53 protein-coding genes (2 of these 53 cut by a window edge) are annotated in these 56,726 nt (G+C 69.6%); 16 read left to right on the top strand and 37 right to left on the bottom strand.

Annotation, left to right across the window (positions count from 1 at the left end):
- Together ABZ909_RS34310 and ABZ909_RS34305 are read left to right on the top strand one after the other, a co-directional pair.
- A protein-coding gene (locus tag ABZ909_RS34310; RefSeq protein WP_357008193.1) for a neutral zinc metallopeptidase crosses the window boundary here: on the top strand, positions 1–179 show its 3' end. 745 nt of this gene lie to the left of the window's left edge; 179 of the gene's 924 nt are visible here — the last part of the coding sequence; the start codon falls outside the window, past its left edge; its stop codon occupies positions 177–179.
- A 190-nt stretch (positions 180–369) separates the two neighbouring features.
- The gene (locus ABZ909_RS34305) at positions 370–924 is read left to right on the top strand and encodes a hypothetical protein (protein WP_357008190.1); all 555 of its coding nucleotides are present in this window, start codon (positions 370–372) and stop codon (positions 922–924) included.
- Positions 925–934: 10 nt separating this feature from the next.
- Here ABZ909_RS34305 and ABZ909_RS34300 read toward each other — a convergent pair whose 3' ends face one another.
- The 4 genes from ABZ909_RS34300 to ABZ909_RS34285 all read right to left on the bottom strand — a co-directional run bounded on the left by ABZ909_RS34300 (position 935) and on the right by ABZ909_RS34285 (position 6,212).
- On the bottom strand, positions 935–2,014 hold the full coding sequence (locus ABZ909_RS34300) for a 2-oxoacid:ferredoxin oxidoreductase subunit beta (RefSeq protein WP_357008187.1): 1,080 nt from the start codon (positions 2,012–2,014) through the stop codon (positions 935–937).
- Positions 2,014–3,921 carry a 2-oxoacid:acceptor oxidoreductase subunit alpha gene (locus tag ABZ909_RS34295; RefSeq protein WP_357008249.1) on the bottom strand — a complete coding sequence of 636 codons (1,908 nt, stop codon included), beginning with the start codon at positions 3,919–3,921 and terminating at the stop codon, positions 2,014–2,016. Before ABZ909_RS34295 ends, ABZ909_RS34300 begins: the two co-directional genes overlap by 1 nt.
- Before the next feature lie 259 nt (positions 3,922–4,180).
- Entirely contained in the window at positions 4,181–5,194 is a 1,014-nt protein-coding gene (locus ABZ909_RS34290; protein ID WP_357008184.1) for an Rv2578c family radical SAM protein, read from the bottom strand.
- A 31-nt stretch (positions 5,195–5,225) separates the two neighbouring features.
- On the bottom strand, positions 5,226–6,212 hold the full coding sequence (locus ABZ909_RS34285) for an NAD-dependent epimerase/dehydratase family protein (RefSeq protein ID WP_357008182.1): 987 nt from the start codon (positions 6,210–6,212) through the stop codon (positions 5,226–5,228).
- Between the two features lie 137 nt (positions 6,213–6,349).
- On the opposite strand from ABZ909_RS34285, the gene ABZ909_RS34280 reads away from it, so the two are divergent.
- Both ABZ909_RS34280 and ABZ909_RS34275 read left to right on the top strand, forming a co-directional pair.
- Positions 6,350–6,679 carry a type VII secretion target gene (locus tag ABZ909_RS34280; RefSeq protein WP_357008179.1) on the top strand — a complete coding sequence of 110 codons (330 nt, stop codon included), beginning with the start codon at positions 6,350–6,352 and terminating at the stop codon, positions 6,677–6,679.
- On the top strand, positions 6,676–8,205 hold the full coding sequence (locus tag ABZ909_RS34275; RefSeq protein WP_357008176.1) for a hypothetical protein: 1,530 nt from the start codon (positions 6,676–6,678) through the stop codon (positions 8,203–8,205). The genes ABZ909_RS34280 and ABZ909_RS34275 overlap by 4 nt, the downstream gene beginning before the upstream one ends.
- Before the next feature lie 175 nt (positions 8,206–8,380).
- Here the strand turns inward: ABZ909_RS34275 and ABZ909_RS34270 are convergent, their stop codons facing one another.
- Positions 8,381–9,130, bottom strand: coding sequence for an SDR family oxidoreductase (locus ABZ909_RS34270; RefSeq protein ID WP_354837294.1), 750 nt, complete (start codon positions 9,128–9,130; stop codon positions 8,381–8,383).
- 247 nt (positions 9,131–9,377) lie between these two features.
- Between ABZ909_RS34270 and ABZ909_RS34265 the strand changes: the two genes are divergently transcribed.
- Positions 9,378–10,250: a TIGR03619 family F420-dependent LLM class oxidoreductase gene (locus ABZ909_RS34265; RefSeq protein WP_357008173.1), complete on the top strand. Its 873-nt coding sequence runs from the start codon at positions 9,378–9,380 to the stop codon at positions 10,248–10,250.
- A gap of 23 nt (positions 10,251–10,273) precedes the next feature.
- On the opposite strand, the gene ABZ909_RS34260 is transcribed toward ABZ909_RS34265, so the two are convergent.
- From ABZ909_RS34260 to hisS, 3 genes are all read right to left on the bottom strand, one after another.
- A complete protein-coding gene (locus tag ABZ909_RS34260; RefSeq protein WP_357008170.1) occupies positions 10,274–11,275 on the bottom strand; it encodes a malate dehydrogenase in 1,002 nt (333 codons plus the stop codon).
- A gap of 144 nt (positions 11,276–11,419) precedes the next feature.
- A complete protein-coding gene (locus tag ABZ909_RS34255) occupies positions 11,420–12,067 on the bottom strand; it encodes a hypothetical protein (RefSeq protein ID WP_357008168.1) in 648 nt (215 codons plus the stop codon).
- Positions 12,068–12,253: 186 nt separating this feature from the next.
- Positions 12,254–13,534, bottom strand: coding sequence for a histidine--tRNA ligase (hisS, locus tag ABZ909_RS34250; protein ID WP_357008165.1), 1,281 nt, complete (start codon positions 13,532–13,534; stop codon positions 12,254–12,256).
- A 180-nt stretch (positions 13,535–13,714) separates the two neighbouring features.
- Between hisS and ABZ909_RS34245 the strand changes: the two genes are divergently transcribed.
- Complete coding sequence (locus tag ABZ909_RS34245) at positions 13,715–14,572, top strand: peptidylprolyl isomerase (RefSeq protein WP_357008162.1); 858 nt, start codon at positions 13,715–13,717, stop codon at positions 14,570–14,572.
- A 403-nt stretch (positions 14,573–14,975) separates the two neighbouring features.
- Positions 14,976–15,536 (top strand): hypothetical protein, encoded by a 561-nt coding sequence (locus ABZ909_RS34240; RefSeq protein WP_357008160.1) that lies wholly within the window; start codon positions 14,976–14,978, stop codon positions 15,534–15,536.
- A 91-nt stretch (positions 15,537–15,627) separates the two neighbouring features.
- On the opposite strand, the gene ABZ909_RS34235 is transcribed toward ABZ909_RS34240, so the two are convergent.
- The 13 genes from ABZ909_RS34235 to ABZ909_RS34175 all read right to left on the bottom strand — a co-directional run bounded on the left by ABZ909_RS34235 (position 15,628) and on the right by ABZ909_RS34175 (position 29,270).
- Positions 15,628–16,011 (bottom strand): DUF4913 domain-containing protein, encoded by a 384-nt coding sequence (locus ABZ909_RS34235; RefSeq protein ID WP_357008157.1) that lies wholly within the window; start codon positions 16,009–16,011, stop codon positions 15,628–15,630.
- Positions 16,008–17,909: a TraM recognition domain-containing protein gene (locus tag ABZ909_RS34230; RefSeq protein ID WP_357008155.1), complete on the bottom strand. Its 1,902-nt coding sequence runs from the start codon at positions 17,907–17,909 to the stop codon at positions 16,008–16,010. The genes ABZ909_RS34235 and ABZ909_RS34230 overlap by 4 nt, the downstream gene beginning before the upstream one ends.
- Before the next feature lie 37 nt (positions 17,910–17,946).
- A complete protein-coding gene (locus tag ABZ909_RS34225) occupies positions 17,947–18,507 on the bottom strand; it encodes a hypothetical protein (RefSeq protein WP_357008153.1) in 561 nt (186 codons plus the stop codon).
- A 155-nt stretch (positions 18,508–18,662) separates the two neighbouring features.
- Complete coding sequence (locus ABZ909_RS34220) at positions 18,663–18,944, bottom strand: transposase (protein WP_357008150.1); 282 nt, start codon at positions 18,942–18,944, stop codon at positions 18,663–18,665.
- A gap of 23 nt (positions 18,945–18,967) precedes the next feature.
- Positions 18,968–22,405 carry a hypothetical protein gene (locus ABZ909_RS34215; protein ID WP_357008148.1) on the bottom strand — a complete coding sequence of 1,146 codons (3,438 nt, stop codon included), beginning with the start codon at positions 22,403–22,405 and terminating at the stop codon, positions 18,968–18,970.
- Positions 22,406–22,408: 3 nt separating this feature from the next.
- Positions 22,409–23,899, bottom strand: a complete 1,491-nt coding sequence (locus ABZ909_RS34210) for an SCO6880 family protein (RefSeq protein ID WP_357008145.1) — start codon at positions 23,897–23,899, stop codon at positions 22,409–22,411.
- Entirely contained in the window at positions 23,896–25,377 is a 1,482-nt protein-coding gene (locus tag ABZ909_RS34205) for a hypothetical protein (RefSeq protein WP_357008142.1), read from the bottom strand. The genes ABZ909_RS34210 and ABZ909_RS34205 overlap by 4 nt, the downstream gene beginning before the upstream one ends.
- A 43-nt stretch (positions 25,378–25,420) precedes the next feature.
- Complete coding sequence (locus ABZ909_RS34200; protein ID WP_357008138.1) at positions 25,421–26,245, bottom strand: hypothetical protein; 825 nt, start codon at positions 26,243–26,245, stop codon at positions 25,421–25,423.
- Positions 26,246–26,297: 52 nt separating this feature from the next.
- Complete coding sequence (locus ABZ909_RS34195) at positions 26,298–26,579, bottom strand: hypothetical protein (RefSeq protein ID WP_354837264.1); 282 nt, start codon at positions 26,577–26,579, stop codon at positions 26,298–26,300.
- The gene (locus tag ABZ909_RS34190; protein WP_213556317.1) at positions 26,579–26,869 is read right to left on the bottom strand and encodes a hypothetical protein; all 291 of its coding nucleotides are present in this window, start codon (positions 26,867–26,869) and stop codon (positions 26,579–26,581) included. The genes ABZ909_RS34195 and ABZ909_RS34190 overlap by 1 nt, the downstream gene beginning before the upstream one ends.
- 178 nt (positions 26,870–27,047) lie before the next feature.
- Positions 27,048–27,701: a hypothetical protein gene (locus ABZ909_RS34185; protein WP_357008134.1), complete on the bottom strand. Its 654-nt coding sequence runs from the start codon at positions 27,699–27,701 to the stop codon at positions 27,048–27,050.
- Complete coding sequence (locus ABZ909_RS34180) at positions 27,698–28,573, bottom strand: hypothetical protein (RefSeq protein WP_357008131.1); 876 nt, start codon at positions 28,571–28,573, stop codon at positions 27,698–27,700. Before ABZ909_RS34180 ends, ABZ909_RS34185 begins: the two co-directional genes overlap by 4 nt.
- Positions 28,574–28,589: 16 nt before the next feature.
- Positions 28,590–29,270, bottom strand: a complete 681-nt coding sequence (locus ABZ909_RS34175) for a hypothetical protein (RefSeq protein WP_357008128.1) — start codon at positions 29,268–29,270, stop codon at positions 28,590–28,592.
- 303 nt (positions 29,271–29,573) lie between these two features.
- Between ABZ909_RS34175 and ABZ909_RS34170 the strand changes: the two genes are divergently transcribed.
- Positions 29,574–30,335, top strand: coding sequence for a 3-hydroxyacyl-CoA dehydrogenase (locus tag ABZ909_RS34170; protein ID WP_354837256.1), 762 nt, complete (start codon positions 29,574–29,576; stop codon positions 30,333–30,335).
- A 243-nt stretch (positions 30,336–30,578) separates the two neighbouring features.
- Here the strand turns inward: ABZ909_RS34170 and ABZ909_RS34165 are convergent, their stop codons facing one another.
- On the bottom strand, positions 30,579–31,352 hold the full coding sequence (locus tag ABZ909_RS34165; RefSeq protein WP_357008246.1) for a metalloregulator ArsR/SmtB family transcription factor: 774 nt from the start codon (positions 31,350–31,352) through the stop codon (positions 30,579–30,581).
- A gap of 231 nt (positions 31,353–31,583) precedes the next feature.
- On the opposite strand from ABZ909_RS34165, the gene ABZ909_RS34160 reads away from it, so the two are divergent.
- Together ABZ909_RS34160 and ABZ909_RS34155 are read left to right on the top strand one after the other, a co-directional pair.
- Positions 31,584–32,618, top strand: a complete 1,035-nt coding sequence (locus tag ABZ909_RS34160; RefSeq protein ID WP_357008125.1) for an alpha/beta hydrolase — start codon at positions 31,584–31,586, stop codon at positions 32,616–32,618.
- Between the two features lie 41 nt (positions 32,619–32,659).
- The gene (locus ABZ909_RS34155; RefSeq protein ID WP_357008122.1) at positions 32,660–33,469 is read left to right on the top strand and encodes an SDR family oxidoreductase; all 810 of its coding nucleotides are present in this window, start codon (positions 32,660–32,662) and stop codon (positions 33,467–33,469) included.
- Positions 33,470–33,489: 20 nt separating this feature from the next.
- Here ABZ909_RS34155 and ABZ909_RS34150 read toward each other — a convergent pair whose 3' ends face one another.
- The 5 genes from ABZ909_RS34150 to ABZ909_RS34130 all read right to left on the bottom strand — a co-directional run bounded on the left by ABZ909_RS34150 (position 33,490) and on the right by ABZ909_RS34130 (position 39,581).
- Positions 33,490–33,897, bottom strand: a complete 408-nt coding sequence (locus tag ABZ909_RS34150) for a hypothetical protein (protein ID WP_357008119.1) — start codon at positions 33,895–33,897, stop codon at positions 33,490–33,492.
- 109 nt (positions 33,898–34,006) lie between these two features.
- Positions 34,007–35,365 (bottom strand): lipase family protein, encoded by a 1,359-nt coding sequence (locus ABZ909_RS34145; protein WP_357008117.1) that lies wholly within the window; start codon positions 35,363–35,365, stop codon positions 34,007–34,009.
- 23 nt (positions 35,366–35,388) lie between these two features.
- Positions 35,389–37,458, bottom strand: a complete 2,070-nt coding sequence (locus ABZ909_RS34140; protein ID WP_357008114.1) for a LuxR C-terminal-related transcriptional regulator — start codon at positions 37,456–37,458, stop codon at positions 35,389–35,391.
- Between the two features lie 142 nt (positions 37,459–37,600).
- Positions 37,601–38,530 carry a hypothetical protein gene (locus tag ABZ909_RS34135; protein ID WP_357008111.1) on the bottom strand — a complete coding sequence of 310 codons (930 nt, stop codon included), beginning with the start codon at positions 38,528–38,530 and terminating at the stop codon, positions 37,601–37,603.
- 4 nt (positions 38,531–38,534) lie between these two features.
- Complete coding sequence (locus ABZ909_RS34130; RefSeq protein WP_357008108.1) at positions 38,535–39,581, bottom strand: 3-oxoacyl-[acyl-carrier-protein] synthase III C-terminal domain-containing protein; 1,047 nt, start codon at positions 39,579–39,581, stop codon at positions 38,535–38,537.
- Between the two features lie 430 nt (positions 39,582–40,011).
- Between ABZ909_RS34130 and ABZ909_RS34125 the strand changes: the two genes are divergently transcribed.
- The 4 genes from ABZ909_RS34125 to ABZ909_RS34110 all read left to right on the top strand — a co-directional run bounded on the left by ABZ909_RS34125 (position 40,012) and on the right by ABZ909_RS34110 (position 44,016).
- Entirely contained in the window at positions 40,012–41,673 is a 1,662-nt protein-coding gene (locus ABZ909_RS34125) for a fatty acid CoA ligase family protein (protein WP_357008106.1), read from the top strand.
- A 9-nt stretch (positions 41,674–41,682) separates the two neighbouring features.
- Positions 41,683–41,991, top strand: coding sequence for a hypothetical protein (locus ABZ909_RS34120; RefSeq protein WP_357008104.1), 309 nt, complete (start codon positions 41,683–41,685; stop codon positions 41,989–41,991).
- A 13-nt stretch (positions 41,992–42,004) separates the two neighbouring features.
- The gene (locus ABZ909_RS34115; RefSeq protein WP_357008102.1) at positions 42,005–43,039 is read left to right on the top strand and encodes an NAD-dependent epimerase/dehydratase family protein; all 1,035 of its coding nucleotides are present in this window, start codon (positions 42,005–42,007) and stop codon (positions 43,037–43,039) included.
- A 146-nt stretch (positions 43,040–43,185) separates the two neighbouring features.
- Positions 43,186–44,016: an alpha/beta hydrolase gene (locus ABZ909_RS34110; protein WP_357008099.1), complete on the top strand. Its 831-nt coding sequence runs from the start codon at positions 43,186–43,188 to the stop codon at positions 44,014–44,016.
- Positions 44,017–44,107: 91 nt separating this feature from the next.
- Here ABZ909_RS34110 and ABZ909_RS34105 read toward each other — a convergent pair whose 3' ends face one another.
- Complete coding sequence (locus ABZ909_RS34105) at positions 44,108–45,052, bottom strand: YafY family protein (protein WP_357008097.1); 945 nt, start codon at positions 45,050–45,052, stop codon at positions 44,108–44,110.
- A 63-nt stretch (positions 45,053–45,115) separates the two neighbouring features.
- Between ABZ909_RS34105 and ABZ909_RS34100 the strand changes: the two genes are divergently transcribed.
- Complete coding sequence (locus tag ABZ909_RS34100; protein ID WP_357008094.1) at positions 45,116–46,264, top strand: epoxide hydrolase family protein; 1,149 nt, start codon at positions 45,116–45,118, stop codon at positions 46,262–46,264.
- A gap of 25 nt (positions 46,265–46,289) precedes the next feature.
- Here the strand turns inward: ABZ909_RS34100 and ABZ909_RS34095 are convergent, their stop codons facing one another.
- From ABZ909_RS34095 to ABZ909_RS34060, 8 genes are all read right to left on the bottom strand, one after another.
- On the bottom strand, positions 46,290–47,162 hold the full coding sequence (locus tag ABZ909_RS34095; protein ID WP_357008092.1) for an LLM class flavin-dependent oxidoreductase: 873 nt from the start codon (positions 47,160–47,162) through the stop codon (positions 46,290–46,292).
- Between the two features lie 80 nt (positions 47,163–47,242).
- Complete coding sequence (locus tag ABZ909_RS34090; protein WP_354837226.1) at positions 47,243–47,551, bottom strand: pyrimidine/purine nucleoside phosphorylase; 309 nt, start codon at positions 47,549–47,551, stop codon at positions 47,243–47,245.
- Positions 47,552–47,641: 90 nt separating this feature from the next.
- Positions 47,642–47,953: a hypothetical protein gene (locus tag ABZ909_RS34085; RefSeq protein ID WP_357008090.1), complete on the bottom strand. Its 312-nt coding sequence runs from the start codon at positions 47,951–47,953 to the stop codon at positions 47,642–47,644.
- A gap of 7 nt (positions 47,954–47,960) precedes the next feature.
- Complete coding sequence (locus ABZ909_RS34080; RefSeq protein ID WP_357008088.1) at positions 47,961–50,321, bottom strand: RelA/SpoT family protein; 2,361 nt, start codon at positions 50,319–50,321, stop codon at positions 47,961–47,963.
- Positions 50,322–50,531: 210 nt separating this feature from the next.
- Positions 50,532–52,130 (bottom strand): ATP-binding cassette domain-containing protein, encoded by a 1,599-nt coding sequence (locus ABZ909_RS34075; protein WP_357008085.1) that lies wholly within the window; start codon positions 52,128–52,130, stop codon positions 50,532–50,534.
- 169 nt (positions 52,131–52,299) lie between these two features.
- Positions 52,300–53,505, bottom strand: coding sequence for an MFS transporter (locus ABZ909_RS34070; protein ID WP_357008082.1), 1,206 nt, complete (start codon positions 53,503–53,505; stop codon positions 52,300–52,302).
- Positions 53,506–53,570: 65 nt separating this feature from the next.
- A complete protein-coding gene (locus tag ABZ909_RS34065) occupies positions 53,571–54,050 on the bottom strand; it encodes an Rrf2 family transcriptional regulator (protein ID WP_357008079.1) in 480 nt (159 codons plus the stop codon).
- A gap of 44 nt (positions 54,051–54,094) precedes the next feature.
- Positions 54,095–56,077, bottom strand: a complete 1,983-nt coding sequence (locus tag ABZ909_RS34060; protein WP_357008076.1) for a peptidoglycan DD-metalloendopeptidase family protein — start codon at positions 56,075–56,077, stop codon at positions 54,095–54,097.
- Between the two features lie 115 nt (positions 56,078–56,192).
- On the opposite strand from ABZ909_RS34060, the gene ABZ909_RS34055 reads away from it, so the two are divergent.
- Complete coding sequence (locus ABZ909_RS34055; RefSeq protein ID WP_357008074.1) at positions 56,193–56,480, top strand: hypothetical protein; 288 nt, start codon at positions 56,193–56,195, stop codon at positions 56,478–56,480.
- On the opposite strand, the gene ABZ909_RS34050 is transcribed toward ABZ909_RS34055, so the two are convergent.
- On the bottom strand, positions 56,477–56,726 hold the end of the coding sequence (locus ABZ909_RS34050; RefSeq protein ID WP_357008072.1) for a helix-turn-helix domain-containing protein. Its footprint extends 1,013 nt past the window's final position; the window shows 250 of its 1,263 coding nt (coding positions 1,014–1,263); its start codon lies off the right edge, out of view; its stop codon occupies positions 56,477–56,479. The genes ABZ909_RS34055 and ABZ909_RS34050 overlap by 4 nt on opposite strands.

Genomic DNA, 56,726 nt, shown 5'->3' with positions numbered 1-56,726 from the left:
CCGTCGGCGACGACCGCATCCAGAAGGCCGCCACCGGCCGCGTCAACCCCGAAGCCTGGACCCACGGCTCGTCGGAGGAACGCCAGAAGTGGTTCCTGACCGGCTACAAGACCGGCCAGGTCAAGGCCTGCGACACGTATTCGGCCCAGGACCTGAACAACCCACCCTCCCTCCGCTGACCCGCCATCCCCCAGGTCCCCAGCTTCGAACAGGCTGGGGACCTTCCCATTTCCGGCCCACCACCCGTTTTCACTCAGCGCGCGGTCCGTATCCGGGTGGGGTCGGCGTGGCAGCGCGGTTGCGGCGCGGGGCTGGCGGCAGAATCGGCGGCGGCGGGTGGGTGCCCGCAAGGGAATTCGGAGGAATGGAATGCGGACAGCCAGGGCGGCAGGACTTTTCGGCGAGGCGGGGCCCGGCAGGGTGGCACGGCGGCGTGGGTGGCGGGCGGGGACGGTGACGACGCTGGCCGCGGTAATGCTCACGGGCACAGGGGTATTCGCGCTGGCGGACCCGGCGCCGGGTGCGCCCGCACCGAGCGTGGCGCTGTTCACGCTGACCGCCATGCCCGCGGGGTGGCAGACGCGGACGGATCTGCATCCGTCGCTGGAGATTCAGCCCGACGGGTGGGCGGTGAAGCGAGCCGACAACGGCGCGCAGCCGGTGACCGGGACCGTGCCCGCCGACGTCATCGGCGCCGCGGCTGCCGAGGTGAAGGCGCTGGCGGCCGTGGACATGGGGACGCCGGAGCAGGCCGACAAGGGGACCTCGATCATCGACTACATGCCGCAGTCGCCGGATCAGGACGTGCACCTGGTCGTCTACGCGCCCGAGCTCGGCGACGGGCTCAGCGATGACCAGAAGGCGTCCCGCAAGCGCTTCGACGACGTGTTCCAGCGCTTGCTGAACGCCTTCGTTCCGGCCTAGCGGCGAAAGATCACCCGACCGTCCAGGTTTCGCGGCCGGTGAGCAGCTCCTGCAGCGAGTTCTCGCTCACCGGTCTGCGTTCGACGGCGGTATTCCGCTGGGCGCGGACGCCGTCGTCGTAGGTGGGGCGGGAGACGCTGCGGAAGATGCCGGTCACCACATGGGTGAGGTCCTGGTCGGACAGGCGGGACAGGGCGTAGGCGTATTCGGGGCTGTCGGTATAGGCGTCGTGGACCACCATCTCGGCTTCGGCGACACTGTCGGCACGCGCCACCCGAAGGCCGAAACCGGAACGGACCACGGCGAATTCACCGTCCGCGCCGAAGCGAATGGGCTGACCGTGCCGTAGGCGGACCAGATGGGATTCGGCGTTCTCCCGGCGCAGCGCGTCGAAGGAGCCGTCATTGAAGATCGGGCAGTCCTGCAGGATCTCCACGAACGAGGTGCCGCGGTGTTCGGCGGCGGCGCGCAGCACCTCGGTGAGCCCGGCCCGATCCGAGTCCAGCGCACGGGCGGCGAAGGTGGCTTCGGCGCCCAGCGCCACCGACAGGGTGTTGAACGGATGGTCGACCGAGCCCATCGGGGTGGATTTGGTGACCTTGCCGGTCTCCGAGGTCGGTGAGTACTGGCCCTTGGTGAGGCCGTAGATCCGGTTGTTGAACAGCAGGATCGTCATGTTCACATTGCGGCGCAGCGCGTGGATGAGGTGATTGCCGCCGATGGACAGCGCGTCCCCGTCACCGGTCACCACCCAGACCGACAGGTCCGGCCGGGTCACCGCCAGGCCGGTGGCAATGGCCGGCGCGCGGCCGTGGATCGAGTGGATCCCGTACGCCTCCAGGTAGTAAGGGAACCGGCTCGAGCAGCCGATGCCGGACACGAACATGAGGTTCTCGCGCTCGAGACCCAGATCGGCGAGGAAGCCGCGCACGGTGGCCAGGATGACGTAGTCCCCGCAGCCGGGGCACCAGCGCACCTCCTGATCGGAGGTGAAGTCCTTCGCCTTCTGCGGCCGGTCGGCCCGCGGCACGCCGGACAGTCCGGTGAGGCCCAGATCGGTACCCACGAGCGCGTTTTCGAGAATGGTCATCAGTTGCCCCCTGGGGTGCGGTAGGTCGCCCGCGCGCGTGCGGTGAAGGCCTTGGCCTGTTCCATCTCCGCGATGGAACCGTCCAGGGCCGCGTCGATGACGCCGACCAGTTCCTGTGCTTGGAAGGCGGTGCCGGCGATCTTGGTCCACGGCTGCACGTCGACCAGGTAGCGGGCGCGCAGCAGCATGGCCAGCTGGCCGCCGTTCATCTCCGGGCAGACCACGGTGCGGTAGCGGCGCAGCACGTCACCGAGGTTGGGCGGGAAGGGGTTCAGGTGCCGCAGATGCGCCTGCGCCACCGGCACCCCGCGTCGCCGCGCCCGCCGGCACGCCTCGCCGATCGGCCCGTAGGAGCTGCCCCAGCCGATGAGCAGCAGTTCGGCGCGGTCCCCCGGATCGTCCACCTCGAGCTCGGGCACCGCGATGCCGTCGATCTTGGCCTGCCGGATCCGCACCATCAGCTCGTGATTGGCCGGGTCGTAGGAGATATTGCCGCTGCCGTCGGCCTTTTCGAGCCCGCCGATGCGGTGGGCGCGGCCCACGGTGCCGGGCACGGCCAGCGGCCGGGCCAGGGTCTCCGGATCGCGCGCGTAGGGCTGAAACGAATCGCCCTCCGCGCCATCGGGTTCGAAGCCCGGATCGATCGGAGCCAGCTCGGTGACCTGCGGAATCGCCCACGGCTCGGAACCATTGGCGATGGCGCCGTCGGACAGCAGCAGCACCGGCGTGCGATAGGTCAGCGCGATGCGGGCCGCCTCGACCGCGGCGTCGAAGCAGTCCGCCGGTGAGCGCGGCGCGACGATGGCCACCGGCGACTCGCCGTTGCGCCCGTACAGCGCCTGCAGCAGGTCGGCCTGTTCGGTCTTGGTGGGCAGGCCGGTGGAGGGCCCGCCGCGCTGCACGTCGATGATCACCAGCGGCAGCTCGGTCATGACGGCCAGGCCGATGGTCTCGCTCTTGAGCGCCAGCCCCGGCCCGGACGTGCTGGTCACCCCGAGGGCGCCGCCGAGGGCGGCACCCAGCGCCGCGCCGATGCCGGCGATCTCGTCCTCGGCCTGGAAGGTGGTGACGCCGAAGTTCTTGTGCTTGCTCAGTTCGTGCAGGATGTCCGAAGCCGGGGTGATCGGGTAGGTGCCCAGGAAGACCGGCAGCCCGGACAGCTGCCCGGCGGTGACGATGCCGTAGGCGAGCGCGGTGTTGCCGGTGATCTGCCGGTAGGTGCCGGCCGGCAGCGTCGCGGGGGCTATCTCGTAGGTGGTAGCGAAGGCCTCGGTTGTTTCGCCGTAATTCCAGCCTGCCCGGAATGCGAGGACATTCGCTTCCGCGACATCCGGTGTGGCCGCGAATTTCTCCCGCATGAACTGTTCGGTGCCGCCGATAGGCCGCCCGTACATCCATGACAGCAAGCCGAGCGCGAACATATTCTTCGCGCGCTGCCCATCCTTTTTGCCCACACCGGTCGGTTCGGTTGCTCCGAGCGTCAGGGATGTCATGGGCACCCGGTGCACCACGAAATCGTTCAGCGTGTCGTCGGTGAGCGGATCACCGGCATAGCCGACCTTGGTCAGATTGCGTTTGGTGAATTCGTCAGTATTCACGATCACCGTCGCCCCGCGGGCCAAATCCTCCAGATTCGCCTTCAGCGCAGCAGGATTCATAGCGACCAGTACGTCGGGCTGGTCCCCGGCGGTGAGGATGTCGTAGTCCGCGATCTGGATCTGGAACGACGACACGCCCGGCAGCGTGCCCTGGGGCGCGCGGATCTCGGCGGGGAAGTTCGGTTGGGTGGCAAGGTCATTGCCGAAGGCGGCGGCCTCGTGGGTGAACCGGTCACCGGTGAGCTGCATGCCGTCACCGGAGTCGCCCGCAAAGCGGATGACGACTCTTTCCAATTTCTCGACCGCCAATTTCGCTGTGGCGCGGCCGTTTCCGGCCGCCGCCCCGCCGTCGGGCGGAGCTTTCACAGTGCTGTTGTGCAGCGGAGCCACAGTATCTTTGTGCAGCGGAGCCACAGTATCTTTGTGCGGCAGCGCCGCAGGGTCGTCATGCTGCGAAACCATGCGCGTGCATCACTTCCTCGTCAGGTGTGAGGTACCAACGCCAAACTACTCCGCAATATTCGCGACACACCCGTGAAGCGCAATGGTTTCGATCAAAGAACCGCCGTCAGGCGAACAACGCCAGCTGCGGATCGGGCGTGTGCGATTCGGCGACGCGGACCTCGGGTTCGGCCGGCCGATCGCGGTTCAAACGGTGTTTCTCCAGCAACGGCTCGATTCGGCCGCGTAGCCACGCAGAATACTCCGGTGTCACCGAAGCACCCCGACCATACAGTTGCCGGTAGCGCCGCAGCAGCGCCGGGTGGGCTTCGGCCAGCCAGTTGAGGAACCAGCCGCGCGTGGAGCCGCGCAGATGCATGGGGAACGCCGTGACACCGGCGGCCCCGGCCTCGGCGATGGCGGCGAAGAGCGCGTCGAGATGCGCCTGGGAGTCGGTGAGGTACGGAATGACCGGCGCCACCATGACATTCACCGCGAATCCGGCGTCGGCCAGGGCGCGCACCAGTTCCAGCCGCGCCCGCGGCGAGGGCGTGCCGGGCTCGAGGCCGCGGTGCAGCTCCGGATCCAGAATGGCGATGGAGACGGCGAGATGCACCGGCACCTGCCCGGCGGCCTGGACGAGCAGCGGCAGATCCCGCCGCAGCAGCGTGCCCTTGGTGAGAATGGAGAACCCGGTGCCGGAGTCGGCGAGTGCGGAGATGATGCCGGGCATGAGCCGGTAGCGGCCCTCGGCGCGCTGATAGGGATCGGTATTCGTGCCCAGCGCAACCGATTCCCGCCGCCACGACCGCTTGTGGAGTTCGCGCCGCAGCACCGGGACCACATTGGTCTTGACCACGATCTGGGAGTCGAAATCGGCCCCCGCGTCCAGGTCGAGGTACTCGTGCGTGCCGCGGGCGAAGCAGTAGCGGCACGCGTGCGAGCAGCCCCGCATGGGGTTGATGGTCCAGCTGAAGGGCAGATTACTGTCGGGCACCCGGTTCAGGGCACTCTTACAGAGCACCTCGTGAAACGTGATGCCCTCGAACTCGGGCGTCTGTACGCTGCGTACGAAACCCGCACGTTCGAGCCCGGGCAGCGCGCCATCATCGGCGCCGAGGGTTTGCCTTTGCCAACGCACCAACCCAGTCGAACATGCGTTCTAACGACTGTCAAGCAATCTTCTGCGTGTCGACCTCGATCGGCTGCCCGTTGTAGAAGGCGACCAGATCCCGAATGGTCCGCTCGGCGGGCCGCGGCCGGTAGCCGAGTTCCTCGGTGGCCTTGGTGTGCTCGACGATCGGCGCCGACAGCAGCGCACCCATGGCCGCCTTGGAGATGCGGTCGCTGCCCAGCGCCCGGGCGACAGGCTCCATGACCGGCATGCACGCGTTGATGACCTTGGCCGGAATCGCGAAGGCGGGCTTCATCTTCCCATTGACCTCGGCGGCGGTGCGGGTGGCCTGGAACATGTCGGTGAAGTGCCCGCCGAGCAGGTAGTTCTCACCGGTGCGGCCGCGCTCGCTCGCAAGTAGCAGACCCTGGGCCACGTCGCGCACGTCGACCAGGTCGAAGCCGCCACTGATCATGACCGGCACCCGGCCGCGCGCGGCGTCCCAGAGCGTGGTGTTGATGCGCGAGGCGGTGTTGTCGATCGGGCCGTACACACCGGTCGGGTTGCACACCACCGCGTCCAGGCCCTTGTCGATGATCTTGCGCAGCTCGATCTCACCCTGCCACTTGGAGCGGTCGTACACCGGCAGCTCGGGATCGATGGACCGTGGCGAGCGCTCGTTGATCCGGCCGCCGCAGCTGTACTGGTTGAACGCGTGAATGGAGCTGGTGTGCACCATCCGCCGCACGCCGACCTCGCGCGCGGCGTCCGCGACGATGCGCACGCCCTCGGTGTTGACCCGCCAGGCCACATCGTTCTTGTGGGCCAGGGTGATGAGCGCGACCAGGTGGTAGACCACCTCGGCCCCGTCCAGCGCCGCGCGCATGGACGCCGGGTCCAGCACGTCACCGTTGACCCAGGTGACACCGGGCTGGCTCGCGCCCGCGACCCGGTCGATGGCAGTCACTTCGTGACCGCGATCGGTAAGCAGGCGAAGCAAATTGGTGCCAAGGAACCCGGCGGCGCCGGTGACTGCGACCTTCATGGTGACGAGAATATAGAACTTGTTCTAATTTGCAACAACGGTGTGGTTGCGGTGTGGCCGCACACGCCACGCCGGTCTGGACGATCGACGGGATATATTCGCCATCCGCATGTCCATGACGATCAGGGGGTGCTGTCATGGCCGATCTCTCGGTCGACACCGGCGCGGTGCGCGTCTTCGCCGCCGCGCAGGACGGCGTCGCCGCCGACATCGCCGCCCAGGGCGCCCTGGACACGGTTTCCCATGTCGCGGCCATGACACCGGTCTTCGGACTCATCGGCGCGGACTTCCTGGCAGGCTTCGCGGTCGCCGAACTCCTGCACGATCGCGACATCGACGCCCTCTCGGCCCGCTTCGGCGCCCTCGGCCGGGCCGCCTTCCGCGCGGCCGCCACCTACGACGCCACCGACGCCGAATTCGCCGGGGGCCTCGGCATGGCCGCCGAGCAGATCGGCGAACAGGCATGAGGCCGATCGACTCCGGCGTCATCGATGCCCTCCGCCCGGCCGCTCCGGACACCAGCGCAAGGGGAGCCGACAGCGTGAACGTCATCGGGCCGATCCCGGATCTGCCGCTGGGCGCCCTGCCCGCCGACATGCCACCGTTCGAACCGCCGCAATTCGCGCTCGCGCGTAAGGAATTCGAGCACGGTGGCTCGCCGCTCGCCGGAGGAGTCCCGGGCGGTACCGCCGCGGACGCCAGGACCGGCACGCTCGGCGACGCGGTCGCACCCATGCTGGACTGTGCCCACGGTGCGCTCTCAGGCGCGCAGTACGCGCTCGGCAAGGCCGAGGCCGTGCTCGGTTCCGCGCACGACGTGCTCGACGCGGTGCCTGCCGCACTGAACGCGGCCCGGGCCGCGTTGGCCCGGGCCGCCGATCCCGCGGCTGCGCTGCCGCCGTTGCCCGCCGATCCGGTCGGCGATCTCATGAAGGGCCTGGCCCTCCCCGCGATTCCCGGACTGGACGCGCTCTTCAAGCCGTTCCTGGAGCTGCTGCAGAGCTTCGGCACCGGCATCCTCGGCCGGCTGAATCCGGCGACCCTGCTCAGCACCGGGGCGAAGGTCATCGAGTCCGCGGTCCAGATCGGCGGGGGCGCGCTCGAAACCGTCGAATCCCTGTGGCACGGCCAGGCTTCCCTGCGTGCGCAGGAGTCGGGCCGGCAGGCCGGGAACCACGGTCGGGAGACCACTCAGCGCGGCTTCGACCTGTCGTCGATCACCACTCGGGCCGCAGCCGTGGTGCAGCGGGGCAATGTCCAGCTGACCGTCATCGCGCAGGCGTTCGCCGCCGATGCCACGGCGCTGGCCCCGCTGATCCTCACCCCGATCGGCCAGACCGCGCTGATCGCCTCGGCCACCCGCCATCTCGGCGAGGCGATTTCGGTCGTGAACGCCACCCACGGCGAACTCTCGATCTACACCGCGCAGGTCCAGGGCATCATCGGCCGGCTGCTCGGCCAGGGCGGCCCGAGCCCGGCCGAGGTCGTGCGGTCGCTGGCGCAGAATGTCGGCCGGCCGATCCTGGAGCAGGCCGAGGGCCTGCTCGAAAGCGGCCTCCAGGCAGCAACTCCCACGCCCGGCACACCGGAGCAGGCGGGCCTCCCGGACACTTCTGCCGCAGGGGTCGGCAGGCGCGGGGGCGGGATCGAAGCCGGTGGTGGCGGTCGCGGCGGCGGTCTGCCGTCGACCCCCGGCGGCCCCGGGTCCTCGATCCCCGGTGGCAAGGTCACCAATCCCGCCGATCCGTTCGGCGCGGGCGCGCCTGGCATCCCCGGTCTCGGCAGCCCGGCCGGTTCGGGCTTCATATGCTCCCCCGCCGCGGCGGGCGCGGGCAAGGGCGGTGCGGCCGATGGCCGGCACGGCCGCACCGTGCAGCCGCACCAGAGCCCCACCGCCGAAAGCGAACTCACCGGCCACCTGGGCCCCTTCGCGCCCGGTGTCATCGGCCGACCCGACGAGAGCACCGGCTCGGCCGAGCGCGACCCTGCCTGATCCGATTGCGGCACAGCCGCTTCCGCGGCCTTCGAGTCATCTCCGGACAGCAGAATGCCGCGGCGATCGGGTCGGGTACCCCGGTCACCGCGGCATCGGTGGAGGCCGAAATGCGGCTGTACACCCCGCGGGCTCGGCCACCGTTCAGGGCGCGCGGTCGGCGCGCCGCGGTGGATTACACCGCGGTCGGCCGCGTCTGCGCGTCGATTCCGCCGTCGATGACGAACTGGGCGCCGTGGATGAAGCCGGCCTGCGGGCCGACCAGATAGGCGATGAGGGAGGCGATCTCCTCGGGCTTGCCATTGCGGCCGATGGGAGCCACGAAGTTGCGGATGGCGTCACCGTAGCGCGGATCGTCCAGACCGGCCTGCAGCAGCGGGGTTTCGACGCTGCCGGGGGCGACGGTGTTCAGGCGCACACCGGCAGCGCCCCACTCGACGGCGCGTTCGCGCACGGCCACGGTGACGGCGTTCTTGGAGGACGCGTAGGCGTAGTGGCCCGCGAAATCCCCGGCCTGGGCGAAGGCCTCGGCCTCGGTGCCCGTGCGGATCGGGTTGTCCTCCCACTTGATCTGGGTGGAGGCCACCGACGAAACCACCACGGCCGCAGGGTTTTCGCCCTTGCGCAGCGCGGGCAGCAGGGCGTCGAGCAGGGCCACGGTGGCCCGGTAGTTGATCTCCACCACCAGGTTCGGGTCCGGCACCTGGGGGCCGACGCCGGCGCACAGCACCACACCGTCCAGCACTCCCCCGGATCGCTCCACGATCTCCTCGACCGCGGCTGCGCGCGCCGCGGCGTCGGTGAGGTCGACGGTGATGTCGGCGTTGCGCAGGTCGATCCCGATGATGTCGTGCCCGGCGGCGCGCAGGGCGGCAGCGGTGGCCGCGCCGATGCCCGAGCCGGAGCCGGTGATGGCGATCGTCATGACGCGATTAGAACAAGATCCAGGAATCCCGACAACCCCACCGGGACGGGCATCTCAGCCACCGGGACGGCTACGACCGGGCGGTCTGCCGCTGCGATACGACAGGTGAGCACCCCCAGCATGATCGGGTGTGGAGGGTGCGGATCGCTCGTTCGACTGCCTTTCCCGCGAGCCTCCCGCTAGCATCACTCACAGAACTAGAATCGGTTCTAGTTTTTGTACTGGCTCACTGTCGAGAGGACGATCGATGCGCTTCACCTACGCGGAGGCGATGACCAACCCGGACTACTACATCCCCCTCGCGCAGGCCGCCGAGGCCGCCGGGTTCCACAGCATCACCGTGGCCGACAGCATCGCCTACCCGGCCGAGTCGGATTCCAAGTACCCGTACACCGCCGACGGCAACCGCGAGTTCCTGGACGGCAAGCCGTTCATCGAGACCTTCGTGCTGTCGGCCGCCCTCGCCGCGGCCACCACCACGCTGCGCATGACCCCGTTCGTGCTCAAGCTGCCCATCCGCCCGCCGGTGCTGGTCGCCAAGCAGGCGAGCTCCCTGGCCCGCCTGAGCAACAATCGCTTCGCCCTGGGCGTGGGCATCAGCCCGTGGCCGGAGGACTTCCAGATAATGGGCGTCCCGTTCGAGAAGCGCGGCAAGCGCCTGGACGAGTGCATCGAGATCGTGCGCGGCCTGTCCACCGGCGAGTACTTCGAGTACCACGGCGAGTTCTACGACATCCCGAAGATCAAGCTCACCCCCGCCCCGACCCAGCCGCTGCCGATTCTGGTCGGCGGGCACAGCGATGCCGCGCTGCGCCGCGCGGTGCGGCTGTGCGACGGCTGGATGCACGCCGGCGGCAAGGGCGACGACCTGGACAAGTACCTGGCGCGGATCAACGAATTGCGCAGTGAGCGTGACAATCCGGGCGAGTTCGAGATCCACGCCGTCTCCCGCGACGGCTACACCACCGACGGGGTGAAGCGTCTCGAGGAGAAGGGCATCACCGATCTGATCGTCGGGTTCCGCAACTCGTATGCGATGGAGCACGACACGGAGTCGCTGGAGGAGAAGATCGTCAAGATCAAGTGGTACGGCGAGAACGTGATCGGCAAGCTCAGCTGATCACATCCGCTCGCCGGGGCTGATCAGGACCGTTTGGCATACCCCAGCTCGATCACGGCGTCGCGCTCGCTCACGAGTTCCGCGACGCTGTGCTCGATCCGGGTGCGGGCGAACTCGCCGACCTCCAGGTCCGGCACGATGGCGTACTCGCCATCGGCGCAGGTCACCGGGAACGAGCTGATCAGTCCCGCGGGCACGCCGTAGGAGCCGTCCGAGGGCACCGCCATCGAGGTCCAGTCGCCCGGCGCGGTACCCAGCACCCAGTCGTGGATGTGGTCGATGGCGGCGCTGGCCGCGCTGGCGGCCGAGGACGCGCCGCGCGCCTTGATGATGGCGGTGCCGCGCTGCTGCACGGTCGGGATGAAATCGCCGCTCACCCAGGCATCGTCGGCGATCAACTCGAGCGCGCCGCGCCCGCCGACCGTCGCGTGGGCGAGGTCCGGGTACTGCGTCGCGGAGTGATTGCCCCACACGGTGATCCGCGCGATGTCGGCGGCGGCCGCCCCGGTCTTCTTCGCCACCTGCGCGATCGCCCGATTGTGATCGAGCCGGGTGAGCGCGGTGAACCGCCCGGCGGGCACGTCGGGCGCATTGCTCATGGCGATGAAGGCATTGGTATTGGCCGGATTCCCGACCACCAGCACCCGGATGTCCTCTGCCGCATTGGCATTGATGGCCGCGCCCTGATCGGTGAAGATCGGCCCGTTGGCCGCCAGCAGATCCGACCGTTCCATCCCCGCGGTCCGCGGCCGCGCCCCCACCAGAATCGCGATATTGGCCCCGTCGAATCCGACCCACGGATCGTCGGCGATATCGATGCCCGCCAGCAGCGGAAACGCCCCGTCCTCGAGTTCCATCGCCACGCCCTCGAGCGATCCGACGGCGGCCGGAATCTCCAACAGCCGCAACCGCACCGGCGTCTCGGGCCCGAGCAGTGCTCCCGACGCGATGCGGAAGAGCAATCCGTAGGCGATCTGCCCGGCGGCTCCGGTCACGGTGACGGTCACTGGCGCGGTGGTGCTCACGACGATCTCCTCGCGATGGCGGGTAGGTCCGTCTTCACCCTAGCCAGGCTCACACCCTCGCGTCCCGCCCCGTGAGCAGCACGTGAGCAAACAGACACCGGCGCCGACCGGTGAATCCAGCTCGGGGATCGGCGAATTGACCGCTCAGCGGGAGAGGTCGGCGATGTCGGAGTCGGTGAGGACGACCGGGGCGACCTGGTCGCGATCGCGGACCATGCGGACGGCCCGGTAGAGGGGCCGCTGCTCGGCGACGGCGTCACGGGCCTCGGCGCGCAGCTGCTGGACGAGCAGTCCGGAGATGGCGAGGGCGGCCGCGAGGGGGCAACCGGCCAGGGCGTCGGCGAGTTTGCGCAGGCCCAGGATGTGGAGTTCGCGGCCGCTGCCGGAGTCGCTGTAGATGGCCAGCGGCACGACCTGGGTGTCCGGGCCCGCGGTGACGCGCAGCACAATGCGACTGATCTTGCCCGGGTAGACCAGGATTTCGGCGGCGGTGGCGCCGGCGAGGTCGAGGCGGCGTTCGCCGCGCCAGGTGCGGGCACGGATGACGGTGCCGGACACCGTGATTCGCCGCCGCTGCACGGCCACGGCGTAGAGCGCGGTGGGCGCGCCGAGCACGAGACCGGTGGCGAGGGCAATCGGCCAGTGCACGAACAGCCCCATCAGCAGTCCGACCCCGATGCCGATGCCGAGCGCTGCCAGAGTGAGCCTGCGCAGGGCGGGGGCCAGCAATTCGGGAGCGATCAGATCGAGGCCGATTTCGCCGTCGGACCTCGGTTTCGATTCATCAGTCACAGCAGCGCATTCGTCCAAGTCTCGATGGGTCGGGCCTACCGGCGGCACGCACCGCCCCCGCGGGACGCCCCGCACGGTACCAGCAGGTCCCTACCCCATACCCCGATTTGTCCCACCCCAAGCCCGCATCGGCGTGGCGAGCGCCGGCCGGGCCGGACAGCGGCGCTGTCCGGCTCGGCCGAGCAGTCAGTTCTGTTCGCCCGCGAGTGCGGCCGCGACCTGGGCGACGGCCTCGTCCAGGGGGATCTGGCGCTGTTCACCGGTGCTCAGGTCCTTGAGCCCGATCTGGCCCTCGGCGACCTCGCGGTCACCGAGCACCAGGGCCAGCCGTGCGCCGGACTTGTCGGCCGCCTTCATCGCGCCCTTCATGCCCCGGCCGCCGTAGGCGAGGTCGATGCGGATGCCGGCCCGGCGCAGCTCTGCCGCGAGCACCACCAGGCGCTGTTTGGCCATTTCACCGAGCGGGACGCCGAACACCTGGACGCGGGGACCGTCGACGGCGGACTTGCCCTCGGCCTCGAGGGCCAGCACCGTCCGGTCGACGCCGATGCCGAAGCCGATGCCCGACAGCGGCTGCCCGCCGAGCTCGGCCATCAGCCCGTCGTAGCGGCCGCCGCCGCCAATGCCGGACTGCGCGCCCAGCCCGTCGTGCACGAATTCGAAGGTGGTCTTCGTGTAGTAGTCGAGCCCGCGCACCATGCGCGGGTTGACCACGTACGGCACGCCCAGCGCGTCGAGGAGGCCGAGCACCTGCTCGAAGTGCGCCTTGGCCGACTCCGACAGGTGGTCGATCATGAGTGGCGCGTCGGCGGTCATCTCCTTGACCTCGGGACGCTTGTCGTCGAGCACCCGCAGCGGGTTGATCAGCGCCCGGCGCTTGGTCTCCTCGTCGAGCGGCAGCTTGAACAGGAAGTCCTGCAACAGTTCCCGATACTGCGGCCGGCAGGTCTCGTCGCCGAGCGAGGTGATCTCGAGCCGGAAACCCTCCAATCCGAGCCCACGGAATCCGGCGTCGGCGATGGCGATCACCTCGGCGTCCAGCGCCGGGTCGTCGACGCCGATGGCCTCCACGCCGACCTGCTGCAACTGCCGGTAGCGGCCCTTCTGCGGACGCTCGTACCGGAAGAACGGCCCGGCGTAGCAGAGTTTGACGGGCAGCGCCCCGCGGTCGAGGCCGTTCTCGATGACCGCCCGCATGACACCGGCGGTGCCTTCGGGGCGCAGGGTGAAGCTCTCGCCATTGCGGTCGGCGAAGGTCCACATCTCCTTGGTGACGACGTCGGTGGATTCGCCCACACCCCGCGCGAACAGGGCGGTCTCTTCGAAGATCGGCAGCTCGACATGCCCGTATCCGGCCAGTCGCGCCGCCTCCACGAGGGCGTCGCGGACGGCGACGAACTCGGCGGACGTGGGCGGCAGGTAGTCGGGGACCCCCCTCGGGGCACGGAAGCTGCTGGTCTTGGTCACGATGCCCAGTTTTCACCACGGTCGTCCGCCAAGTCCAACCGGTTCTCGGCAGACGACCACGAGGGCCTGCCATATGTAGGTTTTTCTCAGCGAATGCAGGTAATGTCTGCCGCGGCCGCTGGGCTGACGGCCGCAGTCTGTACAGACATCAGATACCGACCGTTCACGGAGGGACAGTTAGTGCCGAGCAATGAACAGCGACGCGCTGCGGCGAAGCGGAAGCTGGAGCGTCAACTGGAGAATCGGGCCCAGCGGGCGCGTAAGCGCAAGCAACTCACCATCGCGGCCTCGGCCCTGGGTGTTGTGGTCGCGGTCGCGGCCGGTGTCGGCATCTACTTCCTGACCAAGGGCGATGACAACAGCACCAGCGCCAAGGCCTCGGAGACCCCGGACGCCTCGCTGACCGCCGCTCCCCCGCCGGCCGCCAAGGCCAAGCCGGCCTCGGTCAGCTGTGAGTACCGTCCGTCGCAGAAGCCGGCCGACAAGCCGGTGAATCCGCCGAGCACGGCCAATATCTCCACCGCCGGTGATGTCAAGGCCACCATGGACACCAACCAGGGTCCGATATCCATGACCCTGAGCCCGAGTGAATCCCCCTGCACGGTCAACAGTTTCGAGAGCCTGGCCAAGCAGAAGTTCTTCGACAACACCAGCTGCCATCGCATCACCACCGGCAAGGGCCTGGAGGTGCTGCAGTGCGGCGACCCGACCGGCAGCGGAATGGGCGGTCCCGGTTACGAGTTCAACAACGAGTACCCGACCGACCAGTACGACCCGAATGATCAAGCCGCCCAATACCCGGTCGCCTACAAGCGCGGCGTGCTCGCCATGGCCAATGCCGGGCCGGGCACCAATGGCAGCCAATTCTTCCTGGTCTACGGCGACTCCCAGCTGCCGCCGCAGTACACCATCTTCGGCACGGTCGACGACGCCGGTCTCGCCACCCTCGACAAGATCGCCAAGGCGGGTGTCCAGGGCGGCGGCCAGGACGGTAAGCCGGCCTCCGATGTGAACATCCAATCAGTCCAAATAGACTGACCAGCATGGTTTTTCGGGCCCGGCGCTTCCCGCGCCGGGCCCGATTCTTTTCCGGCGAAGGTCTCGGGAAGGTCCCGTTGAACCTCTTGCGTAAGGCTTCCCTAACCAAAGAAAATCCTGAGTTTTCCACGACGTGCCGGAATTGTGCGATATATGCTGGATCGCGACGCGCGCACACGGTGGTTTCGGAGTTTTCGCTGGTAATCTCGTAGAACGGAGTACCAAGGCGTAGTAAAGCCCACCGGGCAATCCCCACCGGGCCGCTGCGACGCCTCATGGTCTTCGGGTGTCCACGTTTGCAGGCGGGACATGGCTACGCGCAACCACCGTTCGTGTGGCGATGTCCGTGACGAAGCACCACAATCATCCATAGTGATCTAACTGCAGCATCGGGGAGCAGGCAATGGCCGAGGAACTCGACGACATCGGCCGCGAAACAGCGGCGATGATGAGGCAAATGTTGCAGCTCGCGACACTTGTCGCGCTGCGCACCCGGGAACGTGGCCAAAAGGAAGCGGAAGCACGCGTCAGGGTCACCGAGGCCCGGCAGAAGGAAGGCCGCGAGCGCCGCTTGCGCGAGGCCGCGGATGCCAAGGCACGTGATCCGCGCAACCGCGAACTTTCGCGAATCTTGGAGCGCCCGACGCGCGAACGGGGCGTATCTCTCGAAAAGGATCGATTCTCCGCGCAGGCGGAGGCATCTCGAATGGCCGCGCAGCAAGCCAACCGCGGCTCAGTGCGATACGACTCGGTGGAACGGCGAACCGCTCTGGCCCAACACCTTTCGCGCATGGGCATCTCGCCCGAACTGCAATCGGTACGGCTGCTGATGGAGGTCGGACAGGCCCAGTCGGCACAGGACGCCGTGCGCCTCCGGGAGCAGGAGGCGGCGCAGCGGCGGGTGCGGGAGCAGGAAGCGCACGAGCGGGAGCGCGAACGCGCTCGCTCGCGTGAACGAGTCTGAGCAGCAATAATTTCGAACCGTGGCGGATCGCAACCCGATCCGCCACTTTCCGTTTCGGCGCCGGAGCAATACCGGCGCCGACGTTTTCTCTCTAGAGCGGGAACTCACCGATCGTGGGATTACTGAACAAGCCCTGCTGGGGGGACTTCAACGGCAGCGGCGTGAGCATGTCCTTGTGGCCGTTGCGCACACTGCAGTACTTGAACGGGCCCTTGGGATCGAACAGTTTCGCCATGTGCGGGTCGGCGTGGTCGAGAAACCAGACGCTCAGCCCGGTCTTGCCGTCGTGGCGGAAGTGCTCCCACGCCCGCCACATGGCATCCAGTCGCGCGACCGCCTCGGCGTGCTTCCACCATTCGGGACACCACACGGTGTCGCTGATGTCCGTCACCTGCCGGCGGTACACGAGGCTGAGGTAGTTCTCCACGAACTCGACCACGCTCGCGTAGACCATGGGTGTTGACTCTTCGCTCACAGCGGTCGAACCTCCTCGGGAGCCGAAACATCCGGCAGTGTCTCTTTGATCAGCGCGGGACTGATCAGATCGGAAATCTCGGTCTTGCGTGTCGGTGACGGGTCGTGGGCTTCGATCGACCGCTCGACGGCGGCGGCGTCGGGGCCCTCCCACCACGGGACCGTGCGCAGCAGCACGGCCGGTGTGCCCGAGGCGAACAGAATGGCGCGGCCGCGCGGCAGAGTCGCCAGGGCATGGGCGTTGAAGGTCCGCGACGAGCTCAGTGAGCGCGAATAGCTCTTGCCGCCCTTCGATTCCGACACCGACTGCGAGATGCTGTCGTAGTCGCCGATTGCCTCGGAGCGTTGTTGCAGGAAGGCCATGTCGTCGATGCCGCTGCCGATGACCTTGATGTTCGCGGCGCCCCAGAGCGCCTCCATGCCATCGGGTCCCCAGCAGCGCGCGCCCTGCGCCCAGGACTGCAGCACCGTCATCACCACGATGCCGCGAGAACCGAAGTGGCTGTACTGCTTCGGCAGATCCTTCCAGCGCACGACATTGGCGGCCTCGTCGAGGGCGGCCAGCATCGGCACCGGCAGCCGCCCGCCCGGCGACCGCGACGCCTCGCGGGAGGCCACGTCGATGACCGCCGCGGTCAGGGCGCTCACCAGCGGCGCCGCCGAACCCCGGCCCTCCAGCGACAGGCAGTAGAGGGTGCCGTTGCGCTCGAGGAATTCCAGTTCGTTGAAGGCCGATCGACCGCCGTTGGGGATGATCCACGGCTGGATGTGCGGGAACTTCAGGCACCTGATCATCGCCTTCGCGCCACCGAAGATGCCGTCGCGCGTGCGGATGTCGAGGTTGTACTGACCGGCGAGACCCTCGGCCATGTAGTGCTTGGAGTGCGCACGCAGGACCTCGATGGGGGTGGTGTCCATCGGGTTGTTCACCCATTCCCAGGCGCGCAGAATGTTGCTGCCCTCGAAACCCGCGGCCAGGAACAGCGCCGCGAGCAGATCCTCGGCCTCGGGGTCGAAGTACGAGTCCGCACCCTGGCCGGCCGAGGGACTGCCCTCCGCATCGGAGAAATGACCCGCCAGGCTGACCGCCCGCACCTCGCAGCCGGGCCGGTGCACGTCGACCCACGCCAGCGGATCCCAGTACCAGCCGGGTTCCTGCTGCGCCTGCAGGTCGTGCGAATCCGGGGCCACGCCTTGCGGATCGAAGACGAAGATCTGACTGCCCTTGCCCGCGCGCACATCCCGGGTGGCATCGACGACGTCACGCTTGTTGGAGGTGACGACCACCGGGCCGATGGCGGCGAGCACGGCCGGGATCACCCGGGACGTGGTCTTGCCCTGCCGCGGGCCCCAGATATCGACCTGCAGATCCTCGTAGGAGCCGTACATCATTTCGCCGTCGGCGACCGACATGCCGATCGGAATGCCCGGAACCAGCATGTCGCCGGGCCGCATCAGCGAACCGGGAATGAGCATGTCCCCGGTGAGATGCTGGTGCAGCGGCACACCGATCTGGCCGGCCTTCTCGCGGACACCGGACAGCGTGAGCGCCTTGATGGCCCCGCCGGTGCCCATGTGATCGGCCTTGTCGTCGATCGCGAGTCGGCCCTTCTTGGCTTTCAGCTCACGGCGGCGCCGGTACAGTACCCAGCCCAGCGTCCCCCCGAAGACGAGCAGGATGATCACGGTGGCCGCGGCCGGCCAGCGCAGCTCGCCCTTGATCAGGTTGACCACGATGGCGATCGGGTTGATCGGCACGTGCTGGCGTGGCGAGCTCAGCAGGTTGCCCAATTGCACGGCCAGCCACAGGGTTCCGAAGAAGTAGAAACCCGCGTAGACGAGGTGCAGTACACGATCGGGACCCGGGTCGGCCGGGTCCGCAACCGGTTTCTTCGCCATCTCTAACCTCCTGGGATGACCTGTGAGTCGTTACCGCTCAACGGAATTCGTCCAGCAACCAGCCACCGGCAGGTCCATGCACGATGGTGGCGACGACCGTGGCCGGGGGTAGCGATTCCCGCCTGCCGTCCGGATAGACGACCGTCTGCTCGATGCCGATCTTGTACTGCTGCCGGTTCGGGTCGGCGCCGGCGGGGGCCTTCTCACCGGAGGCGAACGCGAACGCCTCGACGTGAGCGCCCGCCTTGGCCCAGTCGGCCCAGCGCAATGACGGTCTCGGGGTTTCCACGCCGGTGGATGGGTTGTCCAGTGTACGGATCAGGCTGGGTCCCAGCCATTTCCGTGCGCGGCGCAGCGCGTCGCCCTCGGACTCGGTGGCCGGATACCAGGTGTAGATCTGCTCCAGCGCGGTCACCGCGACGCCGTCGGGCGTGGTCGGGTCGGGGGCGGGGGCATTCTCCAGCAACCGGGTGGTGGACGTGGGCGGTTGCCCGGCAGACGGATTCGAGCCGCCGCCGGTCGAGCTGCCACTGCCGCATGCGGTGGCCAGCACTGCGACGCTCACTACCAGCATCACCACCCCAATCGCGGGACGCATGCCTGCGCTCGCACCGTTCACACCCGTGCTCGCGCTCACCGGCCCGCGCCGGCGGCGCAGCACCGGACCACCCCTCCAGGCTAGTCGCTGAACGGTATATGCGGGCCATACCAGCGGGTTTCCCGAATCGGTGTGTTCGTTCTCGCGGCAGCGGCTCATGTGCCGCGCTTGGCTTCGTGGAGGGTTTCCACCAGCGTGCGGTTCATTTCGGCGGCGGCCGCGAGCTGCTGCTGCAGCAGAGCCACCTTGCGGCGCAACGCGATCGCGTCCATGCGTTCCAGGCCGGGGCTCTCGGCGGCGCGCACCCAGTTCCGCACCGAATTGGTGTGCACGCCGATCTGTTCGGCGACCACCCGGCAGGCCTCGGATTCCGAGCGCAGTTTGCCGGTGAGGGCGATGACCTGTTCGACGGCGGCCTGCCGGACCTCCGGCGACACTCTTCGATACGACCGGTGCGGCATCATGCGGCGCTCCCCTCGTCCGAGCCGCGGCTCGCGGTGGTCTCGGTGAATTCGCTGAAACGCTGGTTGGTGTCGTGGATTCCGCTCTCCCGCTCCGAGAGCGTGAACTCCATGTGGAACGGGATGCCGGGCCGGCGGTCCTCACCGATCTTGAGCAGGAACTTACCGGTGCCGGGCGCGGGCGGGCGCTGCTGGCCCGGTTTGAGCGCCTCACCGGTGAGCGCCTGCGGCGCGGACCAGCTGGTCACCATCTCCTCCTCGGCGGCGGTGAACGGCACGGTGGAATCCAGGCGCGCGATCTCCTCTGCCGGGAGCGCGCCGAAGATCTTGGCGCGGGCGCGTTCCAGGAACCCGAGGGCCTTGGCGATGGCCGCCTCGGAGCCCAGGGCCTGCAGGTCCTTGATGGTGTGGCTGATCATGATGAGCGATGTGGCGATGCCGCGCTGCAGACGGGTGAGCTCATCGACACGGTCGACCATGAAGTCACCCAGGCCCAGCACCTGCCACAGCTCGTCCATCACCACCTGGAAGTAGCGCTGCGGGCCCAGATCCGCGTCGGCCAGCACGTGCGCGGCTTCGACGGAGGCGAAACCGTCGGCCCAGCAGGCCAGCATGACGGCGGCCTTGAGTTTCTTGTCGCCGTTGGGGATGTGGGAGACGTCGATGCAGACGGCGGTGGAGTTGGTGTCGATGGGAGTCGTGGTGTGGCCGTTGAAGATCGCGCCGAACGGACCCTGGGTGAGGGCGCGCAGTGAGCGGCGCAGGCCCTTGATGGCCTCCTGGTATTCGTCCGGATTGTCCGCGCCCGCATCGAGTTGCAGTTCGTCGCCGCCCGCCACGACCACCTCCAGGAGGTCCTCCAGGATGGGCGGCTGGTCGGGGGTGAAGGCGCCGCCCTCGCGGTAGAGGATGCGCAGACCGGTGGAGATGAGGGTCTCCTCGAAGTCGCGCACCCGGGCGCCGCGGACCAGTTCCACCAGACCGGCCACCAATGTGACCTGGCGGGCCCGCATCTCCTGCATGACCTGGGTCCGCAGCTCCGGGAAGTCGTGCAGGAGCGGGACGATCGAGCCCAGCACACCGGCGGCGAGCGGGTTGAGCTTGCCGTGGCCGTAGCCCAGGTCGATGACCTGGCCGCCGACCAGCTCCACCAGCTTGCGGTAGTCGGGCTTGACATCGGCCAGCACCAGCGGGGTGATGCCCTGCGCGACACCGCCCAGCACGATCCGGCGCACCAGCGAGGACTTGCCGAAACCATTGAGGCCCAGCACGAACAGGCTGGGCGCGGTGATGAAGCTGCCGCGCATGAACCAGTTCATCGGGTCGAAGCAGACCGGTGCGCCAGTGTGCAGGTGCGAGCCCAGCGGGGTGCCGATGAGCGGCGCACCGGCCCCGACCGACCATGGCCACAGGCCCGCGACCTGTGCGGTGGTGGCGCGATACTCGACCGGGCGGCCGACCACGTTCATTCGCCCGCCGCCCGCGCCGATGTAGCCGCGATCGGTGAGTTGTGCTGTGGTGCGGTCGAATTCGTCGAAGCTGCCGTACTCCATGCGCTCGGCGCGCGCCGCGAAGTTGCGCCGGCGCAGATCGTCGGTGTGCAGGCGGAAGGTGGCCCAGGCCGCCCGGATGCCATTGCCCTCGCGCGCGGTGACCTCGAGCTTGGCCCGCATGGTGTCGTCGAGCAGCTTGGGACCGGACTGCTTCTTCTTGGCCGCGGCCTTGCGCGCCGCGGCGCGCTTGGCGGCCGCGTCGCGCTCGGCCTGGTCGGCGACCTTGTCCCGCTTGTCCTTACGGGCGCCGCGGCCACGCTCCTCGGTTTCGGCCCGCTCGGGCCGCCCGTCGCGCGCGGGCCGGCTGCGCACCGGCCGCTCCCCCGCCTCGCCGTCCGGCCGCGCCGGGCGGGGCCGACCGGGCGCGCCGGCCCGTCCGCCCAGATGCACCCGATCCGCGTCCGTGGACCGCCCGCGGCCCTCGGAGCCGTTGCCGCGCCGGGCATCTCGCTCCGGCGCGCCACGGCGCTCACGCCCGCCTTCGGCAGCGCGTCGCTCACGTCCGGGTTCACCGTCGCCACGCCGCTCACGTCCGGGTTCGCCCTCGGCGCGCGGTCGTTCGCGCCGCCGTTCACCGGGTTCCCCGCGGCGCGCCGCGTCCGCCTCGGGCGTGGTCTCGCGACTCCGCTTGCGCTCCATGCGATCCCCCTCGGTCCGTTCCGGCCCGCGCGCCCGTGACCGCGCCTCGCCCTCGCGCACACCGCCGGACCGCGCCACCGCGCCACTCCGACCGGATCCCTTGTCCAGCATGTGTTCCGAACGCTCGGCGCCGGCCTGGCGCCCGGCCGACCCGGGCGAAGTCTGCCCCCGCGCACCGGCCGCGGCCCGCTGAGCGGCGTCCGAATCCCGCTGCTGCCGCACGGCAAGCTCACGCCCGGCCGGCGCGCCTGCCGTGTCGGGCCCAACGGTTGAGCCCGCCTCAACTGCCGCAGCGGTCACTGGTGCACTGAATTCCCCTGCGCCGCTGGCTGGTTCGAGCGCGGGCAGGGCCGGGAGCCGCCGCCTCGCGGACGGAGCGGCAGGCTCCGAGCCCGTCTCCCCGCCGCGATCGCGACCGGTCGGTTCGGCGAGGCCGGCGGCCTCCCACCCGGATGCTCCCGCGTCGACGGACTCGGACGCGCCGGAATCGGCGGACGGCGAACTCACACGGCCCCGCTCGATGCCCGCTGCGCCGCTCTCATTCAGGGTTCGGCGGCCATCCCGGCCCGTCGCGATCGCACCCCCCACATCGCGACCGTGGCCGTCGCCCTCTGCGGCGGACGGCTCCTGGCGATCAGATCCGCCGGGTTCGGCGGGGCGCTGGGCGACGGCGGATTCCGGCACGCCGTCGCGCCCCGCCTCCGCGCCAGCGCGCACCGCCGATGGCGAATCGTCCTGGCGCGCACCGCGAGCGGTGGATCCCGCGGACGGGTCCCGGCCAGCGCTGCTGCCCAACCGGTCCGGTGCGCCGGCCTCGCCGCGCTGGGCCCGCCGTGCGGACTCGGTCTCGGCGATCGCGTTCCGGCTACCGGTGATCAGCTCCGCCGAGAGTTCGCGCTCGGTGTTCGACCCCGAATCGTCCTGTCGCACTCCCGAATCGCCCCGATCCGCGGTGACCGCGGCGGTGCGTTCCCGGATCGCGTCGCCGGACTCGTCCTCGCGCGCCGCCGGGGCCGGGTCCGCCTGGTCGGCGGGCGGCTCGATGGGGTCACGGCGGAGCATGCGGCGGTCCGGGAGGGTGCCGCGCCGGGGCCGGTGCTCATCGCGCATGACGCGGGAGGACGGGGGCGGGGACGGGTTCGGCTCGTTGTCGGGGTCGACGGGAGCCGGGTCGCGGCGGGAGCCGCGCCGGGTGGGCGGCGCGGCGTCGCGTTCGCGGACCGAGGGGTCGAAGTCACGTGGCATGGATTACCCCGCAAGCGCTTTCGGAATGGTGGCATGTTCGGGGAGGATCACCCCGCAGCCGAGCGAGGCCGCGAACGCCGCCGCCTGATAGCGGTAGCAGCGGCGAATCTTGAGGCGGGCCTGGGTCGACAGGTCGCGGGTGATGGCCTCGATGCGCGGCAGGTCGCCGCGCAGGGGTTCGGTGATGGTGACCAGCGCGCCGAAGCGGGTGACACCGTGCCCCCGGGCCTGCTCCTCGCGGGCCTGCTGGGTGGCGCCGACGCGCAGGGTGGCGGCGGCGGACACGACACCACGCTCGGATTGCTGTGCCACCAGGGCGTTCTTGTAGTCGTCGTCCACGATCTGGGCGGCGTCGCCGGCCGAGTGCGGGCGGTAGACGATGGTGATGCGCTTGCGCGGCACCTCCGGATTCGGCGCGAGCAGCCGCTGCAGCACCCGCTCGTCGACCGCGCCCTCGGGGGCGGTGTCCATCTCCCAGGTGACCGAGCGGCCGCCGTCGTGAATGAAGTGGTCCCAGCGCTCCTCGTGCGAGACCGGGCCCGCGTCGGCCCAATCCAGGCCGTGCCCACCGGGTTCGCCCGCGGCCACCTCGAGATCGGCCTGGGCGGCCGGGTCGTAGCTGCGGCGGATGAACGAGATGATCTCCTCGGCGGCCATGGGCTGGGCGCGGACGCCGGCCTCCGCCAGGGCCGCACAGATGCCGGGCAGGCGGCGGCCGATCTCGACCGCCTCCTCCGCCGGATTCTTGCGGCGCTCCGCGGTGGTCGCCTTGAAGGTGATGGCGACCCGCGGCAGCAGCTGCACCCGCTCCTGCGGCAGTTCGGTCGCCAGCTCGTACATGACCTGCTGCGCGAGATCGGGGGCCTCGGGCCGGGTGATGGTGGAAACCTCGGTGAGCAAACGGTTTCCGGTCTCCGGCACAGTGTCGATCACCGGCACCACGGCCACGATGTCGGAGGTCTGCCCCAGCGAGGCCAGGAACGTCCCCCATGCGCCCACCCAGCGGTCGATGACCGGCTGGTCGACGGCCTCGTGGCCCTGCGGCCAAGCACGCAGAACCACTGTGTACTGGGCGAATTGCGGTAGGTGGATCATGCCGAAGCTGTAGCCGCCGGCGTCGATGCCCTCGTAGAGCCGTGACGGGGCCATCAGCCCGGGCAGGCGGGTGACGCCGCCCGGGATCCGGGAGAACCGCCCGCCCCGGTACACGTGCTCGCCCTTGGAACGGCCGCGCAACCAATGGAACATCATCAATCCGTTCTCGTAGCCGGAGCGGCCCCCCGTCCGCCACACCAGTGGAACCATCACGACCGTGCCGATGCCAGCCACCACGGCGGCCGGTTTCGGCCCGGCCGCCAGCGCCGTCAGCAGCGCGGTGATCACGACGGCGAAACCGACCACGGTCTCACCCCAGCGCAGGCCGAAAAGGCCGGCGCTGCGGGGCTTCTGCCACAGTCCGTACGAGCGGCGCTCGTAGGTCTCGGTCATCGTCATCGCGGGATGGTGCTCCTGCCGAGGTCGGGTGAACGGTTGGCCCAGCGGTCACCGGCCAGGTCGCCCGCGGTGGACTCGGCCTTGCTCAGCGAGGCGGTCGCCGCGCGCACCTGTGCGACCCGGTTGGCGACGCGGGACGCGCCTGACGGTACTGCGCCGCCACCGCCTTGGGCGGCAGGACTCGCGGCGGGCGCACCGCCGCCACCACCCGCCGGGCGTGGCGGGGGTGTCGGGCGTGGCGCGCCGCCACCGCCCGGACCGCCGCCCCCGGGACCGGGACGGGGACGCCCGCCGCGACCGGGTCCGATGAATCCAGCGGCACCGGGTCCGGCGGCACCGCGCGGGGCCACCGCACGCGAACCGACCGCACCGAGCGCGGCGATGCCGACCAGGGTGCCGGTGGTAGCGGCCAGACCCGAACCGCCGGAACCGACAATGGCGACCGCCGGGGTCACCAGGCGCATCAGCGCCGGCAGCACGAACGCGACCGTGCACAGCAGCACGATGGCGACCAGCATGCGCTGGGCCTCGTCGGCGTCGGGCAGGTTCACGGTGCCGGTCAGGTCGTCGGTATTGCCCGCGGTGGTGAACGCGATCATGTACACGATCGCCGCCACCGGCTTGTAGAGCATGAACGCGATGATCCAGCCCAGCAGCTTCGAGTACGAGGTGCGCCCGATCTGGGTGCCCGACGCGGCCGCGGCCAGCGGCAGTACGCCCGCGGCCACCACCAGCAGGCCCTGGCGGACGATGGCGAGCACGATCTGGGCCAGCGCCCCGAGCAGGCCGACGATCGCGATGATCAGCACCAGACCCGGCGAGAACGCCTGCAGCTTGGAGGTTTTCACCATCAACTCGGCGATGTTCTTGGCATTGCCGTTGGTGGAGTCGTTGATGATCCACTCGGAGAACTTGTCCGAGGCCTGGGTGGCGGCCACGATCACCGCACCCAGCATCCAGGAACTGAACACCACCCGCGCGAACATCCAGAACGATTCCGTGGCCTCACTGACCGCGGCTCCTCGTCTGGCCTGCGCCAGTTTCAGCCCCGACAGGATCACCGACGCCATCAAGAACAGAATCTGGACTTGATAGGTGTAGTCGTTGATCTTCGTGAAGAGCGCCCCCGCGTCACTGACGCGTTCGTTCGGGATCTTCATCCAGAACGTCAGCGCCAGCATCAACGCCTCGCCCAGGCCGTTCATCAGCGAGTCCACCACCTTGCCGAAGGTGGAGTCCCACGCCTTGTCGCGCACGGTGGCGGCGGCGTCGGTCGGGTGGGTCGCGACATTGCCCGCCTTGCACGCGGCCGAGGCCGCGTCGCCGAGCGAGATGCCGGGCACGCCCAGCCCGTCGAGGGAGTCGTGTAATTCGTTGCAGGCCTGATCGAAACCGTACGTCTGGCCGTAGGCCACCGTCGGGGTTGCGATCATGACGGTGAAGACGACCGCAAGGATCGTGACTAGCCGCCTCAGCATGTGGTCCACCTCTCGATGGGTCGCGATGCCATTTCTGTTGTTGTCACCATCTGGTCCACCCCGCAAGCGAATCCACGTATTCGGTTTGAGCGGTCTTGGAAGTCGAAGGTTTGAGCCGCCAGTCGCCGGCGTCCCAGACCATGATCAGGCGCACCGCCGCCCACAGCTGCCGGTTGTCGACCACCGGCCCGCGCGCGGCCAGCCGCACGATGGCCATGTCGTCGGCGTAGTTCTCGATCTGGAAGCCGTCGGGGGCCACCAGATAGCGAGTCACCTTCTCGGGCTGCTGTTTCGGCAGCCGTTGATCGGCCAGCGCCTGGTCGTAGGCGGTGAGCTGTTCGGCGGGCACGCGCACCTGCCGGACGTAGAGCTCCCGGTCGGCCGGGCGGGCGTTGAGCCGGTAGGTGATCTGGGCGGCGGCCAGCGCCGCGCCCTGCGGGGTGTGCGAATAGCCGACGGCCAGGCCGTTTTCCAGGCGTGCCGGACCGTCGGAGGTGGAGAAGGGCACGGATGCGCCGTAGACCCGCTGCCAGCCGTGGGGATCGGTGGTCCCCAGCGGGGCGGCGGTGAGCCAGTCGGCGTCGGTGGCCTTGCGCTGCTTGGAAGGATCCTGCGGCAGCGGCTGGCCGGCCGTGTTGTTGGGGATGTCGACGCGGCGGCCGAACAGATCCACCTCGGGCGAGGCGAATCCGGTGGCGCCGGAGTCGGAGGCCGCCGGAACGGTCCCGTCGGGCTTGGCGCTCGGCTTGCTGTCGCCGTGCCCGAAGTAGACCACCAGGCCGGCGATCAGGATGACCGCGACCAGAGCGGCCGAGGCGATGACGCCGAACGAGACGCGGTCGCGCTCGGGCGACTCCTTCTCGCTCATCGCATGGCCTCCGAAGTGTGTGTACCAGTGAACAATTCAGCTGCCCGTGCCCTCAGGTCGGCAGCAGGGCCAGCGCGATCCCGCTGGCCGAGGTCGCCATGATCGCGCCCAGCAGGCTCATCACCACCCCGTGTGTCGCGTCGTTGGCGGCCAGGTCGTCGCGGAAGGCGTACCAGAGCCGGCCCGCGGCCAGGATCATCCAGGCCAGGCAGAACAGCAGCACGCACCACAGCAGCCAGTCGATGAGCTGCATGATCGGCCGGATCACATCCGGCGGCATCTGCTTGTAGGCCAGTACGGCATCCATCGCTGGCGCAACCAGCGCGGCGGACATTAGGTGATCACTGCATTCATGATCGTGCCCGCGCTCGTCGCGACGATTCCCCCGATCATGGCCCCTGCCACCATCTTCGGCGACTCCAAACCGCCTCCTGTCCATTTCTCCCAGGCGAACCGGCCACCGGCGTAGGTGATGCCCAGGATTCCCGACAACAGAACGAACCAGGTGAAATACCGAACCAGTTTCAGCAATTTGTCCGACGCGGGCGGTGCCTCGGGGGTCGGATTCCCGACCTGGGCGAGGATCTGACCGTACGCGTCGTGTACGGCGAGGAGCATGCTCATTGTCTGTCCTTATCCAAAAGCGAACTGCTAGTAACAATCTCGCCGATGCACGGCCCGGCCGTCCAACCGGCGACGTCAACTCCTTCTACTGACTGCCCTGCCACCTTCCCTGAGGACCGGGCAGGTCCCCGCAACCGGGAACTCATTCCCGCACAACACAATCCATCGGGGTCCATGATCACTCCTCCGGGTCCCGGAACTCGGGGCGGGGGGCGTCGAGCGCGTCCTGCACGGCGGCCACGATGCCGGCGCCGAGCTCCCGCACATCGGGCGTAATCTCTTCCAGCGGATCGGATTTGCGCTTCCGCTGCTGCGGCACCGGGTCGCCGGGTGACCACACCGGCAGCTCATCGGCCTCGACCAGGGTCCATTCCTCGTGCCACGGCAACTGCCACACCTGACCCGCCAGCGAACCGACCACATCGCGGTAGCGGCGGATCTCGGCGGGCAGCCGGCCCGGCCGCGCGGCCACGGTGATCAGGCCCAGCACCTCACACGGACCGGCCAGCCCGGCGTGATGCTGGCGCAGCAGATCGTGGGCACGGGTGAGCCCGGCGATGGTCTCGCGCGCCACCAGCACCACGAACGGGGACTCCCGGTCGAATACGCCCGGCCAGCGTCGATACGAATCCGCCGCCGGCGCAAGCACATGCGAGAGCGTGGTCGCGCCCGCGCCCCCGTGCACGCCGAGCAGCCACACCAGGGGCGCTCGGCCACCGCCGGGTACGGGTCGGTCCCAGATCGGTGCGCGGCGGGTTTCCGGCGGCGGCACCACACCGGCCGCCATGGCGGCCTCGGAGGCGGATCGGCGTTCCTTCATGGCTGCGGTCATGATGCCACTCCAGCAAGCAGGCGGCGATACGCGCGGCGTGTCTCTGCGGCCAGGTTGCTGTGCCGCACCAACTCTCCGCGTGCGAGGTGTGCGTCATAGGGTATCTCGACGATCTCACGGACCCAGCCGTCCAGATGCTCCCGCAAATGCTCAGCGACCCGAGAATCACTGCCCGGCAACTGGTGTGACACGACAATGGTGGTGTCGCCGACAATGCCGTCGCCCTGACCCTCGCCCTGCCCGCCGAACTGATCGTCGAGCCACTCCAGCGTCACGCGCAACCGGTTGGCCGCGTCCACCCGCGCCGGAATCGACAGCACCAGCGCGATATCGGCGTCCTCGAGCAGCGGGCGCAGATGCCGGCTCGCGATCGGATTGCCGCCGTCGTAAACCGGGGTGTACCCGGTCTCGCCGAGCGCGCGGGCGACGGTCAGGTAGGTGGCGCGCCGGCGCAGCGGGGCGGGATCGCGCCACAGCAGACCGATGCCGGAAGTGGCGCGGGAGAGACATTCCTTGAGCGGCGCGGCCTCGTCGTCACCGCGGCCGTAGAGCCAGGCCTGCAGACTGATCGGGCTCAGGTGCTCGTCAGCGCCCCGCAACGCGAGATCACCGCCCGCGAAAGTGCCGTCCACGGCGACGATTTGGGCGTCGGCGACGCTCATCTCCCCCGCGATGCCGAGCGTTGTCGTGGTGGTGCCCGCGCCGCCGCAACCACCCACCACCAGAATCGGGCGCGGCGCGGGACCGGCCTCGCCGGAGTCACCGCGGCGCTTACGCAGGCGCATCACCGGAGCCTTGGAACGCGCGGCACGGTCCGGCGATTCGCCCGCTTCGGGCCTCTCGTCGAGCCAGCGGCTCCAGTCCTGATCCATTGTCTCCGCTCTCCTCTTATCCGGCCGGAATGCCCGTCGCGGGTCCATGGTCGCCGATGATCGCGGGGGCCGTCATTTCGTTGTACGCCGCTGCGACGGCGATCGGGCCGGAACGGGGTCCCGCCTCGGGTGTGCCGATGGATTGCGCAGTGCCGCCGTGGGAATTCAGCACATATAGAGCAACTCCACCGGCAATGGCTAGCAAAACAATGGCAACGATCAGGAATGCGACGGCGAAAAACCGCCGCCCCGTGATGCGCTCGGCCGGCGCGGCCGCACGGTCGGCGACCGCGTCCAGCAGCTGCGAGGCTCGGTCGAGCGTTCTCGGGGCGCGATCGCCGGTCGATACCGTGCCGGCTTCGCTACTCTCCGTGGGGAATTCGACGACCGTGCTGCCGCGGTAGCGCAGCGACGGTGCGTAGGAGGCACTCTCGCCGGACCCGGTCATCCAGTCCGACCAGGCCCCGTCGAAGTGGTTGCGCCGCAGCACCGAATCGGGCACCGGCGGAATCTCGAGCTCCGGTTCGTCGTGGATGTAGTGCGGGTAGCGGGCCGCGCCCTGGTCGTCGGCGAATGCCGAGTCGCCGTCGGGCTGTTCGGGGGCCGGGGCCTGCGCGTCGGGGTCCAGAGCGGGGTACCAGCGCGACACTTTTTTGTACGACTTCAACATTCCCGCTGCGGGCACGTCGCTCGGCATCGTCTGACCCTCTCGGCGGTCGGTCGTGGCTGACGGTGTGTTGTCGTCGGTGATCGTCGGTACTGTGCAGCCCGCCGTCGTCGCGTCGCCACGGGCGGCGCGCACGAAACGGTCCCGATCGGAAATTCTCTCGCATGAACAGGATTCCAACGACTCGACGCGCCGGACGACACACCGTTCAATCCGCGCGCGCGTGCGAGTAGCAGGGTTTGCGACATCGGGTGAACGCCACGCCGACGGGGCGGTCTTCCCTGTGGACGAAGCAGAATCTACATTAACAAGACCAAGAATTTTGGAGGTTTTGTGAAGACAGCAGACATTGCCGCGGTCGTGACCGGTGGCGCGTCGGGACTCGGACTGGCCACCGTGCGGGAACTGCACGCGGCCGGCGCGAAGGTCGTTATCCTCGATCTTCCCTCGTCCGACGGCAAGGCCATCGCCGAGGAACTCGGTGAGCGCGTGGTGTTCTCGCCCGGTGACGTGACCAGCGAAGCGGATGTGACCGCCGCGCTGGATGCCGCCCAGGAGCTCGGCACGCTGCGAATCGCGGTGAACTGCGCGGGAATCGGCAATGCCATCAAGACGGTCGGCAAGCAGGGCGCGTTCCCGCTGGAGTCCTTCTCCAAGATCATCAACGTTAACCTGATCGGAACGTTCAACGTCATCCGCCTGGCCGCCGAGCGCATCTCGGCGGTCGAGGAGGCCGACGGCGAGCGTGGCGTCATCGTCAACACCGCGTCGGTCGCCGCCTACGACGGCCAGATCGGCCAGGCCGCGTACTCCGCCTCCAAGGGCGGCATCGTGGGCCTGACGCTGCCGGTCGCCCGCGACCTGGCCTCGTACAAGATCCGCGTGATGACCATCGCGCCGGGCCTGTTCCACACCCCGCTTTTCGCGACCCTGCCGCAGCAGGCCATCGACGCCCTCGGCGCGCAGGTGCCGCACCCGTCGCGCCTGGGCGACCCGGCCGAGTACGCCGCGCTGGTCCGCCACATCGTGGAGAACCCGATGCTCAACGGTGAGGTCATCCGCCTCGACGGCGCGATCCGCATGGCCCCGCGGTAATCAGCAGGGCCACACGGTGATCACCGCACGGCGATCACCTGGTGACGGCACCGGCGCGGGCACTTGCCCGCCCGGTGCCGTCACCGTTTCCGCGCAGCGCGAGCAGCTGCCGGGTGTGGCCCGGGACTTCGGCATCGATCAGCCCCCCGTCGGGGGCGGCAGCGGCGGGCCCGAATCGGTCACGGCGGCAGCGGCTTCCAGCAGGGTGTCATAGACCCCCGCGCAGCGCGGTGGCGTCGAACATCAGGCGTGGGCCTGCGACATTTCCCAGGGCGCCTGCGGCAGTACGGCGCCGGTCTCCAGCAGCGACTTGAGGTTGGCCAGCACGGCGGGCCAGCCGCTCGAAATGCCCTGCAGCATTTCCTGATTCGGCAGGTTCTCGTGGGTGACGGTGAGCCGGACGATGTCCTGGTGGGACTCGATGAGGAAGGTCACCACCGACGGGGAGCGCTCCGCTCCGATCGAATCCTCGAAGGTGAGGACGAGGCGGCGGGGCTCGTCGACCTCGAGGACCTTGCCGACGACATCGACCTTGTCCGAGCCGTCGACGCGGCGGTGCTCCCATTCCGAACCCGCCTGCCAGTCGGACACATTCGCGTGCCCCCAGTACTGCGCGGTCAGGTCGGCGTCGGTGAGGGCCTTCCACACCTGTTCGGCGCTGGCGTGGATGTAGGTGACGTAGACGTAGTTCGGCACGGTGGCGGTCATGGCGTACTCCTCTGCCTGGTTTTTGACGGCGCGCAGGACATCCAGCCGGGGGCGATCGAAGACGGAGATCCAGCGCTGTTCGATGTCGTGAATCGGGGTCGGATTGATGTAGTGCACCCGTTCGCGACCGCGGCGCAGCACGGTGACGAGGCCGGCCCGCTCCAGGATGTCGAGGTGCTGGGTCACCGACTGGCGGGCCATCTCGACCCGTTCGCACAGTTCGCGCAGGGTCTGGCCATTGTTCTCCCGCAGCCGGTCCAGCAGCAGGCGGCGGGTGGAGTCGGCCAGGGCCTTGAAGACCGCGTCCATCTCGGGTTCGGGTTGCACGGGAAAATTATGCAGGCATTTACCTGCATAAGTCAACGCCCGGTCGCGGCACCCAGCCGGATCCGCCGCCCGGCACCCCCTCTTACGTGGGAATTTCGTTCTCGGACATGACAATCCGCGAATTCACCGTCAAGATGTTGAACGGCCCTTGGCCAGAACTGACATCGTTGTCTCAGCAGCGCCCGGTGTTTCGCGGCGCGGACAGGAGCGCCCGTGGCGACGCCGCAGACCTCGGACCCCGTCTCATCGGTGATCGTGGAGACGATCCGGCCGGCGCGCATCGGGACCAGGCTCGCCCATCCGGTGCTGCGCACCACCCTGCAGCAGTTCCTGCGCGCCGGAGCCTGGGTCGCCGATCTGGGCCCGCGCCCCGCGCACCTGGTGTTCCGGATGACGCGGCTGTCCGAACAGCCCGCCCGGGTGCTCGGCACCCCGCGCGGCACCCGCCGCGAGCCGGTGCGGTTCGAGCACTGCGACGCCGAATGGCTGTGGAGCACACCGGTTCCCGATCCGCGGGTGGACCGCGGCGCCGCGATCCTGTACCTGCACGGCGGCGCGTTCATCGCGGGCGGGCTGCACAGCTACCGTCGCCACACCGCCCGCCTGGCCGCGCTGAGCGAGCTGCCGGTGCTGACCGTCGACTATCGGCAGCTGCCCGACGCCCATCCCAACGAGAGCCTCGACGACGCGCTCACCGCCTACCGGCACCTGCTGGCCGAGGGGTTCCCGCCCGAGAAGATCGTCGTCGCGGGCGATTCCGCGGGCGGCGGACTCGCGCTGCGGCTGGCGCTGACACTGCGCGAGCTGGGTCTGCCGCTGCCCGTGGCACTGTCGGTGACCTCGCCGTGGGCGGATTTCGACTCCGCCGCCCGCCTCGCGCATCCCAATGCCCGCTACGACGCGGTGCTGCCCGCGGTCGGCCCGGACATGGTGGTGCGCCGCGGTATCGCCGTGGACGGCGAGCTGGATCCGAGCTGGTCGGTGGTGAACCACGATTTCACCGGCCTGCCACCGATTCTGCTGCAGGTCGGCTCCCGCGAGATGCTGCTCGCCGACGCGCTGGCGGTGGCGAAACGGGCCGAGGCGGCGGGCGTCCCGCTGCGCCTGCAAGTGCGGCCGAGCGCCGCGCACACCCTCATCCACCTGGGTGCGGGCCTGCTCGCGGACGGCCGGGACGCCGCCCGTGACGCGGCCGATTTCCACCGTGCGATGATCGATCCCGGTCGCCTCGGCCGCAGCGCCGCCTGATCCGCACCGGCGGTCCCGACCCTCCGATCCGAGAGGCTCCGATGTCGCAGCCCGCCAACGCTTCCCGGCCCGCGATCCTCGTCACCGGGGCGGCCGCCGGTATCGGCCGCGCCATCGCCGCGCGGTTCGCCCGGGAGGGCTGGACCGTCGGCCTGTACGACATCGACGCCGACGCGGTCGCCCGCACCGCCGCCGAGATCGGCGGGCGGACCGTGACGGGGGCCTTCGATGTCACCGACCCGGTGGGCTGGGACCGGGCCCTGAAGGACTTCGACGACGCGACCGGGCGGCTGGACCTGCTGGTCAACAATGCGGGCGTGCTCGTCTCCGGCCCCTTCGGCGAGATCCCGGTGGAACGCCAGCACCGTCTCGTGGACGTGAACATCAAGGGCGTCCTCAATGGCTGCCACGCCGCCCTCCCCTATCTGCGCCGCACCTCCGGCAGCCGGGTCATCAACCTGGCGTCGGCCTCGGCGCTCTACGGCCAACCCGGCCTGGCGACCTACGGCGCGACCAAGGCCGCGGTGCGCAGCCTGACCGAGGCCCTCGACCTCGAATGGCGGCACTACGGCATCACGGTCAGCGACCTGCTGCCCCTGTTCGTCGCGACCGACATGATGACCGAGGTGAGCCGCGGCTCGAAGTCCGCGACCGTCCTCGGCGTCCACCTCACCCCGGACGATGTGGCGGAAGCGGTGTGGCACACCGCAACCGGACGCCGACCGCTGTCCGGACCGCACGTCCTGGTCGGCCTGCAGACCAAACTCACCAGCCTCGCCACCCGCCTGTCCCCACCCTTCCTGACCCGGGCGGTGGTGGGCTGGATCAGCAAGGCCGATTCGCTGCGGTAGCGCCTCGCCGCGGTCGTGTCTCAGAGCGCGGTCAGGTCACCCACGATGAAGATGACCAGGCCCACCGTCATGGTCACCGCACCGGCCAGGCCGAGCGGCGCGGTGCGCGCCTTGTCGGCGAACTCGTCGCCGACGCCGGTGAGCCAGTTGATGGTGTCCTTGGCGGCGATGAAGACGCCGCTGGCGACGACCAGCCAGGCGGCGGTGATGTTCCAGCCGCTGGACAGATCGGACAGGCGAGCGGCCCACACCAGACCGAACAGGATGACGCCCTGGATGACCGCGCCGACATGGGTGACGGTCAGATAGCGGGGCGTGGGCGGGTTCCCCTCGCGCATGCGCAGCGCGATCATCGGATATCCCAGCAGGGCCGCATAGGTGAGGGTCAGCAGTCCGCCGATGATGAGGATCTTGTCGGTTGCCGTCATGGCGACCCCTTCCGGATCCATCCACGATAGGAGCCGAATCAGCTGGTCGCGGGCGTTCAGGGGAATCGATGCCCGACCTTCACTTCGCCGGGCTGGGACGGCGTGCGCGTCAGGTGACCGGCAGTGCGTGTGCGATGTCCGCCTCCGGCGCGCCCGGCTGCGCGGCGATCCGCGCGGGTGGCGCGGCGCGCATCGGCCGGGCCGCCACCGCTCTCGCCAGGATCGACGCCAGGCCCAGGTAGCCGCGGAGCGCGGGGATCGAAAGTGCCAGGGAGACTACGGTTTGCGTGGTTCCGGCCGGGAGCGGGCGACCGGCGAATCGATCGGCGAGCCAGTTCTCGCACAGGGGCGCCGCCAGCAGACCCAGGCTCGCGTGACCGCCCAGCACATCGCGCAGATAGCGGACCGACGTGCCCTCGGCCCGGTAGCGATCGACCAGCCGATCCACATTGCCGCACGGAATGATCAGATCGTGCACGCCCTGCACCGCGAGCACCGGGAACCGCGGCGGTCGCACACCCGGTTCGACATCGGCGAGGACGGCCCGCACCCGCGGCAGGGTCCGCAGTGTGGCCAGGTCCGAACCCTCGCGATCCTGGAGCCGGGACCGGCCGCTGCGCAGCAGGAGCGGAATGGTGGCGCTGGTTTCGGCACGCTCGAGCAGGTCGAGGGACGCGGCGTCGAGGTGCTCGCGCAGGGTGCGGTCCAGGGCCGGATAGGTGCGGCGCAGTCCGGCCAGGCACAGGGTGGCCAGCCCGCCGAAGGCCGAGCCGTTGAGCCGGAAGAAGGTCGATTCGAGGTTTCCTACCGGCGAACCCAGCACCGCGGCAAGGATATTCAGCTCCGGGGCATAGCTCGCCGCGAGCTCGGCGGCCCACACCGTGGCCAGTCCGCCGCCCGAGTACCCCCACAGCGCCACCGGCGAATCACCGGGTCGCGCCAGGAAATTCAGGGTGGCGCGCAGGCCGTCCAGGGTGCGGTGGCCGGGCTCGCGCGGAGCCCCGAACCGGCCCGCGGTCCCGGTATGGTCGGGCACCGACGCCGCCCAGCCGCGGGTCAGGGCGTGCTCGATGAGCAGCAGCTCGAACTGCGGAACCGAGCCCAGCGCCCGCGCGCCGCGGCGGAACGCGTACGACGGCAGGCATTTCGAGGCGACGGCGTCGATGGCGCACTGAAAGGAGACGATCGGCCGGTCGGCCGCCGGGTCCGCACCGGAGGGCAGCAGCACCGTGGTGACCGCCGCCTCGGCACGGCCGTGCAGGTCGGTGCTGCGGTACAGCAGCTGGGTGGCCGTGACGCGCTGCGGAATGCGGCCCAGCAGTGCGAGTTCCACCGGGCGCGAACGCAGGACGGCCCCGGGCACGACCCGGTCGAGTCCGCGCGGACGCCGGTAGAACGGGTCGTGCTCGGGCAGCGGCGGATGGTCGTCCCGCGGCGGGTGCGGCGCCCCGGTTGGATACGCGATCATGCCAATCCCCTTTCGGCCGACGGTTATCCGGCAGCGGTCCGCGCGCTCGTCTCGGTCCGGGACGCCAGCGCGAACCGCAGTTCGGTGCGGCGGGCGACCGCGAGTTTGCGGTACACCCGGGTCAGGTGCTGCTCCACCGTGCTGATGGTGATGTTCAGGGCGTCGGCGATATCGCGATTGCGCTGACCGAGCGCGGCCAGTTCGGCCACCCGCCGTTCGGCCGGGCTCAAGGCGTCGAAACCGTTGTCGCCCAGGGTCTCTCTCGCGGCCGGTACCGGGTCCACCTGCAGGCGGGCCAGGAGCGGTTCGGCCCCGCAGGTCTCGGCCAGCCGCGCCGCCTCCCGCAGCGGAGGCCGGGCCCGGTCCGCCTCCCCCAGTGCCCGGTAGGCGTTCCCGAGATCGGCCAGCACCGTCGCCAATTCGAGTTCGTCGCCACCCGAGCGGGCCAGCGCCGCTGACCGGCGCAGCAGCGTCACCCGCCGGAGCGGATCGCTGGTCGCGGCGAGCAGGCGCAGCGACACCCCGCCGGTGTGGTGCTGCTCGGCCCCGCCGATCAGGTCGAGGTGCCGGCTGACCAGATTCCGTACCTGCCGCTGCTGCCCGGACACCAGGCCGGCCGCGGCCAGGTCATTGCGCCACGGCGCCAGCCAGGCGAAGTCCATGCCCCACTCGTCCATCAGCCGCCCGCACCGGCGGAAATGCCGCAGCGCCTCCTCGGGCCGGCCGGTGGCCAGGCAGTGCTCACCGCAGGCGCGCAGATAGCCCAGCGCGAAACGGGATTCGAACATGGCGCGCGGCATCGGCCGCTCCAGCTGTGCGGCGGCCTCGGCGTGCCTGCCCTGTGCGGTGAGCGCGCGCACCAGCACCGCGACCGCCCGGCCCAGCCACACCCCGAGCTGTTCGGCGGGCAGCAGATTGAGTGCTGCCAGTGCGTGCCCGCCCGCCTCGACCGGATTTCCCTTGCGCAGCAGCGTCTCCGCGCGCGCCGAGGCGAACAGCGCCTGCCAGGTCGGGGCGCGGCGCGCGGTGGCCTCGGCCAGCAGGGCGGTACACCAGGCGTCGGCGGCGTCGAGGCGATCGGTATGCAGCAGACAGTCGACCGCCGCCACCAGCACCTCGACGGTGGCGGGGGTCAGCCGGTGATGTGCCAGGATGCGCTGGGCCGCGGCGGCGGTCTCGGCGGGCGAGCGCTGCGCCCACAGTCCCGCCAGCAGCGCGGCCGCCTGCCGGTGGGGTGAATCACGGTCCGGGGAAGGCGATTCCGGACCGGGGCGGGCGCGAGCCAGCCACGGATGCCGTTGCGCCTGCACCGGATGCGTGTAGCGCAGCCACGCCCCGACGAATTCGACCCGATCGGCCGCCGCCGGGTCGCCGCTGCGACGCAGCTGGGCCAGCGCGTGATCGGCGTGCAGGACATGACCGTGCCACAGCATCTGCAGCACGGTCATGGGTAGCTCCGGATACGGCACCCGCCCGGTGCGCAGGGCGGCCTTGAGCCGGCCGAAATTGCGGGTGCGGCACGACGGGTTGATCCGCCAATCCACCGCCACCAGCCGGGTCGCGATGGCGGCCCGCTCGTCGGCGCGTCTGCTGGCCCGATAGGCCAGCTCCAGATAGGTTCCGGCGCTGCCCAATTCATCGGCGTCGAAGGCGCGGTCGGCGACCTCCAGGAGCACCTGCGCCGCCCACGAGCCGCGCGCGTCGCCCGCCTCGACCAGGTGCCGCGCCACCGTGGCCGCGGGCAGGCCCTCCCGGAACAGCAGTTCGGCCGCCCCGGTGTGCAGGGCGCGCCGATCCTCGTCGGGCAAATCCCGCAGCACCGGGGCCGCAAGCTCCGGGTGCGGGCGGCACTCCCCCACGATCAGCCCGGCCGCCGCCAATTCCGTGACCACCGCACGGGTCTCGTCGAGTTCCGTGTTCAGCAGCGCCGCCACCCGGCCCACCCCGGCAGCGGCCCCCAGCACCGCCACCGCGCGCGCGACCCGCAGCCGCTCCGCGTCCGCCGCGCTCGCCCGGCCGGCGACCGCACAGCTCGTCCTGCCGCCGGCCCCCACCGGCGTCTCCCCTCGGTCCCGTGCGACCGACCGTGCCATCTGACGTCCCTTTCACCGATCGGGATGCGCCCGACTGACAGGCGTGGCACGGCGAGCTTCGGTGTGCTGGAGCGGCATCGTTGCAGCGAGGGCGCGTGGGCGCCCAGGATCAGCCGGGGCACAACGGTTTCGAAATGTACTGTCAAACAGTGTATTTCACATTCGCCTGGGAGGTGGTGACGAGCGCCTGCGGGCGATAGACCAGAGCCGCCGCCGACGTGTCGTCCGTCGCCAGGAACACCACTGCGCGCACCTCGTCGAGCATGCCCTGGGTGGCCGCGTTCAGATACGCGTGCACCGGGCCCGCGGAATACGGGTTGCCGACGAACGGGTCTATCCCGGCGACCGCGGCCGAGGGCACCCCGACCCGGTAGGCCACCCGCTCCCGGAAGCCGGGGACGGGGGCCGGGGCCAGCAGCACCGCGCCGCCGGTGGCGAAGTCGCTGGGCTCCAGTCCTTCACCGGCGAGGCATTCGCGCACCGCGGTCTCGGCCAGCGCGAGCGGGTCCCCGGTCTCGGTGCGCACGGTCAGCGCGGTGCGGCCGCCGGTACCCGCCGCCTCCAGGTCGGCCCACGCGGTCGGGGCGAGCGCGCCCGGGGTCTCGGTGGTGTAGATGCGGCCGAAACCGCCCGCGCTGTCGGAGGAATGCAGCAGGATGGCCGCACCGCTGGCGGCGTAAGGGAAGTCCTCGCGGTCGCGCTCGGTGGACGGGTGGGTATCGCCGGCCACGATGAGCGCGTACTCGACATCGCCGAGACCGGTGAAGCACTGGGCGGCCATGAGCGCGTGCACCACGCCGGTGCCGCCGTTCAGCAGGTCGAAGGAGAATGCGGGCACCCGCCCGGTCGCGTACTCCAGGCCCACCTCGAGGCGCTTCTGGATCAGCGCGGCCACCGCGGGCTCGGCGATATTGCTGTCCCGGAACACCCCGGCGTTGACCACCAGGCCGACCCGGTCGGCCGAGACCTCCGCCGCCGCCAGCGCCTGCGCGCCCGCGCGGGCGGCCAGCTCGAAGTAGCTGCCGGTGTCGGCATCGGTGCAGACGGCCGCGGAAACGATTGCGGTGCTCATGGATTCAGGCCTCCAGCCGGGAGATGGTCGCGGCGAGTTGCCCGGAGACCACGCCGGACGCCTCGGGGATCAGCAGCACCTTGGAGCCGCGCGGAATCCGGCCCTGCGCCAGGTGTTCGCGCAGCACCAGGAAGTGCGAGGTGGACGCGGTATTGCCGTATTCGGCGTAGACATTGAGCGTCTGCGGCATCGGGGTGTCGAAGTGCCGCTCGGTGAGCGAGCTGATGTAGTCGATGGCGGGCCCGCTGAACTGGTGGTGGATCCAGTAGTCGTACTTCTCGCTCTCCCAGGCCCGGCCGGTCTCCAGCAGGAAGTCGGCCATGCGCGAAATGCCCTGCAGGAAGCGGGATTCGCTGGCCAGGGCGCGGTTGTCGGTGTACATGGCGATGCCGGTGGTCTTGTCGCTGGGCATGCCGATGCAGTGCTCGGCGCCGGCCGAGGTGGTCATGAGCTCGATGTAGTGGATCTCGTCCGCGTCGTCGCCCTGGTCGTCGACCACCACGGCCACGGCCGCGTCGCCCACGGTGAGGGCGGCGAACTGCGGGTCGTAGGGCTGGGAGATCTCGCGGGTGGCGGTCTCGGCGATGGGGGTGATCTGTTCGCCGCTGACCACCAGGCCGCGGCGCACCACACCGGACTTGATCATGCGGTCCAGCACCAGCACGCCGGTGATCATGCCCGCGCAGGCATTGGACAGATCGAAGTGCAGTGCCCGGCCCGCGCCGATGGCCGCACCCAGCTGGGCGGCGAAAGACGGTGCGAAGCAGTACTGCCCGGGCGCGGTGAAGCGAGTGATCGACACCGAGATGATGACGTCCAGGTCCGCGGCGTCGTAGCCGGAGCGCGCGAGGCAGTCCTCGATGGCGTTGCGCGCCAGCGCGAACGACGATTCGTAATTCTCCGGATCGCTATTGTGCACGCGCCGGTTCTTGATTCCGGTAATTCGTTCCAGGTCCAATGCCCTGGGTACCGAAAGACTGTTGATCACGTCCTCGGTGGAACGGATGGTAGTGGGTGTGTACGCACCGATCGATTCGAAGCGTGTACGCATGTGGCCCCCTGCTCTCTGGACTGAGTGCGTCCGGTCGAATGTGGCTGCGGCGGCCGCAATTCGGTGTCCCCCGAGCCGGCCCCGCTGATATCCCGTAGCCCCGATGCCAAGTGAAACGCTACCGTACCCACCGGTAGACGGGCGCCGCACGAGCCTCACCAATCACAGTGCGCTCGACCATTTCTCGTGACGTAATCGCTGGAAGGAAGTGGTGCGCACGCCGATCGGCGAATGGTCGCGCCGTCACCCCGTAGGGGTGGAATAGGGGGTTTCGAGGAACCGGTGTCGGTACCCGGAGACACACTAAACCCGTTGTATATCAAACGAATACGGAGCGCCACGGCTAGCGGTCCGACATCACCCCGTGTAGCCTCACCGATACATTCCTCGCATTCCTCGACAATTCACTGGGGGAAGTGTGTCGCATTCCTTGCCCACCATTTATTGGCGCGCTCTCGATCGTTTCGGCGACATCGTCGCCGCCCATCCCGAACGGGAGGCGGTGATATATGCCGACGGTAGGAATCGGGACGGCCTGCCCGATTACCGCCATCTCACCTACGCCGAACTCGATGCGTGGTCGGACACGATTGCCGAGCGGTTCGCCGAGGCCGGCGTCACCCGCGGCGCGCGCACCATCGTGCTGGTGCGGCCGGGACCCGAGCTGTACGCCGTCCTCTACGGGCTGTTCAAGATCGGCGCGGTGCCGGTGGTGATCGACCCGGGCATGGGCGTGTTCAAGATGCTGCGCTGCCTGCAGGCCGCCGACGCCGAGGCCTTCGTCGGCGTCACCGAGGCGCAGGCGCTGCGCATCGTGTTCCGCGCCTATTTCCGCAAGGTACGGATGGCGGTCACGGTCGGGCGCTCGTGGTGGCAGGGGCCCACCCTCGAAAGCTGGGGCCGCACACCGGCTTCCACGCTGCCCGAACGCGAGCCCGCGCCCGATGACGAACCACTGCTGATCGCCTACACCACCGGCAGCACCGGGCCCGCCAAGGCGGTGGTGCTCACCCACGGCAATCTCAGCGCCATGATCGACCAGGTGGACGCCGCGCGCGAACACGTCGCGCCGGGCACCTCGCTCATCACCGCGCCGGTGGCGGGCATCCTGGAGCTGCTGCTCGGATCCCGGTGCGTGCTACCGCCTCTGATTCCCTCCAAGGTCGGGGCGACCGATCCGGCGCACGTGGTCGACGCGGTGCAGCGGTACGAGGTGAAGACCATGTTCGCCTCCCCCGCCGTGCTGATCCCGCTCCTGCGGCACATCGAGCAGACCGGGGTGTCCCTGCCGAGCATCCGGAGCATCTACTCCGGCGGAGCGCCCGTCCCGGACTGGTGCATCGCGGCGCTGCGGCAGGTGCTGCCCGAGCCGGCCAAGGTGTACTCCGGCTACGGCGCGACCGAGGCGCTGCCCATGGCGACCATCGAATCCCGTGAGCTGCTCGGCGATCTGGTGGAGCAGGCGCACACCGGGCACGGGGTGTGCGTGGGCGCGCCCGCGCTCCACGTGCAGGCGCGCATCATCGCCATTACCGATGATCCACTGCCGGACTGGTCGGACGCGGAGGCACGGGCAGCCGACCTGGCGGCGTCGCGGGGGATCGGCGAGCTGGTGGTGTCCGGGCCGAATGTCAGCCCCCGCTACTTCTGGCCGCAGGCGGCCAACCGGACCGGCAAGATCGCCGAGGGCGAGGTGATCTGGCATCGCACCGGAGACCTGGCCTGGATCGACGACGCCGGGCGAATCCGCTTCTGCGGGCGCAAGAGTCAGCGGCTGGAGACGGCGAGCGGGCCCATGTTCACGGTGCAGGTCGAGCAGGTGTTCAACACCGTCGAGGGCGTCGCCCGCACCGCGCTGGTGGGCGTGGGCGCGCGCGGGGACCAGCAGCCGGTGCTGTGCGTGGAGCTGGCGCCCGGAGCCGACCGGGCCGCGGTCGAGGACCGATTGCGCGGGCGGCGCGACGAATTCGACATCACCAAGCCGGTGGCGGAGTTCCTGTTCCATCCGCGGTTCCCGGTCGACATCCGCCACAATGCCAAGATCGGCCGCGAGAAGCTGGCGGTCTGGGCGGCCAAGCAGCTCGACGGGTAGGGCCGCAGCATGAGAAGCCCGGCGCCGCAGATGGTTCCGCTGACCGCGCGGTTGTATTTCCTGGCCTGGATCGCCGCCCGGCTGTATCTGCTGGCCGGGCTGATCGCCGCGGTGGCCGGACGCGCCCCGTCGAATCCGGCGCTGCGGCTGCTGTGGTGGGCCGACGCGGCACTGTGCGCCGCGGACCCGGCCACCCGCATACCCGTCAGCATGGCCGCCGACGAGCTGGCCAGCCGGATCGACTGGGACACCGTGGCGCTGACACCGCTCCTCGGCCGCGCTCGGCGACGCGACCGCACACTTCTGGAGGCATCGTGAAAGCAGCAGCATCGTGAAGGCATTGGTGACGGGGGCCTCCGGCTTCCTGGGCGGCGCGCTCACGCGCCGGCTGGTGCGCGACGGGGACAACGAGGTGGCGATTCTGGTGCGGCGCACCAGCAATCTGCGGGATCTGGCCCCGGTGCTCGACCGGGTGGAGCGGGTGGTGGGCGATCTCGGCGATCCCGACTCGCTGGACCGCGCCGTCGCCGGAGTCGATGTCGTGTTCCACAGCGCCGCCCGCGTGGACGAGCGCGGCACCCGCGCCCGCTTCTGGGCCGAGAACACCGCCGCCACCTCGCGATTGCTGGCCGCTGCCCGGGCGGCCGGCGCGCAGCGGTTCGTGTTCATCTCGAGTCCGAGCGCGCTCATGGACCGTGACGGCGGCGACCAGATCGATATCGACGAGTCGGTTCCGTATCCCCGCCGCTACCTCAACCACTACTGCGAGACCAAGGCCGCCGCCGAACGCCTGGTGCTGAAGGCGAATGCGCCCGGATTCAGCACCTGCGCGCTGCGGCCGCGGGCCATCTGGGGTGCGGGCGACCGGTCCGGGCCCATTGTGCGGCTGCTCGAACGGGCGGCGGCCGGGACCCTGCCGGATCTGTCGGCCGGGCGTGAGGTGTACGCCTCGCTGTGCCATGTGGACAATATCGCCGAGGCCGCGGTCAGGGCCGCTGCCAGCGAGAATGTCGGCGGCAAGCCGTATTTCATCGCCGATGCGGAGCGGACCGACGTGTGGGGGTTCCTCGGTGACGTCGCCGCGGACCTCGGCTATCCGCGGCCGGGCCGCAGGCTCGATCCGCGCGTGGTGGCGCTGGTGGTGTCGGTGATCGAAAACCTCAGGCGGGTACCGTATCTCGCCGAACACTGGACGCCTCCGCTCTCGCGGTACTCGGTGGCGGTGATGACCCGCTCGGGCACCTACGACACCTCCGCGGCCACCCGCGATTTCGGATACCGGCCCGTAATGGATCGCGACACCGGTATGACCGAACTGAAATCCTGGATCCGCAGCGGGGAGGTGATCGCCGGATCCACCCGCTGACCAGCGCTCGGACGCTTCCCTCAAAAACTTGTGTTACGCGCGGTACCAGCTAGTATGGCTGGTACCGCGCGAGGGTGAGTCGGTGCTGACGGCCCTCGAGGCCGCAGACGCAGTGCAGCACCGCTACTCAATGAGGAGAGCGCCCGATGCCGGAGTTCGACTATCACGGCGTATCCGTCGCCTACGAAAGCGCCGGATCCGGGGATCCGATCCTGTTTCTGCACAATATCGGCGGTGACCGGCGCATCTGGGCGAACCAGACGCGGGCGCTGGCGGCCACCAACACCGTGTACGCGCTGGATCTGTTCGGCTACGGCGACTCCGACTCGCCCGCGGACGGGTACACCGTCGACAACTACGTGCGCATGGTGTCGGAGTTCATCGACGCCCACGGGCTCACCAATGTCACGATGGTCGGCAACTGTTTCGGCAGCGCGCTGTCGCTGCTGTACACGCGCCGCAATCCGCAGAATGTGCGCGCCTTGGTGCTGTGCAGCCCCCTGACCGCCGCCACCCTGCGGCCCACGCCCACCGGGTGGACCGCGCGCGCGGCCGCGCAGCTCCCGCTCGACTCCGTCTCGGGCGCGATCCGGCTGCCCGGTTTCGCCGCGAATCTCGTCGTCCGCGAACAGCTCGGCCCACGCGGCCGCGGTATGGGCTCCTCCGCCTTCATCGGTCTGCGCCACCGCTGGAGCGAACCCCGGCGCCTGCTCCCACCCGCCGCCATCGCACGTGACCTGCCGAAACTGGCCGTCCTCGACGACTTCCGGCCAGGCCCAGGATTCCCGCCCATCACCACCGTCTGGGGCGCCAAGAACCGCATCCTGTCCGCCGCCGCGGGCGCCCGCCTCAACACCACCCTGTGCCCCTCCGAGGCCATCGAACTCCCCGACTGCGGTCACCTCGTGATGCTGGAGCAGCCCGAAGCCGTCACGGCCGCCATCCGTTCCGCCACCCGCACAGCCCTGGCGGGCTGAACTCACCCAGCACACAACCCCTCTCGACGAGATCCCCGAATCCCGGTCCGGGATACAGCGATACCGCACCGACCCGGCGCGTACGCGCAGATCAGCCCGCCGCCCGGTGCAACCGGGTAGCCAGCTCACGGAGGCGCGCCGCCAATTCCGGGGGCTCGAGGACCCGGAACTCGAAACCGAAACCCGCCACGTGGACGGCGATGGCGTCGAGCGAATCCGCGCCGGTGTGCAGGATGCAGGTGTCGGGGTCGACGGCCTCGAGCATGCCGACGGTCGGCGCGATCACCTCGGCGGCCCGCTCGGCGGAGGTCAGCAGCGTGATACGAGCCCGATAGCGATAGGGCGCGGTGGTCACTCCCCGGGAGACCTGATCGGCGGCGTCGGGCGCGGCGCGGGGCGTGAAGCGCGGGCCGGTCGGGATGCGCGGGGTGAGGCGGTCCACCCGGTAGGTGCGCCAATCCTCGCGGTCCACATCCCAGCCGGTCAGATACCAGCGGCGGCCGATGTGCACCAGACGATGCGGTTCGGTTGTCCGGCAGGATGTTTCACCCGTGTGGGCGCGGTAGTCGAACCGCAGGCGATGCTGATCGCGAATGGCGGCGGCGATCGCGTTCAGAGTGTCGGGGTCGACGCGCGGGCCGCCCGCGGGCACGGCCACGGTCGCGGCCTGCAGCGCAGTCACCCGATGCCGCAAACGCGACGGCAGCACCTGCTCGAGTTTGGCCAGCGCCCGCAGCGAGCTCTCCTCGATGCCCGCGATGGTCCCGCCCGCCGCGGTGCGCAATCCCATGGCCACGGCGACGGCCTCCTCGTCGTCGAGCAGCAGCGGCGGCAGCTGCGCGCCCGCACCCAGCCGATACCCGGCGGCGCCAGCGGTGGCGTCGACGGGATAGCCGAGCGCGCGCAGCTTGTCGATATCCCGGCGCACGGTGCGCACATCGACCGCGAGCTGTGCGGCCAGTTCCGCGCCACTCCACTCGCGCGGGGTCTGCAGCAGCGACAGCAGGCGCAGCAGCCGGGCGGAGGTTTCCAACATGAAATCGATTCTGCCGCACAGCTAGGGCAGAAACTGTCCTAACTGCCTCCTACCGTGGTTCTCATGACCGAACAGATCACGCCCTTCCGCATCGACATCCCCGCCGAGCAGCTCGACGACCTGCGCCGGCGTCTCGACGCCGCGCGCCTGCCCGCCCCGCTGCCCGGCGACGACTGGGACACCGGCGTCCCGGTGCACTGGCTGCGCGCGCTGCTCGACCACTGGCGCACCGGATACGACTGGCGCGCCGCCGAAGCCGAGCTCAATCGGTACCCGCAGTTCCACACCGAGGTCGAGGGACAGCGCATCCACTTCCTGCACATCCGCTCCGCCGAACCGGACGCAGTGCCGCTGCTGCTCACCCACGGCTGGCCCGGTTCGATCGCCGACTTCCTCGACGTCATCGGCCCGCTGACCGATCCGCGCGCCCACGACGGCGACCCGGGCGATGCCTTCCACCTGGTCATTCCCTCGCTGCCCGGGTTCGGGTTCTCGGGTCCGGTCAGTGACACCGGCTGGACGCGGGGCCGCATCGGCCGGGTGTGGGCGGAACTCATGAACCGGCTCGGCTATCAGCGCTACGGCGTGCAGGGCGGCGATATCGGCGGCGCGGTCAGCCCCGAGGTGGCGCGCACGGCACCGGATCGGGTGATCGGCGTCCACGTCAACGGCGGCCCCAACCTGCCCCCGCCCTCGGCCGCGAATGATCTCGACGAGCTCACCGACCTGGAGCGGGACCGGGTGCGGCGCATCCAGGCATTCATCCGAGAGGAGTTCGGCTACATCGCGATTCAGTCCACGCGACCCCAGGCGCTGGCGTACGGGCTGGCGGATTCGCCGGTCGGCCAGCTGGCCTGGATCATGGACAAGTTCCGGGAGTGGACGCACCCACGCGGCGTCGATCCCGACAAGATCATCGACCGCGACCGCCTGCTCACCACCGTCATGCTCTACTGGCTCACCGGCACCGCCGGGTCGGCCGCGTACGTCGGGTACGCGAACACCGGGGAATGGGGTGCGCCCGCCGTGAACTCCGGTGTGCCGACCGGTGTCATCGCGTTCGCGCACGATGTCTGCATCCGCCGCTACTGCGAGCAGTCCAACACCATCACCCGCTGGGTCGACGTGGATCGCGGCGGGCATTTCGCGGCCATGGAGGAACCCGAGCTGTTGGTCGGCGACATCCGGGAATTCTTCCGCGACCTGCGCTAGACCGTGCGGAAAGCCTTCGGCCGCATCAGGAAACGAGGGGCCTGACCTGCTCGGCGGCGAAACGGACGAAGCCGACCGGGTCCGGTTCGTCGGCGGTGGGCTGCAGGACCACGCTGGTGGCGCCTGCCTCCACCCAACGGAGCACGGTATCGGCGATGGCCCGAGCGTCACCCGCGACACCGATATCGGGGATACCGTCGCGGTCCTGCCCGCGCAGGTCCGCGGCCACCCGCTCCGCGGCATCGGGACCGGTCGCCGCCAGCAGGTATACGACGATCGGATACGGCTGTGCCGCAAGCGCTTCGGGTCGCGCGGCCCGCACGATCCCGGCGGCCGTCCGAATCCCGTCGGCGGGTGTGGAGCTGGTGAGGATCACCCCGTCGGCCGCCTCCCCCACCAAACTCAGCGTCCGGGGCCCGGTCGCGGCGGCCAGGATCGGCGGTGCGGCGGCCGGCGGCCAGTCCAGCGCGACGTCGTCGAGCCGGACATACCTGCCCTTCACCGTGATTCGCTGCCCGGCCAGCAGCGCCCGCAGCGCATCGAGGTATTCGCGCAGCAGGGTGATCGGCGAGGCGACCCGCTCCCCCACCTGCCCCATCCAGTCCTGAACCCCGTGTCCCACACCCCAGATCCCCCGCCCGGGGAACATCCGCGCCAGCGTCGCCAGCTCCATCGCGGTGACCGCGACATTGCGCAGCGGCACCGGCAGCACCCCCACCCCGACCCGCACCCGCTCACTCCACGCGAGCGCCGCCGCGGCCGTGGCGATCCCGCCCTCCAGGAAGCAGTCCTCCCACAGCCACAGCTCGTCGAGTCCCGACTCGTCCGCCGCCCGCACCACGTCCCGCAGCCGCTCGGGCGGTTGCTGCGGCCGGAACACCACTCCCAGGGTCGTCATACCCCATGCGTACCACGCCGGAGCCGGAAATGGCTGTGGCCCGGTCGCATTCGCGCGACCGGGCCACAGGGGTTCGGAGCTCAGCCGAAGTGGCAGACGTAGTGGACCGGCTCGACGACCTCGATCTGGAAGCTGGAGTTGCCCGGCACGGAGAACGACTCGCCGCCCTTGTAGGTGACGGCCTCGGACTCGCCGGCAAGGGTGACGTTGCACTGGCCCTCGAGCAGCTCCATGATCTCCGGCGCGCCCGTGTTGAAGGTCAGGGTGGCGGGGAGGATGACACCGATCGACTTGCTGGTGCCGTCGGCCAGTTCGATGTTGTGGCTCACACACTTGCCATCGAAGTAGACGTTGGCGCGCTTGGTGACGGTGACATTCTCGAACTTCATGCTGGTACGGGGCCCTTCCTACGGGTGACGACCGGCCGCGCGGGCCGGTCCGGTTCGCGCCGATCGTACCCGCGACCGCCGGGCAATCGTTCAGTCGGGCAGGGCGTCGAGGGCTCGGTCGGGCAGGGCGTCGAGCGCCTGGGCCGCCAGCAACCGCCCCCGCTCGATGATCGGGGTGGCGCGATGGAAATCCATGGTGCCGCAGATGTTCTGCGGCACCTCGATCACCAGGTCCGGCGGGTGCGCGGCCAGATGCTGGCGGGTGAGGGCGGCCAGCATGAGATCGATGGCCCGCTGTGCGACATCGGTGCGCTCCCGGAGCTCGGCGATCACGCCGATGTGCGCGTATCCGCGTGCGCCGCCACTACCCAGCGCGAGTTTGACGCGCTTGCCCGTCGACATATCAGGATCAGGCGGCCGAGGTCACGCGGTAGACGTCGTAGACGCCCTCCACATTGCGAACCACGTTGAGCAGGTGGCCGAGGTGCTTGGGGTCGCCCATCTCGAAGGTGAACTTGGAGATGGCGACCCGGTCACCGGAGGTGGTGACCGCGGCCGAGAGGATGTTGACCTTCTCGTCGGCCAGCACCTTGGTCACATCCGACAGCAGGCGAGTGCGGTCCAGGGCCTCGATCTGGATGGCCACCAGGAACACCGACGAGGGCGACGGCGCCCATTTGACCTCGATGATCCGTTCCGGTTCCGAGCGCAGCGAATCGGCGTTGGTGCAGTCGGTGCGGTGCACGCTGACCGCACCGCCACGGGTCACGAAGCCCATGATCTCGTCGCCGGGCACCGGGGTGCAGCACTTGGCCAGCTTGGAGACCGTGCCGGGCGCGCCCGGAATCTCCACGCCCGCATCGCCTGTCGTGCGCTGGCGCGCCGGCACGGTGGACGGCGTGGACCGCTCGGCCAGTTCGTTCTCGACATCGCTGACGCCGCCGAGCTGGGCCATGAGCCGCTGCACCACGTGGTGCGCGGACACCTGGTTCTCGCCGACGGCCGCGTACAGCGCCGAGATGTCGGTGTAGTGCAGCTCGTGGGCGAGCGCGCTCATGGCGTCGACGCTCATCAGGCGCTGCAGCGGCAGGCCCGAGCGCCGGACCTCCTTGCTGATCGCGTCCTTACCCGCCTCGAGGGCCTCCTCGCGGCGTTCCTTGGCGAACCACTGCCGGATCTTGGCCTTGGCACGCGGGGACACCACGAAGTTCTGCCAGTCCCGCGAGGGTCCGGCGTTCTGGGCCTTGGAGGTGAAGATCTCGACGACCTCACCGTTCTCCAGCTGCCGTTCCAGCGCGACCAGCCGCCCGTTGACGCGCGCGCCGATGCAGCGGTGGCCGACCTCGGTGTGCACGGCATAGGCGAAGTCCACCGGGGTGGACTTCTGCGGCAGGGTGATCACGTCACCCTTGGGTGTGAACACGAAGATCTCGGGCGATTTGAGGTCGAAGCGCAGCGACTCCAGGAACTCGGCCGGGTCGGCCGCCTCCCGCTGCCAGTCGAGCAGTTGACGCATCCACGCCATGTCGTCGACTTCGGTGGAGTCGTTGGAGTGCTTGCCCTTGGTCTCCTTGTACCGCCAGTGCGCGGCGATGCCGAACTCGGCGGTCCGGTGCATGTCCTGGGTGCGGATCTGCACCTCCAGGGGCTTGCCGTCCGGGCCGACCACGGTGGTGTGCAGCGACTGGTAGACGCCGTAGCGCGGCTGGGCGATGTAGTCCTTGAACCGCCCGGCCATGGGCTGCCACAGCGAGTGCACGACACCGACCGCGGCGTAGCAGTCGCGCACCTCGTCGCAGAGGATGCGGATGCCGACCAGGTCGTGGATGTCGTCGAAGTCCTTACCCTTGACGATCATCTTCTGATAAATCGACCAGTAGTGCTTCGGACGGCCCTCGACCACGGCATTGATCCGGCTCGACGCCAGGGTGTTCACGATCTCGGCGCGCACCTTGGCCAGATAGGTGTCGCGCGAGGGCGCGCGGTCGGCGACCAGCCGCACGATCTCGTCGTACTTCTTGGGGTGCAGGATCGCGAAGGCGAGGTCCTCCAGCTCCCACTTGACGGTGGCCATACCCAGCCGGTGGGCCAGCGGCGCTATCACCTCGAGGGTTTCGCGGGCCTTCTTGGCCTGCTTCTCCGGCGGCAGGAAGCGCATGGTGCGCATGTTGTGCAGCCGGTCGGCGACCTTGATCACCAGCACGCGGGGGTCGCGGGCCATGGCGATGATCATCTTGCGGATGGTCTCCGCCTCGGCGGCCGCGCCCAGGTTGACCTTGTCCAGCTTGGTGACGCCGTCGACCAGATGGGCGACCTCGGTGCCGAATTCGGCGGTCAGCTCGTCGAGCGAGTACCCGGTGTCCTCGACGGTGTCGTGCAACAGCGCGGCCACCAGCGTGGTGGTGTCCATGCCCAGCTCGGCCAGGATGTTGGCCACGGCCAGCGGGTGCGTGATGTACGGGTCGCCGGACTTACGGAACTGGTGGGCGTGCTTCTCGTCGGCGACGTCGAAGGCCCGTTGCAGCAGAGCGAGATTCGCCTTCGGGTACAGCTCCCGGTGCACGGAGGCGAGGGGCTCGAGCACCGGCTTGACGGCGGCGATGCCGCGCTGCCCGGTCATGCGACGGGCCAGGCGCGCGCGGACGCGACGTGATGCGGAGGTGGGAACGGCGGTGGTGTTGCGAGCGGCGGACTGCCCGTTGGCCGATGGGGTGGCGGACTCACCCTCGGGCGATTGCCCCGAGTTCGCCTTCTCCAGATGCTGTGTCATGCCACCTCCGCTCGCGGCCTCGATCGGAAAACCATATCGGACCGTTCAACCACCCAGATCATCCACTTTAGTCCTGGAATCGGATCCCGACCGGGACAGCGATCACCGCCGGTCCGAACAGCTCCGGAGCGATGAACGATACCCGGTCGGGGCCCGGTTTCGCGGCCGCATGGGACCCGGATTGTTCCGGTGTCGGCCGGACCTCCCTGCTCATTGTTCGCCCGCGCTCTCGACCAGGCCGTCCGGGGTCAGTTCCAGCCGCCGCGTCACCCCGATCTCGGTGAGGAACCGCGGGTCGTGACTGACCACGAGCAGCGCGCCCTGGAAGCTCGCCAGCGCCTCGGTGAGGTGGGCGAGGCTGGGCAGGTCCAGGTTGTTGGTCGGCTCGTCGAGCAGCAGCAGTTTGGGCGCGGGTTCGGCCAGCAGCAGCATGGCCAGGGCCGCGCGCAACCGCTCACCGCCCGAGAGCGCGCCGGCCGCGACATCGGCGTCGGTGCCGCGGAACAGGAACCGGGCCAGCTGGGCCCGGATCCGTTCGGCCGAGGCGTGCGGCGCGGTGGCCGCCACGTTCTCGAACACCGACTTCGATTCGTCGAAGACGTCCAGGCGCTGCGGCAGCATGCGCCAGGGCACCCTGGGCGACTCCTCGCGGATGCGGTGCAGCAGCGTGGTTTTGCCGATGCCGTTGCGTCCGGTGAGCGCGATGCGTTCGGGGCCACTGATTTTCAGTGTCACCGTCGGCCCGCACGGGAGCCGCACCTCGGTCAGTTCGAGCACGTCCTGGCCCGGATAGAGCCGCGTATCCGGCAGGTCGACGCGGATCTCGCGGTCGTCACGCAGCCGGTCCTGCATATCGGTCAGATGGTCTTTGGCCTCCTCGACCTTGCCGATGTGGTTGTTGCGCAGCTTGCCCGCCGACACCTGGGCCTGGCGTTTGCGCTCCCCCATGACGATCTTGGGTTCGCGCTTCTGGTCCCACATCTTCTGTCCGTAGCGTTGCCGCCGGTCGAGTTTGATGCGGGCCTCGACGAGTTCGCGCGCCTGTTTGCGGACATCGCTGCGGGCTTCTCGGATCGCCGCGCGGGCGGCGTCCTGCTCGAGCTCGATGAGCCGCTCGTACTCGCTGAAATTGCCGCCGAAGAGCCGGATCTCGCCCTGCCGCAGCTCGGCGACGGCGTCCACGCGGTCGAGCAGTTCGCGGTCGTGGCTGACGGTGAGCACGGTGCCGGGGAACTGTCCGACGACCTCGTAGAGGCGTTGTCGCGCCATCTGATCGAGGTTGTTGGTCGGTTCGTCCAGCAGCAGGACATCGGGTTCACGCAGCAGCTCGGCGACCAGGCCAAGCAGCACGGTCTCGCCGCCGGAGAGGGTGTCGAGCCGCCGGTCCAGCTGCGCGACATCCCCTGCGACGTAATGCAATCCGAGCCGCCCGAGCAGTGCCACGGCGCGTTCCTCGATATCCCAGGCGGTGCCCACGGTTTCGAAGTCGGCGTCGGTGCCGGATCCGGATTCGATGCGGTGCAGGGCTTTCCGGATCCCGGCCAGCCCGAGCACCGCGTCGACCCGCTGCCCGGCGGCCAGCCCGAGGTCCTGACGCAGGTACCCGAAACGCCCCGGAATACTCACCGAACCGCGCGCGGGGCGCAGTTCACCGGTGAGCAGGCGGAAGAGGGTGGATTTCCCCGCGCCGTTGCTGCCGACCAGGCCCAGATGACCGGGTCCGAGCTGGGCGTCGAGACCGTCGAAGACTCCGGCGCCGTCCGGCCACGCGAAGGTGAGATCGGAAATGGAAATAACAGGCATTGACATGCGGCCTCCGAGAGTGAGCGAATGCGGCGCGCGATTGCGGGCCACTCGGCGATCACCTCAGAAGAGCAACGGCATGTCTCCGATCGGACGGGGAAAGAACTCGACCACGGTAACCGAGATCAACGAGCCCGGGCAAGAACGTATTTCGTGAGCCGGGTCTCACCGCCGGTCAGCGCGCGGCTCGCGCGGTGCACCGCAGGTAGCCGAGCGCGATCACGGCGAGCAGTGCGGCCAGGCCGTACATGACCGTCGCGCCGTGCCCCAGGGTGATGCCGCCGAGCGCGGTCCCCGCGCCGATGCCGACGTAGATGCAGGAGGCGTTCAACGCCACCACCAGTCCGGACTCCTGCGGCGCGGCCGCGATGAGCCGGTGCTGCTGGGCCGGCGTCTGGCACCAGCTGGCCGCGCCCCACCCCAGGGCCAGCAGCCCGACCAGGACCGGAACACGGGTGTCCGTCGCCGCCAGCACACCCATGATCGCCAGGGTCGCTGCCATCACCGCGTATCCGGCGGTCAGCACCCGCGTGGCGCCGAAACGGTCGGTGGCGTAACCGGACGACAGGTTGCCCGCCACCGCGCCCACGCCGTACAGCATCAGCATCCACGCGGTCGTGGCGGCCCCGATTCCCAAGGCCCCCAACGCCGGAACAGCATACGCGTACACGACATACGCCGCCCCCATGCCCAGCACGGTCAGCGGCAGCACGGCCGCGACCGACCGATTGCGCAGCACCGCCAGCCGTTTCGCCAGCGGGACCGCGGGATTGCCGGGCAGCGCGGGCACCCACGCCGCGACACCGGCCGCCGCCAGGAGGCACACGATCGCGACCCCGGTCAGCGCCGACCGCCAGCCCAGCCAGTGCCCCAGTAGATCACCCAGCGGCACACCCAGCGCGGTCGCGATGGTCAGGCCGCCGACGACCACCGCCAGCGCCCGCCCGCGCGCCTGCGGCGACACCAGCGCCGCGGCCACCGCGCCCGCATTGGGCGTGAACGCCGCCGCTCCCAGCGCGGCCACGATCCGGGTGGCCAGCAGGATCGAGAACGTCGGTGCGAGTGCCGATCCCAGATTCGCCAGCGCGAGCAGCAGCAGCGCCGACACCAGCAGCGCCCGGCGCGGCAGCCGCGCGGTCAGCGTGGCCAGCACCGGTGACCCCAACGCATAGGCCGCCGCGAACACCGTCACCGCCGCGCCCGCGGTCGCCGTGGACACCCGCAGCGATCCGGCCAGGTCCGGCAGGAACCCGGCCAGGATGAACGAGTCGGTGCCGACGGCGAAGGTGCCCAACGCCAGGATCAGGGTGCGCCGCAACCCGTTCGGCGCTGCGGTGGCCTCAGCCGTCGACGGCCGGGCATAAACCGGGATATTAGCCATCCCGAATCTCCTTCCGAAAAAACCCGGCACGGGCCGGGTCGATTTCTCGCGGACGACGCGACCGCTCAGGCGGTCACGCGTTCATAGAAGTTGCGTGCGTGGGCCGAGGCATTGGCCGGGGCGTCGGCCATCAGGTCGGCCACGGTCTGCGCGGTCAGCTCGCGCCGCCAGGCCAGCTCGGCGCGCCCCATTGCCCGGGCAATGCCGCACGGTTTGGCGAATTCCGCACTCGCCCGTGTCGCTCCGGCCCCACGGCGGCGAATCTCGGTGCAGCGGAAGGCTTCCGTGCGTCCCTCGACCGCGGCCACCACGTCCATGAGCGTGATGCGTTCGGGTGTGCGCGCCAACCGGTAGCCCCCGCGTGCGCCGGGCGTGGAGTCGAGGATTCCCTCGCGCACCAACGGTTGCAGCCGCTTCTTCAGGTATTCGGGCGGCAGTTCGAAGATCTCGGCCAGGCGGGCGGTGGCGATCGGCGCGTGATCGTCGAGCCAGGCCAGCACCGTGCAGCAGTGCAGTCCCCATTCGACGCCTTCACCCATCATCATGAATAGGGATAGTACATGTCCCGAATATCCGGGACAACCTCGATTCAGCGGCTGATGCGGCGGGCCTTCGTACCGTTCGAGAGCGGCACCTCGGTCACCTTGCCGCCGGACTCGGCGTGCAGCATGCGGCCACTGCCGGTGTAGACGCCGACGTCCGAGGGCCCGCGCGGGCCGAAGGATCCGAACACCAGATCACCGGGTTTCGCACTGAGCAGCTGGACCTCCACGCCCTGTTCCCACTGCTGTTCGGCCGTGCGCGGCAGGCTGATGGCGCCGCCACTGGCCGCGAACACCGCGGCCGCGGTGAAGCCCGCCTGGTCGAACCCGCCGTCGCTGGGCCCGCCTGGGCCGCCGCCGCCGAAAACGTAAGGGGTGCCGACCCATTGCTGTCCCGCCGCCACGATCTGCGCTCCCAGATCGGCGTTCGGGTCGGCCTGGAACCGGCCCTCGCTGCCCAGGCTGCGAAATCCGGGCTCGGCGGCCAGGATCCGCGCGACGTACGGCCGGGTCTCGGTGTAGTGCCGGGAGATCTGGTTGGGCATGCCGCCGGAGGCGAGTACCGCGCCCTCACCCGCGTTGTAGGCGGCGATGGTGAGCGCGGTCAGGTCGCCGGAGACCTTGCCCTCCGACATCCAGCCCTCGATGGTCTTGGCGATGGCGCACATGTAGCGGCCCTGCCCGATGATGGCATCGGCCGGATCCAGCACGCTGGCATAGCCTTTGCCGTCGGCGTCGATGACGTAGGGCTGTCCGTCGGGCGCGAGGGCCTTGGCGGTACCGGGCATGAACTGGGCGATGCCCTGCGCGCCGTCCGGGGACACCGCGTCGGTGCGGAACCCGGATTCGGCCTGCCCCTGGGCGGCCAGCAGCGAGGCGCCGATCTCCGGGCACAGTGAGCCCGCGCGGCGGTACCAGATCTCGAGTTCGGGTGGCACCTTCCCGGGGGCGAGATTGCCGCCCGGCGTGCCGAATCCGTTCTCGCAGTATGGCGTCGAAGGAGCAGGGACGCTGCCGCCCGCCAGCCATGGCATGGGGTCGACCTGGTGCCCACCGGTCAGTCGTCCGCCCGGCACCAGTTCGAAATGCAGATGCGGGCCGGAGGATTCGCCGTTGTTGCCGACGTCGGCGATGTGCTGGCCCATCTGCACGACATCGCCGGTGTGCACGAAGATCCCGTTGTCGTACATGTGCCCGTACACGGTCGAGTACCGGTGCCCGCTCTCGTCGAGGGAGTCGATGACAACCCAGTCGCCGAATCCGGAGGCCGCGCCCGCGGCCACCACCAGTCCGTCCGCGGCCGCATAGATCGGCGTCCCCGCCGGTGCCGCCAAATCGACACCCATATGAGTGCCGCCGCGCGCCCCGAAGCCATCGGTGATCGTGAATTGCGATGGGGAGATGGGATATTGGTGACGCCCGGCCCCCGTCAGGCTGCCGGCCTCGTTCACCGTGCCAGGCATTGCGGCCATGGAGGCATTCGCCGGCGCCGGCGCCGCGGACGTCGGCGCAGCGGCGGCCGCAACGGTCACCTGCACCCGGTCCAGGTGATTGCGGGCCGCGTCGCCGCGATCGCCGAGCGGGGTCCACTCGATGCCGGCGGCCGCGCCCGGGGTCCAGCTGCGCTGCTTCCAGATCAGGTAGTCGACCCGGAAGGCGGCGGCGTTCTGCTGCAGGAACGAGACGATGGCGTCGCCCTTGCCGGAGTCCGCGCCGACGATGAATTCCACCGAGCGCCCGGCCTTCAGGTCCGGGACGGAGTCGTCGTTCACGATGCCGCGCATGTCCATCATGCCGAAATGGGCCACCGTGCAACGCAGCACGCGCAGCGCGCCCTCCTGCAGACCGGCCTCGACGGGCGAGCCGGTGGTGGGGCAGTTGGGTTCGGTGCGGGCCGAGGTAATGGCCGGCACCATGGGTGTGCCCGGGCCGCAACTGGTCTCGCTGGCGGGCAAAATGATGACGAGGACGAGCGTCATCAGACCCAGCACCAGGGCGACCGCCCCACCTACGAGGACTTTGGGCTTCACGCCCGAACGCTCCCGGCCGCCTCGGTGATCACCCGGACATCATGCCATGGCGGACACGCGGTTTCACGGATCTGTGTGTCTGTTTCAAGAGGCATACAGCGGGCATCCCTCTCATATGCCGTATGTCGCCCGCAATGAAGTCCACGCCGCTCGCATCATCAGCGGCGTCGGCGCGTTGTTCGCCCTCGTCGAGGGCGTCTACATCCTGATGCTGATCCTCAACGCGGATCAGGCCAACAAGTTCTTCGTCTTCATCAAGGGGATCGCCGAACCTCTCGCACTGTTCTTCCCGGGGCTGTTCCACACCGGCACCCCGAACGTGGACATCATCCTGAATTACGGGCTGGCCGCGGTCTTCTGGCTCGTGGTCACCGGTTTCGTCGCCCGGGTCATTGCCCGCTAGAGGCCGGCGGCCGAGAGATCGAACGCGGTGAGAGCCGCGGCGAACAGGGGTGCGTGCTCGGAGCGGCCGGGATCGTATCCGGTGAGGGCGGCGATGCGGTTCAGGCGGTAGTTCAGGGTGTTCCGGTGCACGACCAGCGACTCGGCGGCCGCGACGCGATTGTGGTCGCAGGCCAGATACGCGCGCAACGCCGCCATCAGGTGCTGATGCTGGGCCAGCGGCGCGAGCAGGTCGAGCAGCCAGGCA

This window comes from Nocardia sp. NPDC046763 (assembly GCF_040645495.1).
In the GTDB taxonomy this organism is placed as follows: Bacteria; Actinomycetota; Actinomycetes; order Mycobacteriales; family Mycobacteriaceae; genus Nocardia.
This window is presented reverse-complemented; position numbering and strand designations above follow the sequence as displayed.

Excerpts from the sequence above, each read along its gene's own strand:
- ABZ909_RS34100 (WP_357008094.1), top strand. The coding sequence starts at position 45,116 with ATGACCGAACAGATCACGCCCTTCCGCATCGACATCCCCGCCGAGCAG.
- ABZ909_RS34210 (WP_357008145.1), bottom strand. The coding sequence starts at position 23,899 with ATGACGATGACCGAGACCTACGAGCGCCGCTCGTACGGACTGTGGCAG.
- ABZ909_RS34145 (WP_357008117.1), bottom strand. The coding sequence starts at position 35,365 with ATGATCGCGTATCCAACCGGGGCGCCGCACCCGCCGCGGGACGACCAT.
- ABZ909_RS34240 (WP_357008160.1), top strand. The coding sequence starts at position 14,976 with ATGGCCGAGGAACTCGACGACATCGGCCGCGAAACAGCGGCGATGATG.
- ABZ909_RS34075 (WP_357008085.1), bottom strand. The coding sequence starts at position 52,130 with ATGTCAATGCCTGTTATTTCCATTTCCGATCTCACCTTCGCGTGGCCG.
- ABZ909_RS34230 (WP_357008155.1), bottom strand. The coding sequence starts at position 17,909 with ATGGCGAAGAAACCGGTTGCGGACCCGGCCGACCCGGGTCCCGATCGT.
- ABZ909_RS34065 (WP_357008079.1), bottom strand. The coding sequence starts at position 54,050 with ATGATGATGGGTGAAGGCGTCGAATGGGGACTGCACTGCTGCACGGTG.
- ABZ909_RS34085 (WP_357008090.1), bottom strand. The coding sequence starts at position 47,953 with ATGTCGACGGGCAAGCGCGTCAAACTCGCGCTGGGTAGTGGCGGCGCA.
- ABZ909_RS34135 (WP_357008111.1), bottom strand. The coding sequence starts at position 38,530 with ATGAGCACCGCAATCGTTTCCGCGGCCGTCTGCACCGATGCCGACACC.
- ABZ909_RS34105 (WP_357008097.1), bottom strand. The coding sequence starts at position 45,052 with ATGTTGGAAACCTCCGCCCGGCTGCTGCGCCTGCTGTCGCTGCTGCAG.
- ABZ909_RS34165 (WP_357008246.1), bottom strand. The coding sequence starts at position 31,352 with ATGGACGCGGTCTTCAAGGCCCTGGCCGACTCCACCCGCCGCCTGCTG.
- ABZ909_RS34265 (WP_357008173.1), top strand. The coding sequence starts at position 9,378 with ATGCGCTTCACCTACGCGGAGGCGATGACCAACCCGGACTACTACATC.
- ABZ909_RS34205 (WP_357008142.1), bottom strand. The coding sequence starts at position 25,377 with ATGCTGAGGCGGCTAGTCACGATCCTTGCGGTCGTCTTCACCGTCATG.
- ABZ909_RS34280 (WP_357008179.1), top strand. The coding sequence starts at position 6,350 with ATGGCCGATCTCTCGGTCGACACCGGCGCGGTGCGCGTCTTCGCCGCC.
- ABZ909_RS34080 (WP_357008088.1), bottom strand. The coding sequence starts at position 50,321 with ATGACACAGCATCTGGAGAAGGCGAACTCGGGGCAATCGCCCGAGGGT.
- ABZ909_RS34225 (WP_357008153.1), bottom strand. The coding sequence starts at position 18,507 with ATGCGTCCCGCGATTGGGGTGGTGATGCTGGTAGTGAGCGTCGCAGTG.
- ABZ909_RS34090 (WP_354837226.1), bottom strand. The coding sequence starts at position 47,551 with ATGAAGTTCGAGAATGTCACCGTCACCAAGCGCGCCAACGTCTACTTC.
- ABZ909_RS34190 (WP_213556317.1), bottom strand. The coding sequence starts at position 26,869 with ATGAGCATGCTCCTCGCCGTACACGACGCGTACGGTCAGATCCTCGCC.
- ABZ909_RS34285 (WP_357008182.1), bottom strand. The coding sequence starts at position 6,212 with ATGAAGGTCGCAGTCACCGGCGCCGCCGGGTTCCTTGGCACCAATTTG.
- ABZ909_RS34270 (WP_354837294.1), bottom strand. The coding sequence starts at position 9,130 with ATGACGATCGCCATCACCGGCTCCGGCTCGGGCATCGGCGCGGCCACC.
- ABZ909_RS34150 (WP_357008119.1), bottom strand. The coding sequence starts at position 33,897 with ATGACGGCAACCGACAAGATCCTCATCATCGGCGGACTGCTGACCCTC.
- ABZ909_RS34110 (WP_357008099.1), top strand. The coding sequence starts at position 43,186 with ATGCCGGAGTTCGACTATCACGGCGTATCCGTCGCCTACGAAAGCGCC.
- ABZ909_RS34130 (WP_357008108.1), bottom strand. The coding sequence starts at position 39,581 with ATGCGTACACGCTTCGAATCGATCGGTGCGTACACACCCACTACCATC.
- ABZ909_RS34185 (WP_357008134.1), bottom strand. The coding sequence starts at position 27,701 with ATGACCGCAGCCATGAAGGAACGCCGATCCGCCTCCGAGGCCGCCATG.
- ABZ909_RS34140 (WP_357008114.1), bottom strand. The coding sequence starts at position 37,458 with ATGGCACGGTCGGTCGCACGGGACCGAGGGGAGACGCCGGTGGGGGCC.
- ABZ909_RS34070 (WP_357008082.1), bottom strand. The coding sequence starts at position 53,505 with ATGGCTAATATCCCGGTTTATGCCCGGCCGTCGACGGCTGAGGCCACC.
- ABZ909_RS34215 (WP_357008148.1), bottom strand. The coding sequence starts at position 22,405 with ATGCCACGTGACTTCGACCCCTCGGTCCGCGAACGCGACGCCGCGCCG.
- ABZ909_RS34195 (WP_354837264.1), bottom strand. The coding sequence starts at position 26,579 with ATGTCCGCCGCGCTGGTTGCGCCAGCGATGGATGCCGTACTGGCCTAC.
- ABZ909_RS34055 (WP_357008074.1), top strand. The coding sequence starts at position 56,193 with ATGCCGTATGTCGCCCGCAATGAAGTCCACGCCGCTCGCATCATCAGC.
- ABZ909_RS34155 (WP_357008122.1), top strand. The coding sequence starts at position 32,660 with ATGTCGCAGCCCGCCAACGCTTCCCGGCCCGCGATCCTCGTCACCGGG.
- ABZ909_RS34200 (WP_357008138.1), bottom strand. The coding sequence starts at position 26,245 with ATGAGCGAGAAGGAGTCGCCCGAGCGCGACCGCGTCTCGTTCGGCGTC.
- ABZ909_RS34175 (WP_357008128.1), bottom strand. The coding sequence starts at position 29,270 with ATGCCGAGCGACGTGCCCGCAGCGGGAATGTTGAAGTCGTACAAAAAA.
- ABZ909_RS34120 (WP_357008104.1), top strand. The coding sequence starts at position 41,683 with ATGAGAAGCCCGGCGCCGCAGATGGTTCCGCTGACCGCGCGGTTGTAT.
- ABZ909_RS34180 (WP_357008131.1), bottom strand. The coding sequence starts at position 28,573 with ATGGATCAGGACTGGAGCCGCTGGCTCGACGAGAGGCCCGAAGCGGGC.
- ABZ909_RS34300 (WP_357008187.1), bottom strand. The coding sequence starts at position 2,014 with ATGACCATTCTCGAAAACGCGCTCGTGGGTACCGATCTGGGCCTCACC.
- ABZ909_RS34275 (WP_357008176.1), top strand. The coding sequence starts at position 6,676 with ATGAGGCCGATCGACTCCGGCGTCATCGATGCCCTCCGCCCGGCCGCT.
- ABZ909_RS34095 (WP_357008092.1), bottom strand. The coding sequence starts at position 47,162 with ATGACGACCCTGGGAGTGGTGTTCCGGCCGCAGCAACCGCCCGAGCGG.
- ABZ909_RS34305 (WP_357008190.1), top strand. The coding sequence starts at position 370 with ATGCGGACAGCCAGGGCGGCAGGACTTTTCGGCGAGGCGGGGCCCGGC.